Here is a 57,671-nt window from a genome sequence, read left to right on the forward strand (position 1 = left end):
CGGGATGCTCGAGCACGAAGAAGCGCATGACGGTGATGCCGATTTCGCGGATCAGGAACAGGCCCGTGACCACCCAGCCGAGCACGACATGGCCGAACTCGTTGAAGCATGCGGCGACGACGAGCGTGCCCAGCGTCAGCAGCTTGTCGGCGATCGGGTCCATCAGCTTGCCCAGTTCGGTGACCTGGTTGTATTTGCGGGCCATCCAGCCGTCGATCTTATCGGTCGAGGCGGCGATGATGAAGATGATGGCGGCCGCCCAGCGCATGCCGACGTTGTTGCGGCCCCAGGGGCCGGCGCCGATATACAGGCACAGGAACACCACTACCAGGATGATGCGGGAGAAGGTCACCAGATTCGGCGGAGCGTTCCATCCATCCCACAGGCTCGAGCGTTTCTTTTCTTCAGTCATTGGCTTCACGGTCTCCGTCGTTCGTCCTGACAACACTTCCTTGCGCAGCGGCGCCCATGCGTCGCAGGCTGCAACAGTAGCTTAATCCGCCATATTGACGGTTTCCGCCGCATTCGACGCGTCCGCTCCCGGGGCGTTCGCGTCCAGCGACGGCGCGTCCCCCTTGATGAACGCGAGCACGGCCGGCAGGTCCTGCGGCTGCACGAGCACTTCGCGCGCCTTCGAGCCTTCCGAGGGGCCGACGACGCCGCGCGACTCCAGCAGGTCCATCAGGCGGCCGGCCTTGGCGAACCCCACGCGCAGCTTGCGTTGCAGCATCGACGTCGAACCGAACTGGCTCGACACGACGAGTTCGGCAGCCTGGAGCAGTACATCCATGTCGCCGCCGATGTCCTCGGCCGGGTCGATGGCGTGCTTGTCCTCTTCGGCGGCCATCTGCTCGATGTCCTCGCGGTAATGCGGCTTGCGCTGCGTGCGCACGAAATCGACGGCGTCGCGGATTTCCGATTCATTGACCCACGCCCCCTGCACGCGCAGCGGCTTGGCCGAGCCCATCGGCAGGAACAGGGCGTCGCCCTGGCCGATCAGCGTTTCGGCGCCGGTCGTGTCGAGGATGACGCGCGAGTCGGTGGCCGAGGAGGTCGCGAAGGCGAGACGCGAGGGGATGTTCGCCTTGATCAGGCCCGTGACGACGTCGACGGAAGGCCGCTGCGTGGCGAGCACTAGGTGCACGCCGGCGGCGCGGGCCAGCTGCGTGATGCGCTGGATCGAGCTTTCCACGTCGTTCTTGGCGACCATCATCAGGTCGGCCATTTCGTCGACGACGACGAGCAGATAGGGGTACGGCGCCACCTTGCGGTTCGAGCCGGCGGGGGCGTGGACCTTGCCGGCGCGCACGGCTTCGTTGAAGTCCTTGACATGGCGGAAGCCGAAGAACTCGAGGTCCGAGTAGCGCGCGTCCATTTCCTTGACGACCCATTCGAGCGCCTGGGCGGCCTTCTTCGGATCGGTGATGATCGGCGTCAGCAGGTGCGGGATGCCGGCGTATGCGGACAGCTCGACGCGCTTGGGGTCGACCATGATCATGCGCACCTGGTCGGGCGTGGCGCGCATGATGATCGACGTGAGCATCGAGTTGATGAAGCTCGACTTGCCCGAACCGGTCGCGCCGGCCACCAGCAGATGCGGCATCTTCGTCAGGTCGGCGGTCACGAAATGCCCTTCGACGTCCTTGCCGACGCCGGTAAGCATCGGGTTGGGGTCGCCCATCGCCTCCTGGGAACGCAGCACGTCGCCCAGATGGACGATCTCGCGGTCGACGTTCGGAATCTCGATGCCGATGGCCGACTTGCCCGGAATCGGCGAGAGGATGCGTACGTCGGAGCTGGCCACCGCATAGGCGATGTTCTTCTGCAGGTTCGTGACCTTCTCCACCTTCACGCCCGGACCCAGCTCCACTTCGTACTGCGTGACGGAAGGCCCGCGCAGGAAGCCGACGACCTTCGCGTCGACGTTGAACTGGCTGAACGTGTTTGTCAGCGCCGCGATGACATGGTCGTTTGCGGGCGTGCGCATCGCATGGGGCTTGCCCTTGGCCAGCAGGTTCAGGTCCGGCAGCTGGTAGGGGGCGTCCGTCCCCTCGTCCGCGCTGCCGGCTTCGGGCGCCGTTGTTCCGGCCGCCGGCACCCCAGCGCTCTGCGAGGTCGGGGCGGAGCCGTTTGCCGCCGGCGCCGCAGACGCAGACGCGGCAGAGGCAACCGTCCGCGCGGCATCGCCCTTCGCCGCGCCCGCGGCCGCCCCCTGCGGCGTGGAGGGGGCGCCTGCGAGCCGCGCCGGTTCGCGCCCGGGCAGCGGCACGGAGCCGGATTCAACGATTTCGCCGGTCACCGGATTGACCAGCATCGACGAGTCTTGCCCGAGATTGGCCCAGGGGTCGTTCGGCATCGCCGTCGTGTGCCCGTCGCGTCCAGGCTGGCCCAGGTACGCGGTCGTTTCGGCCCCGAGGCTGCTGGCGCGCCGGGGCGCCGTCTGCAGCGTCGTCTCGGCCGCCTGGCCGTGACGGGTGGCCGCGTTGAGGAACGCCTCGTCGCCGGCATAGCGCTCCAGCCGCGAACCGTCGCCGTCCGCGGGCTTGCGGTGGAAGAACGCGCCGATGCGCGCGAACAGCGACGGCCGCTTGCCGTCGTCCCCGTCGCTGTCGGTGCCGTCATGCGACGGAACGCCCTGCGCGAAGGAAAGCGTCGAGTCGCCGACCTTCACTTCGTTGGGGAACTCCTCGTCCTCCTGGCTCTCGGGCTCCCCCTTGCGCAGCCGGCCGATCTTGTCGGGAATCTCGGTGACATGCGTGCGCGTCAGCAGCAATATGGAGAACAGCGCGGCGATGACGAAGACGATGATGGCAAACGTCTGGGAGAGGCCCCACGCCAGCGGGGAGCCGATGATGAAGCCGAGCAGGCCGCCGGCGGCCTTGATGTTGTCCCAGCTGAACGCCTTCGTGTCGGCGGCCATGACGACGTCGATGATCGAGCACACCGACCACAGCAGCATCGTCCAGCCGATGATGACGCGCGGATTGTCGGACGAACGGCCCGAATTGCGGATGAGCCGCAGCGCGACGATAACCAGGAACACCGGCAGCACGACGCTCATGACGCCCAGCAGGGCCGACGCGAAGGAGTGCAGCGCCACGCCGAGCGGCCCCGACACGCGGAACCATTCCGACCCGATGAAGAACACGGCCAGGATCAGCAGCACGAAGCACAGCCCGTCACGACGGTAGGCCGGGTCGTATTCGCCTACGCTCAGGCGGCGCACGGCCGATCCGAAGGCGCGCGGGACCGCCAGCAGGATGCGCTTGCCGAGCGACTCGGGCTCCTGCTCGTCGTGTGCGCTCGCCTTGGCGCCGGACCGGGCGCTGCGCGTGGGCTTGGGGTCGGAAGAAGAAGTTCGTGCCATAACGCAACCGATTCTACTTCACCGCTTGCACCGGCAACACCCCCCGCTCCCGGCGCGGCGGCCGCCGTTCAGGACAGCTCGCCGAGATGATGCTGGACGTACTCGTCGGCCTGCGCGTCGATGGCGTCGTAGTCGCCGGCATCGGCGTGCGCGATGACGGCCATCGCGTTGCCGACAAGCGCGGGGTTGAGCGCATTGAGCCAGTGGATGCGCGGATCGCGGCCGAACCAGCCCATCTGCTTGCGCGCCAGGCGCCGCGTCTTCTGCGCGACCTGCGCCTGCGCCTCTTCCAGCGTGAGCATGCCGTCCAGGTAGTCGATGACCTGCTGGTAGCCGAGCGCCCGCGCCGCCGTGGGCCCCAGCGAGGCGCGCACGCGCTCCACTTCCTCGACGAACCCGCTGGCGAACATCGCGGCGGTGCGTTCGCCGATGCGTCGGTCCAGCTCTTCGCGCGGCGCGTCCAGGCCGATCTGCACCGACGGGATGACGTAGCGGTACCGCGGCAGCGTCGACGAATACGGCTGGCCGGTCACTTCGATGACCTCGAGCGCGCGGATCGTGCGCCGCGGGTTGCGTGGATCCATATGGGCGGCCGCCTGCGGGTCCTTGGCGGCCAGTTCGGCGAACAGCGCGCCGGCGCCTTCGGTGCGTTCGCGTTCTTCAAGCCGGGCACGCACGTCCGGATCGGTGCCGGGAAACGAGATGTCGTCGATGGCGGCGCGGGCATACAGCCCCGAGCCGCCGACCAGCACCGGACGGATGCCGTCGGCCTGCAACGCGGCGATTTCCTCGCGCACGATGCGCTGGAACCGCGCGACGGTCATCGTGTCGCCCGGCTCGATGATGTCGAGCAGGTGGTGCGGCACCGCGGCGCGTTCCTCGGCGCTCGCCTTGGCGGTGCCGATATCCATGCCGCGGTACATCTGGTAGGCGTCGGCGTTGACGATTTCGGCGCGCTCGCCCCGGCGCCCCAGTTCGCGGCAGATGGCGATGCCGAGCCCCGTCTTGCCCGAAGCGGTCGGCCCGACGATTGAGACGACCCGTTGCGATTGCTGCTGTTCCATGGAATCATGCGCCTTTCCGCCGCGTGGATGGCATCGCCGGCTCAGTGGCGGATGGCATAGGCATGCCCTGCCGCCAGGTCCGGATCGGCAATGAGATTGTGCCGCCCGGCGTGCGTTACCGTCGCCGTCACGAAATCGCCGATCCGCGGCGCTTCGCAGCCTTCGGGCACGCCGACATGCACGAGCTGGCCGGTGCGTTCGCGTCCGGTATAGCGGTGCGTATCGGCATCCTTCTTGCCGGTGGAACCGGTGATGAGCACCTCGACGTCGCGTCCCTCAAACTTCGCGAGCTCTTCGGCCGTGATCTGCTCCTGCAGCGCGACGAGCCGCTCGAGCCGGTCCTGCGCGACGTCGTGGGGAATCTGCTCCATCGCCGCCGCCGGGGTGCCCGGGCGCGGCGAATAGATGAACGTAAACGCCGACGAAAAGCGCGCGCGGCGCACGATGTCCAGCGTCTGCTGGAAATCCTCCTCCGTCTCGCCGGGGAAGCCGACGATGATGTCGGTCGAAATCTGGGCGTCGGGCATCGCCGCGCGGATCCGCTCGAGGATGCCCATGAACTTTTCGGTGCGGTAGGAGCGGCGCATCGCGCGCAGGATGCGGTCCGAACCGGACTGCAGCGGGAAATGCAGCTGGTGCATGACGTTCGGCGTTTCGGCCATCGCGGCGATGACGTCGTCGGTGAACGCTGCCGGATGCGGCGACGTGAAGCGCACGCGCTCGAGCCCCTCGATCGTGCCGCAGGCGCGCAGCAGCTTCGAGAACGCATAGCGGTCGCCGATGCCGAAGCCGAACGAATTGACGTTCTGCCCCAGCAGCGTCACCTCCTTGGCGCCCCCGTCGACGCAGGCGCGGATTTCGGCGAGGATATCGCCCGGGCGCCGGTCCTTTTCGCGCCCTCGCGTCGTCGGCACGATGCAGAACGTGCAGGTGTTGTTGCAGCCCACCGAAATGGCCACCCAGCCCGACACCTTCGAAGCGCGGTCGGCCGGCAGGTCGCTGGGAAACACCTCGAGGTCGTCCTTGATTTCCGTCTGCGGCTCGCCGGTGGCCTTCGCCTGGTCGAGCAGGCGCGGCAGGGCGGCGATGTTCTTCGTGCCGAAGACGGCGTCGACCCACGGCGCCCTCTTCGCGATGCGTTCGCGGTCCAGCTGCGCCATGCAGCCGCCGATGGCGATCTGCAGGTTCGGCCGCTCGCGCTTCCTGCGCGCCCACAGGCCGATCGTGCCGTACATGCGTTCGGCGGCGTTCTCGCGCACCGCGCAGGTGTTCATGACGATGAGGTCGATGTCGCCGTCGAGGAACTGGCTTTCCGTCGCCTCGACCCAGCCGGCCTGCTCGAGGACGCCGGCAATGCGCTCGGAATCGTGCACGTTCATCTGGCATCCCAGCGTATGCACGTAGAACAGGCCACGGCCGCGCTCCCCCGCGCCGGCAGGTTCGGTTGCGGCGAGCGTGCGCTCGCTTTCGGTCATCATCGCTTCATCCATAAGGGACCATGCTACAAACACCTCCCCACTGGTCTTCCGGCTTGCTTTTTGGGACGTTTCCGTACAATGGGGAACGTGATATTAGATCGACAAAGCCGCATCAACAGCGCCGAGCTGCGTGCGCGACTCAACGAGGTCGTGAACCGGTTTGCGCCCGACGCCAGCGAAACGCCCGGGGACGAGGTCGCCGAGTTCGTCAACCAGATGCAAGTGTACGAGGGGGCGATGTACGAGCTGAGCACGAAGCTCGAGATCCTCGACTCCGAATTCCAGGTGCGCTTCTCCCACGATCCTATCCACCATCTGGAACGCCGTCTCAAATCCGTCGACTCGATTCTCGAGAAGCTGCAGCGCAAGGGGCTGCCCGTGTCGATCGCCTCCATCCGCGACAACCTGTTCGACGTCGCCGGCATCCGCGTTATCTGCAACTACCGAGACGACGTCTATTCGGTGTCGAACTACCTGTCGGCGCAAAGCGACATCCAGGTGCTGCGCGTCAAGGACTACATCAAGAACCCCAAGCAGAACGGATACCGTTCGCTGCATGTCATCTACGCGGTGCCGGTGTTCCTGTCGAGCGGCGCGCACTATACGCCGGTCGAAGTGCAGTTCCGCACGATCGCGATGGACTACTGGGCGTCCCTCGAGCATGCGCTGCGCTACAAGACCGACCTCGAAGACGACAAGTACGCCGAGCATGCCCAGACGCTGCTCGACTGCGCCCGCAGCCTGCAGAACGTCGAGACGCAGATGCAGTCGATCCACCGCGACATCAACGGCGCCCCGCAGGTCGGAGAGGCGCCACACGAGCACGCCCCGGCCGATCTGGCGCTGCGCTAGCCGGCCAGTCCATGCCGGCATGGGCGCAATGCCATGCCGGCATGGTAATCGCGTAAAGAAGCAAGGAAAGGGCCCCTCTTGCGAGGTGCCCTTTCCTGATTGCCTGCATGCCTGCGCCGGCGGATGGGGACGCAGGGTTCCTGCGCTAGTCGCGGCTGTTGCCGAACAGCTGCAGGATGTACAGGAAGATGTTGATGAAGTCGAGGTAGAGGTTCAGCGCGCACAGGATCGAGATGCGCTCGATCATCTGCGGGCCCTGGTTGGCGTACGAGGCGAACGCGCGCTTCGTAAACTGCGCGTCGTAGACGGTCAGGCCGGAGAAGAGGATCAGGCCGATGGCGGCGATCCACATCAGCGCGGTCTGCGTGGGGAAGAAGATGTAGATGACCAGCTCCGCGACGATGAGCACGATCAGGCCGATCATGAGGATCGGACCCGCCTTGAGCATGTTGCCCTTCGTCGTCAGGCCGAACATCGTCAGCGCGAGGAAATAGACAGCGCAGATGCCGAACGCGATGCCGATCGTGCTGATATCGTAGGCGGCGAAGATGATGCTCATCGAGAAGCCGTTCAGCGCCGCATAGATGTAGAACAGCGCCCGCGCGGTGCTGGTTTGCATCTTCATGATGCGCGCCGCCAGAACGAACACGAGGACCACCTCGACGATGGCCGGCAGCCATACGCCGATGACGCCGGTCGCCGCGATGAGCTTCAGGTACAGGCCGGTCATCTGCGTGAGGATGGCGACGACGGCGGTGACGAGCAGGCCGATGGTCATTTCGCCATAGGCCTTCGTGACGCTGACGTGTTCAGCCCGTTCGTACGAATAGGACGCGTTCGTGTTGACGGTAGCCGCGCCGTTGGAGTACTGCGGGTTGTACGGGGCGCCATACCCCTGCTGCTGGTAGTTGTAGCCGTTGTTGTAGCCATTGCCCGGGTACTGGCCGTTGCCCCCCGGCTGCTGTCCGTATGACATGATCGTGCATTCCTTCTTGGTTGTAAGACGCCACCCATTCTAGGCGCCGTGCGGGCCCTTCATCGGTTTATCTTGGGAGATGAAACTGAAAAAGCGCTAGGAACCTTCCCGGGCGTTCCATTCGAGCGCCAGCTGCGTGCGCGAGCGCAGGTTCGTCTTCGCCAGGATCGCGCTGACCTTGTTGCGCACGCTCCCCTCGCTTAAGCCCAGCGCGGCGGCGATGGCGCGGTTCTCGTAGCCGTCGGCCACCAGCGCGGCCACGTCGCGCTCGCGCGGCGTCAACGAGGCGAAGCGCGAGCCTTCACGGAACGCCGGGGCGCCCTGCTCCACGCCGGCGCCGCCCTGGACCTGCCGGGCGGGGCCGCCCCCGACCATCGCGTCCATCGCCTGCGCCCCCAGCACCACCTGCCCCGCCATCACGGCCTGGACGGCGGGGACGACCGAGGCGACGTCCTGCTTGATCAGGTACCCCTTCGTGCCGATGCGCACAGCCTGCCCGATGTAGCCGGGGTCGCAGAACGTCGTGAGCACGAGGATGCGGGCGCCGGCGTCCTCGTTGAGGATGCGCCGCGAGGCTTCCAGCCCGTCCATGCCCGGCATCTGCACGTCGATGAGCAGGACGTCGGGACGCTCCTGGCGGTAGCGCTCGACGGCTTCGACGCCGCTGGCGGCCTTCCACGGCACTTCGGCGGTGCCGGTGGCCGTCAGGATCGTTTCCAGCGACGAGGCGACGATCGGGTCGTCGTCGGCGATGGCGACTTTCATGGTTCCCCTCCTTGGCTTGTCGCGCCGCCCCAGCGGCTTGGCGGCATTCCGACTTTTACCCTACCCCCGATTCCTCGGGGCGTTCCGGCTTGGGTATGGCGGCGAATACGCGCCAGCCGTCCCCGGTGGGCCCGCAGGATGCGGCGCCGCCCAGCTGCCGGGCGCGCTGCTCGATGCCGAGCAGCCCGATGCCGTCATGGGAACCGGGCTTCGGCGCCGCACGGCGGCATTGCGTGCCGTTGTCGCACACGGCCAGCTGCCAGATCGACGGCAGCTCGCGCAGGGTCACCGTCACGTCGGTGGCGTCGCTATGGCGCCCGACGTTCGTCAGCGCCTCGCGGATCGCCGTGGCCAGGAAGTGGGCGACCGGCGCCGGTACCGAGGCGATGCGGTTGTCCAGATGGACCCGCGCCGCCCCCGCGGGCAGCGAGGCCGCCTGCTCGATCTGCGCACGGAAATCGGTGCCGCGTTCGTTGAGGTCGTGGACCGAGGCGCGCACCATCGTCATCGCTTCGTCCAGCGTCGCCTTGATCTGCTCGAGTTGCGCGGCGCTCGCGTCTTCATGGGCGGCGCAGGCGACGACGTGCGCGGCCTGCGCCTGCATGATCGCGCGGGTCAGCAGGTGGCCGACGTTGTCGTGGATTTCGCGGGCGATGCGGGTGCGTTCGGCCAGCTGCGCGTTGCGGGCCTGCTGGGCTTCGCGCTCCTCCATCGTGGCGATGCGTTCATTGAGATTGCGCATGCCGTTGCGCCGGTCGTCCCCCGCGCCTTCCAGCGCAGCCGCCATTCGGCGCATCGCGCCGAATCCGTAGGCGGCCAGCGCCGCAGCGAACGCGACGGCGCCCACCGCCAGCAACGCCCAGCGCCGCTGCGGAAGAATCTCGGTTCCCATGAAGGCTGCCGGCGCGCCCATCAGCGCGGCATATGGCCACGCCACCCAGCCCGGACAGCGTACGGCGGCCAGCGTCAGCGCGCCGATGAACGCCAGCGGCATCGCGAACGGCACGGCATCCCGCAGCGGTTCCAGCGCCGTCGCCGCGCACAGCGCCAGCGTCGCCGGCGCGATGGCGCAGGCGGCCGAGGGAAGGACGGACAGGCATGCCAGCGTCAGCACCGCAAGCGTCACGGCCACCAGGAACGGCGCCGGCGCGCCGAAAAAGGCGGACAGGGCCGCGGCGGCGCACAGCAATGCCGCCGGCGGCGCCAGCGACAGGGCCAGTGTTTCACGCTCATGCATGCGCTCCACGGTAGCCGCAAGCGCGGTGCGCCGCAAACCGGCCGTCCGCAGGCGCCCGGACCAGTGACAAATGTCACCGGTGATGGACGATACCGTTTTTCCCGGCCGCGCCATGCCAGACTGGAGCCATGAGAGAGCACACAGAAGCCCATGGCCCCGCGTCCGCCGTGCATGTTGGCAGGCTGGTCAAGCGCTACGGCGACGCCCTGGCCCTGGATTACCTTGACATCGACATCAAGCCCGGCGAAATCTTCGGGCTGCTCGGCCCCAACGGCAGCGGCAAGACGACGGCGATCAACTGCATCCTCGGGCTGCTGACCTATTCGAGCGGCAACATCCGCGTATTCGGGCAGGAACTCAAGCCGTCCTCCTACGAACTCAAGCGGCGCATCGGCGTCGTGCCGCAGGAAGTGGCCGTGTTCAACGAACTGAGCGTGCAGGAGAACATCACGTACTTCTGCTCGCTGTACGTGGACGGCAAGACCGAACGCAGGCGGCTGGTCGCCGAAGCGATCGAGTTCGCAGGCCTGGGCGACTATGCCAAATACCGGCCCAAGGCGCTGTCCGGAGGCCTCAAGCGGCGCCTGAACATCGCCTGCGGCATCGCACACCAGCCGGACCTGGTGTTCTTCGACGAGCCGACCGTCGCCGTCGACCCGCAGAGCCGCAACGCGATACTCGACGGCATCAGGCAGCTCAACGAAGCCGGTTCGACGATCGTGTATACGAGCCACTATATGGAGGAAGTCGAGCAGATCTGCGGACGCATCGAAATCATCGACCACGGCCACAAGATCGCGCTGGGCACCGCCGACGAGCTCAAGCGCATGGTGGCCGGCGGCGAGCTGATTGCCATCGAAACGCTCGACCTGGCGCTCGGCGCAGACGGGGCCGCCGGGCGCCGCGAAGCCATCCTAGGCGAGCTGCGCGCGCTGCCGAACGTCGCCGACGCCTCGTTCGAAGGACAGGAGCTGGACGTCCAGTGCCGGCAGGGCGAGCATAATCTCGTGGACGTGCTGCAGAAGCTCGGCGGACTCGGCGTGCCGTTCGGCCACGTCACCAGCCGCCAGCCCACGCTCAACGACGTCTTCCTCGAGCTCACCGGCACGCAGCTGCGCGACTGAAGGGGGTGCGTGATGCTTTCCACGTTCCTTGCGTCGCTGAAGATGCAGCTGCGCAACTTCTCCGGAATCTTCTGGGTGCTCGTGTTCCCGATCATCCTCTCGACGCTGTTCAACGCGATGTTCGGCAACCTGTCGGAAGCCTACACGATGCAGCGGCTGGAGGTCGTCGTGGCCACCGACGCCGGCTGGAGCGGCCATCCGTCCGCGGGGCGCTTCATCGCGGCGCTCTCCGACAACGCCGACGAAGCGTGGGCGAAGGACCTCGGGCAGTCTTCGCCAACGGATTCGGCCTCGCAGTCGCCGGCCGCCGGCATGCTGCACGTCACGGCCGCCGATTCGGCCAGCGAAGCCCGGCAGCTGCTGGTGGACGACGGCTCCTACGACGCGATGGTGACAGTCGGCGAGGACGGGCTGCTGAGCATGGCGATCAGCCAGCATACACTCAACGCCATCAACGACTACAACAACTCGATCGGCATCACCGTCTCCATCAGCGTGCTCGACGCGGTCCTTGGCCTGTACAACAAGCAGGCGCTGACCGGCGAGGAGATCGTCGCGCAATTGCCGGACCTTGCGAAGGCCGCGTACGGGCGGATATCCGCCAGCGACACGTCGTCTCCGGCGTTCACCCGGCAGGTGCAGCTGACGCATTTCCAGCCCGATGAAGCCGCGCGCTACTTCTACGCGCTGCTCGGCATGGCGGCCCTGATGTCGCTTGGCGTGGCCGTCACCGCCGTCATGCGCATCCAGCCGACGATTTCCGACCTTGGCGCCCGCTGCGCCCTCGCGCCGGTGCCGAAGATCCGCCAGGTGTGCGCGACGTTCCTGGCGTCGTGGCTGATCACCTGGTGCTGCATGACGCTGGCGATGCTCTATATCCGCTTCGGCTGCGGCGTTTCGCTGGGAGGCCGCGAACTGGCAGGCGTCGGCGCCTGTGCGGCGGCGACGTTCTTCGCCACGGCGCTGGGCACGCTGATTGGCTGCATCCCCGGCATGCCTCGCCCCCTGAGGGAAAGCATGGCGACGTTCATCGCCTGCCTGCTGTCGCTGTTCTCCGGCCTGTACGGGCAGAGCGCGATGGCGCTGAGCGACTGGATCCAGCAGCACATGCCATGGTTTGCCACGATCAACCCGGCGCAGCAGATCACCAACCTGTTCTACCGGTTGATGTACTTCGATTCCTACGTTCCGTTCCTCAAGACCCTCGGCGTGCTCGCCGCGATGGCGGCTGCCTGCATCATCGGGGCGGCCGCACTGCTAAGGAGGCAGCGCTATGAACACCTGTAAGGCCGCACTCAAGGTCCTGCGCGCCAAGAAGCTCTACATCATCATCTACCTCGTGTGGCTGGGGCTCATGATGTCGTTCCTGTCCTGGAGCTCGTTCACGTCGTCCGACGGCGAGCGGATCGCCGTCTACGAGCCCGAACGCCCGGCCGTCGCCGTCATCGACCGCGACGGCGACGCGGCAGGCCTGTCGACGCAGCTCAAGCGCTACCTGTCGGCCAGCTGCGACCTGGAGGACATCGAGGACGGCGCCATCGCGCTGCAGCAGGCCGTCGCCTCGAACTACGTCGACGCGCTCGTCGTCATCCCTTCCGGATATGCGGACCGCCTGGCCGACGCGCTGGAGCAGGGCATCGCCCAGGCTGCCCAAGGCGGCTCGGGAGATGTCGAGTACCCCAAGGTCGATACGACGGTCAGCTATACGTCGGCGCGCGGCTCCATCGGATCGCTGCAGGCCGACGGGTTCTTCTCGCTGATACGCCAGCATGCGCTCGCCCTGGCGGCCGAGGACGTGGCCGCCGCGTATGGCACGGGCAGCGCCGCGCAAACCGGCTTGTCGCTTAGGCAGCTGGAAACGCTCGCCGTGCAGGCGGCCGATACCGCCCAGCTCGACGGCGCCGTACCCCCGATCGCCGTCGACTACCCTGATGAAGCGTCCGAAACAGCGGAAACGGAGGAGACCGCCAGCGCCGCCACGCGCACGACGTTGGGCTTCGCGCTCAAGGTCAGCGCGTACCCGATTGTCATGACGGCCGCCACCTGCACGGCCGTGCTGCTTGTGGCGTTCTACCGCCCGGAAACGAAGCGGCGTCTGGCGGTGAGCCCAGTGGCCCCCTCGCGCATCGCGTTGCAGCAGTGGACCGTATGCGGGCTGTTCGGCATTGCCGTCGCCGCCGTCATGATACTGCTGATGGTCGCGTTGAGCGCCATCACCGGCCACGACCTTTCGGTACTCGGCGTCGCGCAGATTGCCGGCAGCTTCGGCGCCATGGCGGCGTTCGCGCTGGTCGGCGTCGCCTTCGGCTTCTTCCTGTCGACGTTCAGCATGTCCGACTCGGCGCTCAACGGCATCGTCAACGTCGTGGGCCTGGCGATGGTGATGACCAGCGGCGCGATGTTCTCGGCCGACATGATGTCCGAGGGCGTGAAGGCGCTGGGGCGCGCGCTGGGCGGCTGGTGGTTCTGCGAGGCCATCAACGACGCGCTGGGCATTGCGGACGCCGCATCGGTCGACTGGAGCGGCTGGCTCGGGGCGATGGTCCTGATGGCCATGTACGCGGTGGCGTTCGTCGCGCTGGGCGTAGCCGTCAACGCCATCCGGGAACGCCGCGCGCTCTATGCGGCGCCGCAGGCGACGCCGGACGCTTCCTGACCATGGCCCGGGAATGCGGATAGCAATACAACAGGGAGACGGGACTGCGCATGACACGCGGTCCCGTCTGCTTTTTCCAGCGCCTGCCAGCGGCTTACGCCACGTAGAGGGCGGCCGGATAGGTTTCGTAGTTGATCTGATCGAGCTGGTCGACGGTCACATAGCCTGCCGGGGCGTTGAGCACGTCGGGGATGCGGTTGACGATCGTGCCGCAGGTCAGCTCGACGGTTGCCGGCTTGACAACGTGGAACTCCACGTCGGGCTCTCCGCTGATCGTCCAGTCGCACATGTCCCCGTCATCGGGCCCGTACACCTTGCCGATGCAGGCCGTTTCCAGCGTGATGCCCTGGCTGGTTTCGGTGGTGACGACGGCGGACATGCCGATGCATTTGCCGGCGGGAATCGTTTCGCCCAGCGTCGCCGAATACACGTCCTCGTCGATGAAATACGGCACCGACTTCTGCGTCTGGCTGCGGATGGTCAGCCCCAGCTTCTGCGCCAGCGATTCGTTGGAATTCCATACGTAGCTCGGCACGACCGTTTCCGGATGCGCAAGCTCCGCTTCGAACTGTTCGGCGGTAAGCCCCACGCCATGGGCCTTGGCGAGCGCCAGCCCGTAATCCTCCACGTTATAGCTGACGGCGCCAGTGATCTTCTTCACCTCGGCACAGCCGCCGGCGACCTGCGCCACCATGTTGATCCAGAAGATGTCCTGCATGCCGGAGCCGACCATCGTCGCCCCGTTCTCCTTGGCAAGCCGGTCGAGCCGGTTGGTGACGGCCGGATTCGTCGTCCACGGATAGATCGCCTCTTCGCAGGTCGTGATGACGCTCACGCCGCGCGACAGGCATTTGGCGCACATGTCCTCGACGTCGTCCATGAAGCTGAAAAGCGTGACGACGGCGATATCGGCGTCGCATTCGTCGAGCACCGCGTCGGCGTCGGAGCGAATCGGCACGTTCAGCGTGCCGATGCCCGCGAATTCGCCGACGTCCATGCCGACGACGGCTGGATCGACGTCGATCGCCCCGACGATCTGGATGCCTTGGTCATGCATGTAGCGCACGGTGTACTTGGCCATTTTGCCGCAGCCGTACTGGATTGCCCTGATCGGTTCCATCGCACCTTCTCCTTTGAACCTGCGAATTGACGGTCGGCTGCGGCGCGTTGCCAATCCCCGGGCAATGGACCGCGAGCCTTGCCAAGCAACATTACACGAAAAAGCGGCCGCCGCCTAGCCGCGTTGCGCGGCTGGCCGACGGCCGTGTCATGGCGGCGGGTGGCGTGCCGCCACGGATGGATGCTGGGCTGGGTGCGCGGCAGGCAGCCACGCTACTGCAGATCGAACGTCCGCGTCACCTTCTTGCCGGTGGTGGACAGGAAATCCTCCACTTCGACGGTGACCGGCGAGTCGTCCTTGAGCACGTAGCCGATGGCGACGGTCCCGTTGGCGCCGGGCTGCAGCTCGCTGAGCGCCGCGCCCGCCTCATAGCCTTCCGGAGCGTCGTAGTAGATGGCGGAATCCAGCTGCTGGCCATTCTGGAAGGCCTTGTAGTCGGCCGCCACCATGAACGACGCATTCTCGTCCTTGAGGTTCGTCCATGCATACGTCACGAGGATCGTCGGGTTGCCTTCGTAGTCGTCCGCGCTCCGCACGCCGGATTCGATGGAGACCCTGAGGTTCTTGAGCTCGCCTTCGCCTTCCATGACGGCTTCGGATGCTTCGGACGCTTCGGATTCGCTGGCTGAAGCATCGCCGGACGCCTCCTGCGCACTCGTTGCGGAGGCATCGGAGAACGCCTCGTCGATCGCGTTGCTCCAGGAAGCCTGCAGCGAGAGCGTGATGATGATGGACAGCACCGACAGGACGGTGGCGACGATGGCCAGCGGCTTGCCGGACCTCTTGCCCCGGAAGGTACCGACCAGCGCGACGACGCCAAGCACGACGCCCACGGCGCCGAAGACGGCGGCGGCGTTGTTGATGATCGGGATGAAGCTGAGCAGCAGCCCGAGGCCTCCGAAGACGGTCCCGACGATGGCGCACACGCTGGTACGCCTGGCCGGTTCGGGCGCGGGCTGCATCGGCGCCGGAGCCATCGGGGCGGGCGCCATCGGCATCGTGGTATTGGACATTTCGATCCCCTTCTTTCAGTAGCCGGCATCGCAAGCCGGAAACGGTTTCGTTGCCTTCCAACGTACGGCGCGCCCGAGCGCCGCGAAAGTGTACGGCAGGCCATTTGCGCATGCCCTTCGGTACAGCCGGCGCGCTGCCTGCGGGGTCCTGCGGGACAATGGCGCAGCGGGCGCAGGCGCAATACAGTTAGGGAATATGAGCGATTCGATCCATCCAGCCCCGGCATCGGAGCCGCAGCCGCGTTCGGCGCAGAGCCTGGACGTGCCGGTGCGCACCCGCAACTGGCTGTCCTTCATCATGGTGCCGTGCGCCGTTTGCTGCGCGCTCGTCTACGTGTCGTTCGCGGCAAGCCCCTATGCCGGCGACGAGGCCGGCTGGCAGTTCGCATGGTATGCATTTGCGCTCGTGCTCGCTTTCCCGCTGCCCTTCATGCTGCTCGCGCGTTCAACGCACCCCGAGGCGGTATTCTGGGCGGCGCTGTGCGTCACGATTGTCTTCCCGTATGGCGACCTGCTGATGGCGATGGCGCTGGCGTCGCTGCTTGCCCGGCGCCGGGGCCATGACGTGGCGGCCGTCGGCGCGGCGGCGCTTGCCGGCATCTGGGCACAGCTGCGCGACGCGCTGCAGCCGGCCAACGGCTCGTACTGGCATGAAGTCTTCGCCAGGCCCAACGTGGAACGGATCGGAAGCGACGTGCCGTTGCTGGTCGACGAGCCGGTCATCGTCATCGTCGCCGTCGTCGTGGCGCTGGCGACCACGGCAATCGCCACGGTCAGCGGCCTGTGGATCCGTTCGCGCGCCACGATGGGCGCCGTCGCGCACGAAGCGCTGCAGGCCAACGAACATCTCCAGACGCTGCATGACGACCTGATCAACCAACGGCTGGCCGATGCGATCGCAGCCCAGGCCCATGACGGGCTGGCGCATTCCCTGTCGCTGATCGCCGTCAACGCGAATACGCTGCAAGCCGCGGCCTCGACGCTCGAACAGGCATCCGACGAACGGGTACGCGAGCAGGGCCGGCAGCTGGCCGTCACGGCTGAGCAGATCCGCAGGCAGGCTGCGGGCGCCCTGGACGAAGCCCACGAAGTCATCGACATGCTCAGGCACCCCGAACAGGCATGGGACGGCCTCGATCCCGACGGCAACGAGTCGCTGTCGCGCGAGAGCCTTGGCATGCTGCTGGACGATGTGCGCGCTTCCGGTACCCCCATCGACAGCTGGCTGTCCATCGACCATGCCTCCGACCTCGATCCCGCCGTAGGCGCGGCGGCCTTCCACATCGTCCAGGAAAGCCTGACGAACGCCCGGCGGCATGCGCCCGGCATGCCTGTCAGCCTTGAGATCAACGCGAATCCGGCTGACGGCGTGCTCATCCACGAGAGCAATCCCTGCGCATGGGAAGGGTCCGATCAGCAGGCGCCCGGCCGCCCGCAGCCATCGTCTCCGCACCGCGAAGGGGCGGGACTGGCGTCCATCGCCGCCCGCGCCGAACGCGCCGGCGGCAGCTGCCGCAGCGGCGTGGACAGCCGCGGCATCTTCCACGTCGAAGCGACGATTCCATGGAAGGAACGGGCATAGGCAGCCGTACGGGAAGCCGTGCGCCGCGCCTGCAGCCGCGAGGCCCCATCATGGGAGCGCAACCGCCCCGCTGCGTTCCGCTGCACTATGATGGCAACCATGGAACCCGAACAGGAGGCACCGGTCAGCGTCGCCGTCATCGACGACGACCCGATGATCTGCCAGGCGATGGCCATGATCGTCACAAGCCAGTCCGAAGGCCGCATCGCCGTGGCCTTCACCGCCACCGATGGCGACGAAGCCGTGAAACTGGCCGGCGAACACCAGCCGGACGTCATGCTGATGGACATCGCGATGCCGCGCGTCGACGGCATCGAGGCCACAAGGCGCATTGCGTCGCTGCCCCGGCATCCCCATGTGCTGATGCTCACGTCGGTCAATCCGAAGGACACCATCGAACGAGCCATCGAGGCCGGCGCGGAAGGCTTCATTTCCAAGGCCGACAATGCCCGCGACATCGTCTCGCGCATCCTTGAGGCGGCGCAGGGCACCCCGCAGTTCAACGCCGCAAGCCAGAAGCAGCTCGCCGGCGCGCTGCGGCGCCACCAGAATTTCACCCGCGTCGAGGAAGCGCGCCGGCAGCTCGACCGCCTGCCCCAGCGCGTGCGCGAAACGGTGCTGCTGGCAGCCGAAGGCGCCTCCAATAGCGAAATCGCCGGCACGATGTACATTTCCGAACGCACCGTCAAGGCGCATCTGTCCGAAGCGATGGCGACGCTGGGCATGAACCGCGTGCAGCTCGCGCGCCTCGTGGAGCGCGCCGAGCTCTGATCTGGACCAGATTCTAGAGGTCCGTACCCGCGATATTTTTCAGTGCCGCTTGCGGTAGGCGCGCCAGATATCGGCCAGCGATTCGCCGGTCGTCTCGCGTTTCCATACGTCGATCTTCGCCGACGAGCCGCCGCCGACGGCCTTGGCGGCGGCCGTAGGGCTGGGAAACTCGCGGCCGTCGGGGAACCGCAGCCCGTCGGCGGTCACCGTCACCTCCCAGCGCTCATGCTTGCGGGGACGCTCCCATACCAGCGTTTCGCCTACGGCCAGCAGCCCGGCGCGTACGGCTTCACCTACGGTGACGCGCTTGGAGTTCGGCCGCATGCGGTGCGCGCCTGGAACGCGCTGCGCTTCGTCGGCGCCGGCCGCCTGCACGTCGCGTTCGTCATAGCGGATGCGCCATGCCTGCGCGATCAGCCGCACCGTTTCCTCCTGGCGCTCCTGCAACGCCTGGGGCGTCAACTGCGCCAGGCTTTCCAGCTGGCGCGTCAGCGGGAAGCGCCGCGAGCTGGGCGATTTGAGCATCCGGGCCTTGCGCTCGTCGAACGCCTCCAGGCCGTCCAGGCTTTTCGCGCTGGCCTGCGTCAGCGCATAGTTGCCGATCCTGTCGGCCCAATAGTCGCAGGTTTCCGCCGGCCATGACGCATACGGCGAGCGCGGTCCGGCGGTTCCCGGCATCAGCCGCACGGCGTTGAGGCTGCGTGGCCGGATGATGCCATGGCCTTCAAGCTGTTCGTTGGCGCGCACCAGCAGCAGCCGCTTCATGTCGTCGCCGACCGTCAGCTCCCCGCGCAGCCGCATCATCGCCGCACGCTGGTCGTCCGCGCTGATGGCGAAGCCCTGGATGCGCTGCAGCGGCGTGCCCTTCTTCAGTTCGCGCACGGCATTGCAGGCGCGCGTGCGGCGCTTGAGCGCGCCTTCCCCGTTGAGGGCGTCGACGCCGGCGACGCGTTCCAGGCTTTCCAGCACGGCCTGCAGCCTGTCGATGTCGTGCAGCGCCGGCACCACCGTTGCCCCGTCGCCGCCAGCCGCCATCAGGCTTACGTCGGGATCGTTGAGATTGGCCACCGAATGGACGATGGCCCACATCGCCACCGGGCGCCAGTCGGCGTTCGGATAGTCGCCCAGGCCTGCGATCAGGCGGACAACCGGCTCCGGCAGCACGCTCGAGGTGGGCCGGTCGAGCACCTGCCAGGCGGCCGCATATGGGCGCAGCACGTCGTCGACGAAGTCGATGGCCTCATCGCGCACGAAATACGGCACCAGCACGTCGCTGGAAAAGTCGCTGAGCAGCTGTTCGCACATCGGCTTGCCGGACAGCACGAGATGCAGGTCGGCGAAGAACCGCTCGATATTCGCGGCATCGTCGCCGAACGGCTCCATGATGTCGTCCCACCATACCGCGTATGCGTCGCGTGCCGCCGGGGAGATATGGGAAACCGTCTTGGCCTTGAAGACGTCGGAGGGGGTCAGCGGCATGCCGCGCATGTTCATGACGTCGAAAATGCGGTACGCGCCCGACAGGTCGTCGGTGGCGACGATGACGAACATGACGTCGTTGACGAGGAACGACGCGAACTGGCGCCGCTCCTCGTCGCTCATCTTGCCGAGCTCGTCGTAGGCGAAGCGCGCGTTGTCGAGGATGTTGCGCTGCGCCTGCGTTTCGCAGTCCGCTTCGCGCAGGTCGAACAGCGCCTCGAGGTCGCCTTGCTGAACGTAGTCGCGGAAGAACCCTTCGTCGCGGTCGCGCAGGGCGAGCCGCGGCTCGGATGCGATGCCGCGCAGCTTGTCGCCGCTTTCCACGACGAGCCCTTCCAGGCTGGCCCGCAGCTGGGGGTCGTCTTCGAGGTAATGCAGCACGGAGAACAGTATCGTCAGCGAAACGAGCCGCTGCTGGCCGTCGATGACCTGATGGGTGGCGCCATGGTCCTTGACGAGGATCAAGGAGCCGAGGAAGTACGGGGCGACGCCGGCGCCGCACGCGTCGATGACGTCGCCGATCAGCTGCCCCATCTGCTCGCGGCGCCATTGGTAGGCCCGCTGGAAGGTGGGGACCGCAAAGCGGTAGTCCGACGTGAATACCTTCGACAACGGCTGTTCGCTTGCGCTGATCGGCATGCCACTCCCCTTTCGCGGGCCCAACGGCTTTTCCACCGAGTCTAGCGCATCGCCTCCGCAAGCACCGGCATCGGGCGTCCGGCGCACCAGGTGCGCGCGACGCGCCAGCTGGACGCTTCGAGCAGGAGCACATCGGCCGCGTAGCCCGGCTTGAGCAGCCCCAGCGGGCAGCCGGTCACCGGGTTGGGCCGATCGAACCCCAGCGCTTTCGCCGGGGTCCACGTGGCCGCCTCGACCGCATCGGCCGGTTGGATGCCCAGCTGGAGCACGGCGCGCTGGACGGCATGTTCGAGCACGAGCGTCGAGCCGGCGATGGCGCCATTGGACACGAGCCGGGCATGGCCGTCCTTCACATCCACATCCAGCGCGCCGAGCAGGTAGCGCCCGTCGGGGCATCCGGTGGCCGACATGGCGTCCGTGACGAAGGCCGTGCGATGCGGCGCGAATCCCCAGGCCAGACGAATGGCCGGATCTTGGACGTGGAATCCATCGTTGATCAGCTCCAGCGTCACGCGCCGGTCTTCGACGGCGGCTGGAATGGGCCCGGGGTTGCGGTGGTGCAGCCCGTTCATCGCATTGAACAGGTGCGTCAGGATCCTGGCGCCGGCATCGAATCCGCGCCTCGCCGCTTCATAGTCGGCATCGCAATGCCCGACGGCGGGGACCACGCCGGCCTGGGCAAACCGCCCGATTGCCTCGATGCCGTGGGGCAGCTCCGGCGCGATCGTGATCTGGCGCAGGCAGCCTGACGCGGCGTCCAGCAGGCGATCGACCGTCTGCGGCACCGGGTCGAGCAGGCATGCCGGGTCATGCGCCCCCTTGCGCGAGATGGCGAGGAACGGCCCTTCGAGATGGGCTCCGAGAATATCAGGACGGCTTTGCATCGTGTCATGCACCGTGCGCAGGTTGCGGCACATGACGTCGAGCGGATTGGTGATCAGGCTGAGCACCTGCCGCGTCGTACCGTGCGCCATGTGCCCCGCCCGTGCCATCGCGATGCCTTCGGGCCCGTCGTCGAAGGAGGCGCTCCAGGCGCCGTGCGCATGGATATCGACGTATCCAGGCACCATGATGGCGCCGGCGGCGTCAATGGCGTCCCGCGGCCCTATGCCTGCCTTTTCCATGGCCTGGGCCAGGCGCTGCGGGTCGGTCCCGGCATCCGCGATCACGCCGTCCGAGCACACCAGCCAGAACCCTTCCTCAACGCCGTCGGCGTCGATCTTGCGTGCGTTCGCAATGGCGAAGGCGCCTGCCGGCTGGCGCAACGCCTCATCCACGGCGGCAGCCTGCAGCCGCATGCCTTCCATCTCCATATCCGTATCCGTTCCCATTGTCAGATTCCCTGCCATGCCGGCTTGTTGTCGTAGGCCCACCGGTAGTAGTCGGCGTGGCGCAGCTTGCCGGCCGCCGCGTCGTCGACGATGACGGTGGCATGCGGATGCAGCTGGAGGGCCGAGGCGGGGCATGACGACGAGACCGGGCCCTCCACGGTGGCGGCTATCGCATCGGCCTTCGCCGCGCCGAACGCCAGCAGGATCAGGTGCCGGGCCTTGAGGATCGTACCGACGCCTTGCGTAATGCAGTGCATCGGCACCTGGGACACGTCGCCGTCGAAGAAGCGCGCGTTGTCGTCGCGCGTCCGCTGGGTCAGCGTCTTGATGCGGGTACCGGACGCCAGCGAGGAACCCGGTTCGTTGAAGCCGATGTGGCCGTCGGTCCCGATGCCCAGGATCTGCACGTCGACGCCGCCGGCAGCCTCGATCGCCGCGTCGTAGGCCGCCCCCGCATGTTCGATCGTGGCGGGGTTGCCGTCGGGGACGTGGACGTTGTCCGGATCGAGCCCGAGCGGCTTAACGACGGTGCGTTCGATCGTGCTGCGGTACGACTGCGGATGGGACGGGTCGAGCCCGGCGTATTCGTCAAGCGCGAACCCGCGCACCCCCGACACGTCCAGATGCTCGCCGTGGACGAGCCGGGCAAGGCTTTCATAGGCTTTCAGCGGGCTCGATCCGGTGGCGAGCCCGAGCACGCAATCGGGCTTGCGGGCGATAAGGTCGGCCACGCAACGGGCATAGAGACGCCCCGCCTCTTCTTCGCTGGTGATGATGACTTCGGTCATGGTGTGTTCTCCTTCGGTATGTGCTGACTTGTTGCTAACGGGGTTGCGCGGCCTGGGCGGCCACGCCTGCGCCGATGGCGCCGACCGGCATGTCCATCGGGGCGAGCATGAGCCGCTGGCCCAGTTCCATGGACTGCAGGAACGCGCTTGAACGCTCGCGCCGGGAAAGCTCGTCGCGTATTTCACGCAGCAGGGGCTCGCCGGTACGCGCTACGCCTCCGCCGATGATGATGGTGTCCGGATCGACGGTGACGGCCAGCGCCGTCAGCGCATCGGCGAGCGCCGCGATGACGGCTTTCAGCAGCCGGGCGGCCTGGTCATGGCGCGGATCCGCCGGGTCGCGCGCCCTGCGTATCAGCGCCGGCATCGGCGGGTCGTCGTATGGCCACAGATGGGCCAGGGCGCCGCCGCTGGCCACCGTCTCCAGGCAGCCACGCTGGCCGCATGCGCACGGCAGACGGTGCGGTTCGACGGGTATGTGGCCGATTTCGCCGACATTGCCATGCGCGCCATGGTCCAGCGCGCCGAACCGCAGTACGCCCGCCGCCAATCCGGTGCCGATATTGAGGAACACGGTGGTGCCGCATTCGTCGCCTTCGCCTGTGCCCCGTGCCGCCAGCAGCGCGTGGGCGCCCAGCGCCGCCGCGTTTACGTCGTTCTCCACCGTTACCGGAACGCCGGCACGCCGCGCGATCTGGCCGCCAAGCTCGACATGGCCAATGCCGAGATTGGCGATGTTGTCGACCGAACCGTCGGCGCGGTCGACGCATCCCGGCGTGCCGATGCCGATGCCGGCAAGCCGGCTGGAGCCATGGCCGCCGGCATCAAGCTGGGCCTGCAGCTCGGCAAGCAATCCGGATACGTCGTCAAGCAGCGCATCGGCGCCGCATCGCGCAGGTATCTGGGCACGTGCCAACGGCTCGCCCACCGGGGTGGCGGGCCCGTCATCGGCGTAGACGACTCCGGCGATTTTCGTGCCGCCGACATCGATGCCGGCGAACACGTCCTGTTCAGGTCGCATAGGGCAATCACTCTCCCAACATCCATCCGGACACGTCGTTGAGTCCGGAACCAATTATGCATAGGTAGTTATCAATATAAATCCTACCATCCCCAGAAGCGCTTTGCGCCACAGCGAACATAATTTGTAAGTTTTGTTTTTATAATTGTCCCATGAACGATTCCATCATCATCCGCGAAATCCTTGCGAACCAAGGAACCGCGCACGTCGACGACGACGGCGCGCATCTGCTCGACTGGACGCCCCGCGGGGCGCTGCCCGTTCTATGGCGCCCTGCTGCGCTGGAGCTGCGGCCCGGCAAGCCCATCCGCGGCGGCATCCCCATCATCGCCCCATGGTTCGGCGCCGGCGTGCGCGACGGCGCCCCAGCCGGCTTCAAGCCATTCCACTCCTTCGCCCGCATCAGCCGCTGGACCGCAGCGGATCCGGCACCCGGATCGCTGTCCTATCTGCTTGATTCACGCTCGCTGCCAGCGAAAAGCCTCGCGCCCCTCGCAGTCGAGCCAACGGACCCCTCGCGCATACGCTTCCAGCTGCGCTACACCATCGCATGCACGCAGCGCCTCGACCTGCGCCTCGAACTCGCCAACCAGTCGGAATGTCCCCTGGCTATCGAGATGGCGTTCCATACCTATCTGCGCGTCGGCGACGTGGGCCACGTCACGGTGGACGGCCTGGAACAGGCACCGTATTTCGACGCAAAGGAAGGACGCTACAGGGACGCCGACCACGCCCCCCTGCGCATCCGCGGGGCGGTGGACCGCGTATACGGAACACGGCTGCCCGTATCGCTGCGCGACCCGGACCTGGAACGCCGCATCGACATCGCCTCGCCACAGGCCACGCAGGCCATCGTGTGGAACCCAGGCGAGGATGGCGACGCAATGGACGGCATCGGGCCCGGACAGTGGCGGCGCTTCGTATGCATCGAAGCGGCGCGCTGCCGCGAAGGACGGCAGACCGTGCAGCCCGGCGCCGTCATGCGGCTGGAACAGTCCATCACCGTCACCGGCTACGGTGCCCAGCCCCTCCTGTAGCACTCCGGGTGAAACTGCGCCGTCAGAGAAAAACCTTGCATTCCGCCCGTGGGCAGCCATAGGCGCCCATGGGCGGAAAAACAAGCCGCAAACGCATTCCGGCCCACCGCAGGCGGGCGCCGGGAATCTTAATTCGTAAACAAACCTTACAAAATAGATTTATACTGTCTTTCAAGCCAAAGGCCACGGCTTCTCGTCCCCAACCGTCACATAACTCAAAGGAGAGTTCTATGGCTGACGCAACAGTCTTGCCTGAAACAAGAAAGAACCTGGCCGACCGATACGCAACGATGCTGGCACTGATCGCCACCCTCGGACCGCTCTTCTACGGCTTCGAAGGCATGGTGCTCAACGGCGCCATTTCGGCAGTCGGCTCGGAATTCCATCTCGGCGCCTTCGCCAAGGGCGTCGCCGGCGCCGCCGGCATCATCGGCGGCCTCATCGGTTCGGTCTTCGCCGGCCGCATCTCAGACCATATCGGCCGCAAGGGGCTTCTGCTCTGGGTAGGCCCCTTCCTGATGTTCGAAGCCATTTTCGGCGCCTTCTGCCCCTATCTGGGCGGCTACCCCTTCCTGCTGTTCTGCCGCGTGATGGGCGGCATCGGCTTCGGCGCAGCCACCACCGTCGCCCCGGGCTACATCGCCGAAATCGCGCCCCCGAAAATCCGCGGCCGGCTGATTTCGTTCCGGCAGCTCGCCATCATCCTCGGCCTGCTATTCGCCGCCATCGCCAATCTCGTCGCCTCGCACGCCACCGGCTCTTCGGAAGCGGTCGTGTTCCTCGGGTTCAAGACCTGGCAGGTGATGTTCCTGTGCCTGCTCATCCCCGCGCTGCTCTACGTCGCCCTGACGCCGCTGCTTCCCGAATCGCCGCGCTATCTGGTGACGAAAGGCAAGGACGCGAAAGCCGAAGCAATCCTTGCGCGCCTGTCCCCCAAGGACAACGCGGCCCAGCAAATCGCCGCCATCAAGGCATCGCTGGGCGCCAAGCAGGAGACGCTCGGCATCGTGCAGGTACTGAAGTCCAAGTGGCGCAACCTGGTGCTCGTCGGCATGGCATTGGCCGCCTTCCAGCAGCTCACCGGCACCAACGGCATCTTCTTCTACTCCAATACGCTGTTCGAAGCCGTCGGCATCCCCGAATCCGCCGCGTTCACGCAGACGCTGATCCTGAGCGTGTTCAAGATCATCGGCGTGACGACGGGCATCCTGCTCGTCGACAGGGTCGGCCGCAAGCGCATGCTCGTCTATGGCGGCATCCTGATGGCCTTCTCGCTCGGCGTCGTCGCCACGGTGTTCATGATCGCGCCGCGGGGCGCCAACGGACCGGATATCGGAGACAATCCCGTGCTCGGGTTCATCGCCGTTGCCGCCCTGTGCTGCTTCCTGCTGGGATTCACCTCCTCGTGGGGCCCGATTTTCTCGGTGCTGATGGGCGAGATGTTCCCCACCCCGATCCGCGGCAGCGCCATGTCGCTCGCTTCGGGTTCCGACTTCTTCTTCAACCTGCTGATCGTGCTGCTCTTCCCCTATCTGGTGGAATGGTCGCCGTCCGGCACGTACTGGATCTACTGCCTCTTCGCCGTCCTGTCGGTCATCTTCGCCAAGAAGTACCTGCATGAGACCAAGGGCAAGACGCTGGAGCAGATCGGCACGATGGAAGCCGAATCGGAACGCGCCTGAACGCCTCCTGCGGTGCGGGGCCTCCCCCGTGCCGCATCCACCCTGTCCACCCAACCAACCCATAGCAACATCTAAGGAACAACGACCATGGAATCCAATATCAGCCAGGAACGCGCTACGACGGACGCCGACGGCGGCAACGCGGCAGCCCCGCGCTGCACCGCGCCCAACATCATCGTGTTCATGACCGACCAGCACCGCATCGACACGCTGGGATGCATGGGCAACCCCCACGCGCATACGGCGAACATCGACGCGATTGCGTCGGAAGGCTGCCTGTTCGACAACGCCTACACCCCTTCGGCGATCTGCACGCCGGCGCGCGCTTCGATGCTGACCGGCCAGCTCCCCTTCAAGCACCAGACGCTGGCCAATCCGGAATGGAACATCGCCTACCAGACCGCCATACCCCCGACCGACTGGACCTACACGAAGGAGCTGCGCGACCACGGCTACAACGTCGGCATGGTGGGCAAATGGCATTGCGGGGCCAATCTGCCGGATGTGTTCGGCGCCGACGACGACACCTTCTGGGGTGCCGAGAACCCGGTAGCCAATGAAGAATACGTGCAGTGGCTCAAGGACAACGGCCTGCCGCCCGTCGCCGCCCACGAGTTCTGGCGCGGCAAGCTGCCGGGAAACCGCGACGGCCACGTGCTGGCGGCCCGGCTGGACCAGCCCGAGGAGGCCACGTTCGAGCGCTTCATTGCCGACCGCGCCATCGCCAGGCTGCGCCAATACGCCAAGGACTACCGCGAAAGCGGCAAGCCGTTCTGCCTGGACGTGCATTTCTTCGGGCCCCACCTGCCCTATTTCCTGCCCGACGAATGGTTCGACCTCATCGACCCCGACGACGTCGAGCTGCCGCCGAGCTTCGCCGACACGCTTATCGGCAAGCCGCCGGTGCAAAGCAACTACGCGACATACTGGTCCACATCGTCGTTCGACAACGACCAGTGGCGCAAGCTCATCGCCATCTACTGGGGCTACGTCGCGATGATCGATTTCGAGATCGGCCGCATCATGGACGTGGTGCGCGAACTGGGGCTCTGGGACGAAACGGCCATGTTCTTCTGCGCCGACCACGGCGAATTCACCGGCGCGCACCGGCTCAACGACAAAGGCCCCGCGATGTACGACGACATCTACCGCATCCCCTTCATCGCCCGCATCCCCGGCGTCACCCATGGCGGCACCTGCAGCGCATACGTGTCGCTGCTCGATATTCCGGCGACGATGATGGACATAGCCGGCATCGATCCGGCCAAGGTCGAGGACGGCGAATCAGTCATGGGCCTTGCCGCCGGCGGCAGCCAGAAAGGGTGGCGCCAGAACATCGTCTGCGAATTCCACGGGCTGCATTTCCCGCTCCAGCAGCGCATGCTGCGCACCGACGACTACAAGCTGGTCGTGTCGCACGAGTCGATGAACGAGCTCTACGACTTGAAGCGCGATCCGTACGAGCTCAACAACGTCTATACGGCGCCCGCCTACGACGACGTGCGCCGGAGCATGGCCGCCGAACTCTACCGGCAGCTTGTCGAGCGCGGCGACAGTTCGTTCGCCAAATGGATGGCGGCGATGACCGATTTCGACGTGCCGCTGTCCAATACCGCCAAGTCCGATTGGGACGACATCGCCCGATAGGCCCCAACGGACACCGAACCCAGGAGAACGCCATGACGATACTCGCCTCCGATGCCGCACAGGTGCGGGCGTGCGCCGAACCGGGCCCCTTGGCCCGGCGGCGGCTGCCCTTTTCCGTGGTGGCCAAGCCATCCGGCGCCGCATGCAATCTTGATTGCCAGTACTGCTTCTTCCTGTCCAAGGAGCTGCTCTACGACGTCCCCAGCCAGCAGATGGACGAAGCGACGCTGGAACGCTACATCGCCGAATACCTTGCAGCCAGCCCCGACGGCGACGTGACGATGCTGTGGCAGGGCGGCGAGCCCACGCTGCGCGGGCTGCCCTTCTACCGCCGCGTCGTCGAGCTGTGCGAAACCTACCGCAGGAAGGGGCAGCGCGTCCTGCATGCGCTGCAGACGAACGGCACCCTGATCGACGACGACTGGGGTGCGTTCCTGCGCGAGCATGACGTGCTGGTCGGCGTTTCCATCGACGGGCCGCGAGATTGCCATGACGCCTACCGCCTCAACCGTGCGGGGCGTGGCACCCATGCGATGGCGGTGCGCGGATGGCGTACGCTGCAGCGCCACGGCGTACGCTGCAACGTGCTGTGCACGGTGCATCATGCCAACGAGAATCGCGGCCGCGACGTCTACCGTTACCTGCGTGACGAGCTGGGCGCGCAATACGTGCAGTTCATCCCCATCGTCGAACGCGCCGAAGAGGCTGACCTGCAGCGCGCCGAACACGGAGGCTGGCGCAAGACGGGCGGCTTGCTCTACCGTCAGGCGGGCCATGCCGTGACGTCGCGGTCCGCGGATCCTTCCCGGTACGGGCAGTTCCTCAACGACGTGTTCGACGAATGGATTGCGCAGGATGTCGGCCATGTGTTCGTACAGGATTTCGACGCAGCCCTCGGCGCCATGTTCGGCCAGTATCCGGTATGCGTCCATGCCCCGGAATGCGGCACGAACATGGCGATGGAATTCAACGGCGACGTCTACGCCTGCGACCACTGGGTCGAGCCTGATTGGCTGGTGGGGAATATCGCCGACAGCGATTTCCATACGCTGGCCCATACGTCCACGATGCGCGCGTTCGGCCGCAAGAAGCGTGTGGAGCTGACGGCCCAATGCCGGGCATGCCCCTTCCTGCGCATGTGCAATGGAGGCTGCCCCAAAGACCGTTTCGCGAAGTCGGGCGACGGCGAGGACGGGCAAAGCTACCTGTGCCCCGGATACCGGCGGTTCTTCGGCCATATCCGGCCCGACATCGTCGCCATGGCGCGGCTGCTGCGCGCCGGACGCCCCGCCAGCGACATCATGGATCCCGCAACGCGGCGCCGTCTGCGCCCCGCCGCCGCATGCACCGCGCAGCCGGACGGAAAGGAAAGGCAATGACTGCAACGCTCATCACCAGCCTGCTGATCGGGCTGGCCGTCGGCATCGTCGTCGGGGCGCTGGGCGCGGGAGGCGGCATCCTGTCGGTTCCGGTGCTCGTCTATCTGCTTGGGCAGGAGCCCCATGCGGCATCGGCCGGCTCGCTGGTCATCGTCGGGCTGACGGCATTGGTCTCGTTGATTCCGCGCGCACGCGAAGGGCACGTCCAGTGGCGGGATGGACTGGTATTCGGCGCGCTCTCCTGCGTCGGCACCGTCATCGGCTCAAGGCTGTCCGCATTGGTCGACGCGAAGCTGCTGATGACGCTCTTCAGCGTTCTGCTCGTAGCGGTCGGCGTGCTGATGCTGCGCAAGGCCATAAGGAAAAGGAACGCCGAAAAGGCGCTGGACGGCGTGGCTGACCGGCACGCCGAACGGCAATCGGACGAAGGCGCCGACGCGCGGCGGCGCCGTACGCAGCGAGGCGCACACGGCATATGGCTGTTGATAGGGTGCTCCACGGCAACCGGATTGCTTACCGGGTTCTTCGGCGTAGGCGGCGGCTTCGCCGTCGTGCCGATGCTGGTGCTGGCGATGGGGTTCACGATGCGCGAGGCCTCGTCGACGTCGCTGCTCGTCATGATCATCTCCTCGGCGGTGGGCCTGATTTCCCGAATCGGCACGCCGGTGACGATGGACTGGACCGTCGTGCTGGCATTCGCCGCGGCGTCGATGGCCGGCGGCCTGATTGGCGCCCCCGCCTCGACGAAGGTCAAGGAAACGACGCTGACGACCATCTTCGGCATCCTGCTGCTTGCAGTCGCTGCCGGCACGTTCATTTCGAATGCCATATAGCGGCATCCCGCGAACGCGCCGGCAACCAGATATCCGTGCGCTTTCAGGCAAAGCAAAAGGCCCCCGCCGTCCAGGCGGGAGCCTTTTGCATAAGCGGGAATGCCGCTACTTCATCAGATTGCGCAGTACGTACTGCAGGATGCCGCCATTGCGGTAGTAGTCGGCTTCGCCCGGCGTATCGATGCGCACGACGGCATCGAACTCGACATGTGAGCCGTCGGCCTTCGCCGCCGAAACGTGCACCGTTTCCGGAATGCCGGCCTGCGGATCGTTGAACGCCTCAATGCCCTCGATATCGAACGTTTCGGTGCCGTCGAGGCCAAGGGACTGCGCGCTTTCGCCCTGTGGGAACTGCAGCGGCAGCACGCCCATGCCGATGAGGTTCGAACGGTGGATGCGTTCGAAGCTTTCGGTGATGACGGCCTTGACGCCGAGCATCGCCGTGCCCTTGGCCGCCCAGTCGCGCGAGGAACCGGTGCCGTATTCCTTGCCGGCGAGCACGACGAGCGGCACGCCGTTGTCGATGTAGTCGCGCGACGCTTCGAAGATCGTCGTCGGCTGGCCGGTCAGGAAGTCGTAGGTATAGCCGCCGCTGACCTGCTCTTCGCCAACCGACGTGAGCAGCAGGTTCTTCAGGCGGATGTTGCCGAACGTGCCACGCACCATCACTTCATGGTTGCCGCGCCGCGAACCGTAGGAATTGAAGTCCTTCGGCTCGACGCCGCGCTCGACGAGGTACTGCCCGGCAGGCGACGACGCCTTGAACGCGCCCGCGGGCGAGATATGGTCGGTCGTCACCGAGTCGGACAGCAGCGCCAGCACGCGGGCGCCGTGGATGTCCTCCACCGGCGCCGGTTCGGCGGTCATGCCGTCGAAGAACGTCTGCTTGCGCACGTACGTCGAATCCGGATTCCACGCGAACAGTTCGCCGGCCGGGACCTTGAGCCCCTTCCAGCGCTCGTCGCCGTCGAATACGCTCGCGTAGTCCTCGGTGAACATGTCGCGGTCGACGTTCGCGGCGACGACGTCGGCGACCTCGCCGTTCGTCGGCCAGATGTCGCGCAGGAACACGTCGTTGCCGTCGGCATCGGCACCCAGCGGCTGGGTCTCGAAATCGAAATCCATCGTGCCGGCGAGCGCGTAGGCGATGACGAGCGGCGGCGAAGCCAGGTAGTTCATCTTGACGTCCGGCGAGATGCGCCCTTCGAAATTGCGGTTGCCGGACAGCACGGCCGTCACCGTCAGGTCGTTGTCGTTGATGGCCTGCGAGATTTCCGGCAGCAGCGGCCCGGAGTTGCCGATGCAGGTGGCGCAGCCGAAGCCGACGAGATTGAAGCCCAGCTTGTCGAGATCGTCCTGCAGGCCGGCTTTCTTCAGGTAGTCGGCGACGACCTGGGAGCCGGGGGCCAGCGACGTCTTGACCCACGGCTTGGGGGAAAGCCCCTTGGCGACGGCGTTGCGCGCGATCAGGCCGGCGGCGATCATGACCGACGGGTTCGACGTGTTCGTGCAGGACGTAATCGACGCGATGGCGACGTCGCCGTTCTTGAGCTCGAAGTCGCCGCGGAAGCTTGTCGAAACGGCAACCGGGTCGTAGACGGTCTGCTCGGTGACGTAGCCCGGCAGCGTCTCCTCATACGACTTCTTGGCGTCGGCGAGCGTGATGCGGTCCTGCGGGCGCTTCGGGCCGGCGATGGACGGCACGACCGTCGACAGGTCGAGCTCGAGGTATTCGGAATACCGCGGCTCGACATAATCCGGATCGGCCGGGTCATGCCAGAGCTTGTTGGCCTTCGCGTAGGCTTCGACCAGCGCGATGTGCTCTTCGGAGCGGCCGGTCAGGCGCAGGTAGTCGAGCGTGACGCCGTCGATCGGGAAGATGCCGCAGGTCGAGCCGAATTCGGGGCTCATGTTGCCGATCGTGGCGCGGTTGGCGAGCGGGATGTTGGCGATGCCGTCGCCGTAGAATTCGACGAACTTGCCGACGACGCCGTGCTGGCGCAGCATGTCGGTAATCGTGAGCACGACGTCGGTGGCGGTGACGCCTTCGGGGATCGCGCCCTTGAGCTTGAACCCGACGACACGCGGCACGAGCATCGAGATCGGCTGGCCGAGCATGGCGGCTTCGGCTTCGATGCCGCCGACGCCCCAGCCGAGCACGCCCAGGCCGTTGACGGTGGTGGTGTGCGAATCGGTGCCGACGCACGAATCGAGGTAGGCCAGCGTGTTGCCGGTGCCCAGGCCCGACGCGCCGGCGGCCTTTTCCATGACGACCTGCGCTAGGTATTCGATGTTGACCTGGTGGATGATGCCGGTTCCCGGCGGCACGACGCGGAAGTTCTCGAACGCCTGCTGGCCCCAGCGCAGGAACTGGTAGCGTTCGCCGTTGCGTTCGTATTCGATGTCCATGTTCTGCTCGACCGCGTCCGGCACGCCGTACTTGTCGATCTGCACCGAATGGTCGATGATCATGTCGGACTGGACCTGCGGGTTGATGACCTCCGGGTTGCCGCCAAGCGCCTTGACGGCGTCGCGCATCGTGGCAAGGTCGACCACGCATGGCACGCCGGTGAAGTCCTGCATGACGACGCGCGAAGGGGTGAACTGGATTTCCTCGCTGGGGTCGGCAGCCGGATCCCAGTCCAGCAACGCCTTGACGTGCGCGTCGGTGATATTGGCGCCGTCCTCGTTGCGCACGAGGTTCTCGACGAGCACCTTGAGCGAGTACGGAAGATGGTCGATGCCTTCCAGGTCGGCGATGCGGTAGTAGTCGTAGGACGACTCGCCAACGGCAAGCGTATCCAGTTGTGTGTCGCGCAAGGACATGCAGTCTCCTTCGGTCATGGTGCTGTGCGCCTCGGCGGCGCCGGGACTCCCCTTCGAAGGATACTTCGTCCCTTGGCTAGCCCTTTTTGCCGCGCTTGACATATGAGACGAGCCGCTCGGCCGGCGGAATCAGCCGCGGCACAAGCCACAGGCACAGCGCGTACAGCGCCGCCGCGACGGCAAAGGCGGCCAGCGACGCCCACGCGGCCGGGCCAGAGGGAATCTCGATGGCGAAGAACCGCGCAACGAACGTGATCAGCGCGCCGGCGACGCCGATGGCGGCGAAGGCGGCGACGAGCAGCCCGCGCCACGAGCGCAGCGGCCGCGCCACCCTGGCCAGCACGGCCACCCCCATGAAGAACAGGATCATCGCGCATACGCTGCGCAGCTGCGTCAGCTCGGCGGCGTTGCGTTCGACGTTCCATCCCAGTTCATGCGGCACGAACCATGCGGCGAACAGCACCGAGGCGGCTGTGGCGATGCCGCATGGCAAGGCGAACGCGAAGACGCGCCGCAGGAAGCCGGGCATGTACCGGCGGGTATTCGGCGCCAGCGCCAGGATGAAGGCCGGGGCGCCGATCGTCAGCGCGCCGATGTAGGTGATGTGGCGCGGCAGGTAGGGGTATGGAATGGCCATCAGCACGACGCCGAACGAAATGAGCGCCGAATAGACCGTCTTGACGAGGAACAGGCTGGCGACGCGTTCCATGTTGGCCATGACCTGGCGGCCGCGCGCGACGACGTCCGGCAAGTGCGAGAACTTCGAGTCGACGAGCACCACTTCGGCCACGGCTTTCGTCGCCGGCGCGGCGTTGCCCATCGCGATGCCCAGGTCGGCCTCCTTGAGCGCAAGGGCGTCGTTGACGCCGTCGCCGGTCATCGCCACCGTATGCTTGCCCAGATGCAGTGCCTCGACGATGGCCTTCTTCTGGTCCGGCAGCACGCGGCCGAGGACGTCGACGTCCTCAAGCGTCTTCGCCATTTCGTTGAGGTCGTCGGGCAGCTCGCGCGCGTCCATCGCGCGCACCGGGCGCATGCCGGTCAGGTGGACCTTGCGCGCGATGGCGGCGACCGTCACCGGGTTGTCGCCGGAAATGACGCGGCAGCGCACGCCCTGTTCGCGGAACCATGCCAGTGTCGGCGCCGCATCGGGCCGTACATGCTCCGAACACAGCACCAGCGCGACCGGACAGGCTGCCGGATTGATGGCAGGCGCATCGCTCCACGCGCCGCTGGCCTTGTGGCCGTCGCCGGCGGCGAAGGCGAGCAGCAGCACGCGGCTTCCCTTGGCCGCATACGCGTTGATGCGCTCCAGCAGCGCGCCAGTGGCAGCGCGCCCGGCGGCATCATGGCGCTCCAGCGCGGCGAGCATCACCTCCGGCGCGCCCATATACCATTCGCCGCGCGCAGTGCCGAACCGCTGGGCGACATAGGCTACGGCGCTCCATTTGCGCGAGCTGGAGAACGGCACGCGGGCATGCACCCCCTCGTCCCCCTCCCCGCTCGGCGCATAGCCATGCGCGCCCAGTGCGTGGACGATGGCGGCGCCGGTGCCGTTGGGCTGAGGCTCGTCGGCGATGTCGTAGAGCGCCTGGCGCACCGCCTTCAGGGATACGGGCGCATCCGGCAGCATGCGCAGATCGTCGAATTCGATGCCGCCATCGGTGATCGTGCCCGTCTTGTCGAGATTGAGCGCATCGACCCTGGCCAGCGTCTCCACCGAATCAAGGTCCTGCACCAGCGTGTTCTTGCGCGCAAGCCGTATCGCGGCGAGCGCGAAGTTGAGCGACGTGAGCAGCACCAGCCCTTCCGGAATCATGCCGACGACGCCCGATACCGACGAGATGACGGCCTGGCGCCAGGCGCCGGTGGCAATCGCGGCGTTCCAGCCGCCGACCGTCTTCATCTGCGTCCACACCAGCAGGATGCACAGCGGCACGACCAGGAAGGTCATGAACTTCAGGATGACGTTGATGCCGTGGTTGAGGTCGGAGACGGTCTTCTTGTACACCCGCGCCTGGGCGGTCAGCCGGGCCGCGTAGCTGTGCGCGCCCACCGCCATCACCTCCACGAGGGCCAGGCCCGACACGACGCTGGCGCCCGAATACACCGGATCCCCTTCGCGCTTGCGCACCGTGCGCGATTCGCCGGTGAGCATCGATTCGTCGAGTTCCAGGCCCCAGGAATGCAGCACGGTGCCGTCCGCCGGCACCTGTTCGCCGGTGCGCAGCCATAGCAGGTCGCCCAGCACGATGCCGCCATGGCCGATGGCGACGTTCCGGCCGTCGCGGCGGACCAGATAGTCGCTGGCCACGAGGATGGACAGGCGGTCCAGCGTGCGCTTGGCGCGCAATTCGGTCGCCACGCCGATGCCGGTGTTGATGATGATGACGAACCCGAAGACCGCGTCCTTCCAGGAACCGGCGAGCAGCACCAGCGCCATGGCCGTCAGGATGATGCCGTTGAACAGCGTGAAGACGTTCGAGCGCAGTATGGCGCCCAGCGACCGCGACGGCGATGCCTTGACCTCGTTGGATTCGCCCGCCTGCACGCGTTGCGCGACCTGCGTGTCGTTCAGGCCCCGTTCGTCTACTGGCGGCATTTGCTCGGTTGCGCTCATGCCCACCAGCCTAGCGGAAAATGCGGCATCCGCGACGGATTTTCATGCAAAATGCGGCGTAAATCATCCTCGAGGCGTAGAAGGCCCGGGCGTCGAATCTCAGGAATATCCGTTCAGCCGTGCGTTGGCTGCGGCGCTGCAGTCGACGTCGATGGCGCGGGCATGGGGTTCGTCGCGCACGATGGCGTCCACGGCGTCGGCAACCGGCTGCGCGCCGGCGGCATCCGAGACCGCGAGCGTGGCGGCATACAGCGTGGCGTCGGGCAGCGCCGCGCCCGGATCGAGCAGCGCGACGGCGATGCCTGCTTCTCGGGCGCCCTGCAGCGCAGACGTCCATGCCTCGCCATCGGCGCCCTCCATGTCCAACCCGTCGATGATGACCAGGTGGACGCGCCGGTCGATGAATCCCTGCACGGCGTCCATCGCCGCGCGCTGCGTGTCCAAGGCCGCCGGCGCCGCGTACAGCCCGGCCATGCCGGCTGCCTGCAAGCCGCGCAGCACGGCGCTGGCGTCGGCCGCGGCATCCGAGGCGCCGGACGCCTGCACGATGCCCACGGCAATGCGCGCCCCCTGCACGCTGTCATGCTCGGGGCTGGCGGCCACGCTTTGCGTGTCGCCTACCGCCGCGCCCTGCGGCACGCAGCCCCAGCACCCGGCCGCCAGCGCAAGCGCCAACGCCGCCACGAGCGCCGCTTTCAGAGCCCTAGCGGGTAAACAGGGCGACGGTTTCCACATGGTGGGTCATCGGATAGATGTCGAATGCGCGGATCGACCGCAGCCGGTAGCCCAGCCCCGTCAGCGTGGCGGCATCGCGCGCCAGGCTGGCCGGGTCGCAGGCGACGTAGACGACGGCAGACGCGCCGCTGCCGGCGATCTGGCGGCATACGCGGGCCTTGGCGCCGGCGCGCGGCGGGTCGAGGACGACGACGTCCGGCCGGGCAAGCGGCGCGGGCACCTTCGCCAGCGCCTTCGCCACGTCCGAACAGCGAGCCGTGACGTTGCCCAGCCCGGCCTGGCGAAGGTTGCGTTCGGCATTGCGGGCAGCCTGCGGCGCGCCTTCGACGGCCAGCACCTTCGCGTCCTGGCATGCGAGCGTAGCCAGCGGCAGCGTAAAGAGCCCCGAACCGGAGTACAGGTCCCAGATTGCCGCTTCCCGCTTGCCGTCCAGGGCCTGCCGCACCAGCGAGAGCACATATTGGGGCAGCCGCATCGGCGCCATGCGGTGCATCTGCCAGAAGCCGGCCGCGTTCACGCGGTAGGAGAAGCGCGTGCCGTCCAGCTCGACGGTTTCGTGCAGCGTCCTGGAGCCGGCACGCAGCTCGCCGTCGGCGAGCACCGCGAAGTCGTCGCCGACGGCGGCAAGCAGCTGCGCGGCATCAGCGGCGGACGTATCCAGCGTGCGCGGTTCCGGCACGGCGATGCGGATCTGGCAGCCCGGCCGCCACCCCCCGTTCCATACGCCGGCATGTTCGGCGACGGCCAGCAGCGCACGGCTGGCCAGCGGCATTGTGTCAATCGGCACGCGCACGTGGGTGCCGCGGCGGCGCATCGACGGCTTGCCGTCGGCGTCGGCGATCATTTCGATGCGCGTGCGCCAGTTGAGGCCTCCCAGCGCCTCGTCGCCGGCGATGCGCTCCACCGGCACCTCGACGTCGAGATGGCCCAGACGCGCCATCTGTTCATGCACGATGGCCGATTTCCACTCCAGCTGCCCCGCAAGCGAGACATGCACGAGGTCGGCCCCGCCGGCGCCCCCGCCCATGGCCAGGGGACCGGCCAGCGGCCACGCGGGCTCGGCCCGGTAAGGCGACGGTTCCAGCACCTCGGCCACTTCGCCGGTCCAGAACCGCTCGTCGCGGTCATGGGGTTCGTCCAGCGTCACGCGCACCAGTTCGCCGGGCAGCGCGAAGCGTACGAATACGACGCGCCCGTCGATGTGCGCCACGCAGCGTCCCTGGTCGGCGAACCGTTCAATCCGTACCGTTGCTTGCATTATGCGAGATTCACTCCCCCTGCGGTCCGGCTTCCTGCGTATGCGCGGCATCGTCCGGACCGTCCTGCCGCATCGCCTTTTCCATGAGCCTGTGCCGGTGCATCGGGTCGGCGACGATCAGGTAGGACACCCATATCGCCAGCGCCCAGAACGGTATGCCCATCAGCAGGCGCGCCGTGCCAAGCCATCCCACCGCGTTGGCCAGGTACAGCGGCACCTGCACGACGAGCCGCAACGCGAACACGCCGATCCACAGCCAGGTAATCGTCGCGTACGCCCGGTAGAGCTCCTTGTCGCAGCGCCATCCGTTGAGCCACGCGCGGAAATGCTCGGTCGGCAGCGTCCTGATGAACTCGATGAGGAAGCCCAGCCCGGGCACCTTCGCCGCCAGCGACGCCAGCAGCAGCACGATGTACCCGGCATTCGTCAGGAAGCCGAACATGTAGTAGTTGCGCGCCTCATTGCTCTTCCATGCCCAGACCAGGCAGATGGCGACGGCCAGCAGGCCGCTCAGGGCGCCCATGACGCTCTGGCGCTGGCACAGGCGCACGATGACCTGCAGCACGGCGAGCGCCGCGGATACCTCGATCGTGAGCGTGAGGTTGGAGGTGACGACGAACAGCACGACGAACACGACGCCGGGCAGCATCGATTCGACGACGCCGCGAGGGCCGCCTATCGCCGCGATGACGGAGAAATCGTCGCCGGCCGCCAGGGCCGACAGCCCCTTCCTGGGCTGGCTTTGCGTTGGTGAAGCCTGTCCTGCCAAGTCACCGGACTTCCGAGAACATCGGGCCGCGCGACAGCGTGGTCTTCGTTTCCGTTTCATGCTCCGGCGTCAGCGGGCCTTCCGGCCTGGACGGCGCCTGGGCCTTGCCGCCCTCCTGGGGCTGGCCAGAAGCGGCGGCCGCCTCGGCCTTGCGCTCGGCGGGCGTCTTCGGGGCATGCATCGGGATGAGGTCGCGCGGGGCGAGCGGTTCGTCGCCGCGCTCGACGACGATGTCGGCGAAGAAGTCGTTGAGCTTGGCGGCTTCGTCGCTGTCGGGGTCGCTCGCGGCATTGCCCGAGAAGATGCCGCGCAGCATCCAGCGCGGGCCGTCGACGCCGACGATGCGGGTCATGACGGTGTTGCCGCTCTTGACCTTGACCGGCAGCATCACTTCGGCGCCGAACACGCCGGCGACTTCGGTGGCCGACGGGTTGGCTTCCAGCAGGTCGGCGCGCACGTCGTCCCACAGGCCCATCGTCTTGGGGGCCGCGAACGCCTCGACCTCGACGCTGGAGCTGCCCAGCGTCATCGTCGTGCCGAGCACTTCATGGGAAGCGCGGCTGGCCTTGACGCGGAACGTCGTCTCCTTGAGGAACGGCAGGTAGTAGGAACCCAGCGAAAGGTACTCGTCGTAGTCCGGAACCGCTTCGTCGTCGACGTCCCACGGGCCGACGTCGATGCCGCGCCCTTCGTATTCCATCGAGACTTCGACTGCGCCGTCATCCTGCCCCGCATCGTCGGTTTCCCGCGCTGCAAGCGCGGCATCCCGTTCGGCGTCCTGCCCGGTTTCACGCGCGACTTCGAGCGCCTCGTCCTTGACGGCGTCGTCGCCCGCTTCCTGCGCTTCCTTGGCGGCCTTCTTCTTCCTGCCGAACAGACCCATGACTACCTCGTTTCGATTTGGTTGGCAAAACACAACTGTGCTAAGGGTAGCACCGCCGCCCCAACCTCTATGGGGCGTCCCGCTATTCGGCACGCAAAACGGCCGCCGCGTACAGCGGCGGCCTTCATCGGCGCGACGCGGCAATCAGCTGACAGCGGCGTCCATGCGCTCAGTACGCGTAGGTGATCGTCAGCGGCGCATGGTCCGACCAGCGCGAATACCAGTGGGCGGTGCGGTCGATGTCGAACGACTGCGCGGTGGCCGCGATGCCCGGCGTAGCGAACTGGTAGTCGATGCGCCAGCCCGCATTGTCCTCGTAGGCGTGGCCGCGCGGCGTCCACCAGGTATAGGGCCCCTGCACGTCGCCGGCAAGCTTTCGCGTGACGTCCACGTAGTGCAGGTCGTCGATCATGCGCGTGATGTATTCGCGCTCGCGCGGGGTGAAGCCGTTCGACTCGGCGTTGGCCTGCGCGTCCTTGATGTCCAGCGACGTGTGCGCGATGTTGAAGTCGCCGGCGACGACCACCTGGTTGCCGCCGTCGGCGGCCGCGTCGGACAGCTCCTTCATGCGCACCATGACGGCGTCGAGGAAGCGGAACTTCTGGCTCATCTTTTCCGGGGAATCGATTTGCCCGGCATGGTCGTAGATGCACGCCACCGTCAGGGGCTTGCCGTCCGCAAGCTTGACGTCGGCCTCGATCCAGCGGCCGGTATCGACCGGCGCCTCATCGAGGTGCGGCATGCCGTAGCGCTTGGCCGTCACCTCGAAGTCGGTGACGATGGCCACGCCGGCACGCCCCTTGATGTCGCTGACCTGGTCGAGCGTGCCCAGGCCGGCCGGCGAGGCGATCTTGCCCTTGTCGGCATAGTCCTTGGCGTAGTTGGCGAAGAAGCCGTCGATGATGTCCTGCGGCGCGCGCAGCTCCTGCAGGCACATGATGTCGGGAAGATGGTTCTGCACCCACTTTTCGAAGCCCTTGCGCTCCGAGGCGCGGATGCCGTTCAGATTCGAAGTAGTGATGGTAAACGTCATAGCCCCCAGCCTACGCCGTTCGCAGGGCGCCAGGTTGCGCCAGAAGAAAACAGCGGGCCCTCCCCGCCGTGGGGAGGGCCCGCTGCCGCCGCAACACGCGGGGGACGCACGCGGACGGGACCTTCTGGCATGGGCGTCGCCAGCGATGCAGGCCCCGGGGGCTACAGGTCGAGGCCCAGTTCGAGCTTGCCGCCCGGAATGGCGTCCAGCAGGTCCTTCGTGTACTGCTGCTTGGGGTCGTTGAACACCTCGTCGGTCGTGCCATGCTCGACGAGCCGGCCATGCTGCATGACGACGACGTCGTCGGCGATCTGGCGGACGACGGCGAGGTCGTGCGTGATGAACAGGTAGCTCAGCCCCTGTTCGGCCTGCAGGTCGTTGAGCAGCTGGAGGACCTGGTCCTGCACGAGCACGTCGAGCGCGGACACCGCTTCATCGCATACGATGACGTCCGGGTTGAGCGCCATGGCGCGCGCGATGGCGATGCGCTGGCGCTGGCCGCCGGACAGCTCGTTCGGATAGCGCTGCATGACCGATTCGGGCAGCTCGACCATGTCGAGCAGTTCGCGCACGCGTGCCGCCCGGCTCTTCTTGTCGCCGATCTTGTGGATGCGCAGGGGCTCCTCGATCGAACGGAAAATCGAATACATCGGGTCGAGCGAGCCATAGGGATTCTGGAATACCGGCTGCACATGGCGGCGGAAGTCCAGCAGGCTCTTGCCCTTGAACTGCGCGATGTCCTTGCCGTCGTAGAGCACCTTGCCGGACGTGGGCTGCAGGAGCTTGAGGCACATGTTGGCGACGGTGGACTTGCCGGATCCGGATTCGCCGACGATGGCCAGCGTGGTGCCGCGCTTGAGCTTGAAGCTCACGTCGTCGACGGCCTTGAACAGCTCTTTCTTGCCAGGCAGCTTGAATTCCTTCGTCAGGTGCTCGACGTCGATGATCGTTTCGTTGTGCTCGAGCTTGCCCTCGTCGACGCGGTGCTCCATTTCCACCGTGTCCTCTTCGCCGCGCTTCTTCGCGGAGATGATCCGCTGGGAGGCCAGCGACGGCGCTGCTGCCACGAGGCGCTTCGTATAGGGGTGCTGCGGATGCTGGAGTACCTCGAGCGACGGGCCCGATTCGACGACGCGGCCCTTGTACATGACGACGATATGCTGCGCGCGTTCGGCGGCAAGGCCCAGGTCGTGCGTGATGAACAGCACGGCCGTGCCGAGCGAATCGGTGAGCATCTGCAGGTGGTCGAGGATCTTCTTCTGCACCGTCACGTCCAGCGCGCTGGTGGGTTCGTCGGCGATGAGCAGTTCCGGCCGGCAGGCCAGGCCGATGGCGATCAGCGCGCGCTGGCGCATGCCGCCCGAGAACTCATGGGGGTACTGGCGTGCGCGGGTCGCCGCGTCGGGCAGCCCGGCTTCGTTCAGCAGGCCGGCGATGCGGTCGGTCATGTCCGAACCGGTCACGTACTTCTTGGCGATGTACCATGCCTGGTCGTCCTTGACGCCGGACTTGATCAGGTCGCTGGCCACGCGCCAGCGCGTTTCCGAACCGGCCACCCAGTCCTCGCGGAAGTAGGCCATGCGCTTTTCCAGCTTCGTGCCGGTGACTCCCGCCTCGACCAGCGCCTTTTCAGCCGCTTCCAGCAGCGCCGGCAGCTCGCGGGAACCGATGAACGTTTCGTCGCCTTCCGACTTGACCGTCACGTCGCTGCCGGCAAGAGCCTTGGAAAGCTTCGAGCGCTTTTCATGCGACACGTCCATGTTGTTGGCGACGAGCGCTTCCTTGACCTGCGTGCCGATACGCCACACCGGGTTGAGGTTGCTCATCGGGTCCTGCGGGACGAGGCCCATCTTGCTGCCGCGGACCTTCGTGAACTCCTTCTGCGTGAAATGGGAGATTTCCTCCCCCTCCAGCTTGATGGAGCCGCCGACGACGTGCCCGGTGCCCGGCAGCAGGCCAAGGCATGCCATGGCCGACGTGGACTTGCCGGAGCCGGATTCGCCGACGATGGCGACCCACTGGCCCGGATAGACGCTGAACGAGGAGTCGCGCACGGCGTGGATCGGCTTGCCCTCGTCGGAGGTGAAGTCCACCTGGAGATCCTTGACTTCCAGCAGCGGGCCATGTTCCAGCTGCTGGGCGTGCATCGTTTCGGAAGCCGATGGAGCCTCCTGGTTGTCGCTGGCTGCGGGGGCAGCCGCCTGCGTATTGTGTGCCATTGCTTCGTTCCTCTTCCTCACGCGGTCCTGCTCTTCGGGTCAAGCGCATCCTTGACCGCGTCGCCCATCATGATGAAGGCGAGCACGGTGATGGCCAGGGCCATCGACGGGTAGAACAGCACCATCGGGTCGGTGCGCAAAAGCGTCTGCGCGTTGGAGATGTCGCCGCCCCAGCTCACCGTCGTCGTCGGCAGGCCGATGCCCAGGAAGCTCAGCGTGGCCTCGGACACGATGTAGGAGCCCAGCGACGTCGTGGCGATGACGATGATCGGTGCCAGCGAATTGGGCAGGATGTGGCGGAACAGGTTGCGCATCGGCGTCGAGCCCAGGGCCGTCGACGCGGTGTTGAATTCGAGGTTCTTGCTGGAGAGCACGGCCCCTCGCGCGATGCGCGCCGTCGAGACCCATCCGAAGAGGGCGAGCACGAGCACGACCTTCCAGATCGATCCGGTAGTGCGGAACATCTGGAGCACGACGATGGCGCCGAGCAGCATCGGGATGGCCATGAAGATGTCGACGATGCGGCTGAGCACGGAATCCACCCATCCGCCCAGGAAGCCGGCGATGGCGCCGATCAGCGTGCCGACGGCGACGACGATCAGCGTCGTGAGGATGCCGACGGACAGCGACGTGCGCGTGCCGTACACCACGCGGGCGTAGACGTCGCAGCCCTGCAGGTCGAAGCCGAACGGATGGCCGGCGCCGGCCGGATCCAGCGAACGCTCCAGCGTGCAGTAGTTCGGGTCTTCCTTCGTGAAGACGCCCGGGAACAGGGCAACGAAGACGATGAAGACGATCAGGATGCCCGAGATGATGAAGAGCGGGTTCTTGCGCAGCGTACGCCACGCGTCGGCCCACATGCTGGTCGCCGGGGCGCCCTCGTCGACGGAATCGACCTGGTGCAGCGGCGTCTCCTCGAGATCCGCCACGTAGCGTTCCTGGCCCGGCAGCGTTTCAATAGCCTGGAGTTTCTGTGTCATGACTTTTCCACTCACCTCACGCGTAACGGATACGCGGATCGAGCGCCGCGTACAGCATGTCGACGACCAGGTTGCACACCACGAACACCAGCGTCAGCAGCGTGACGACGGAAACGACCGTGTTCGCTTCGCCCTTGAGGATGCTCTGGTAGGTGAGGTAGCCGATGCCGTGGATGTTGAAGATCTGCTCGGTGATCATGGCGCCGCCCATCAGCGCGCCGAGATCCTGGCCCAGGTAGGTGACGACCGGGATGAGCGAATTGCGCAGGATGTGGCGGAACGTCACCTTCGTGTTGCTCATGCCCTTGGCCCGCGCGGTGCGCACGTAGTCCTGGGCGATGTTGGTGGAGATTTCCGAACGCGACAGGCGGATGATGTAGGCCATCGATACGGACCCCAGCACCATTGCCGGCATCAGCAGGTCGAAGAAGCCCGGGTTGGAGCCGGCCGTCACCGGGAACCAGCGCAGCTTGACGCCGAGGAAGTACTGGCCGACGAAGCCGGTGACGAACGTCGGCACCGAAATGAGCAGCAGGGAGACGATCAGGATGACGCTGTCGTACCACTTGCCCTTCTTCAGGCCGGAAATCGCGCCGAAGACCACGCCGAAAATCGCCTCGAAGCAGAACGCCATCAGCGCCAGCTTGATCGTCACCGGGAACGCGCGGGCGATTTCGTTGATGACGGGCTGGCCGGCGAACGTGTTGCCGAAGTCCAGCGTCAGCGCGTTCTTGAGAAACAGCAGATACTGCACGATGAACGGTTTGTCGAGGTTATATTCTGCGCGGATCTGGGCAGCGACAGCTTCATTGACGGGCTTGTCGCCGAACATCGCCTTGACCGGGTCGCCGGGCAGGGCGAATACGAGCGCGTACACCAACAGCGTCGTACCAAGAACCACGGGGATCATCTGCAAAATACGTCGCAGAAGATACTTACCCATTGGTTGCTCCTTATTGCCATAATGACCGCTCCCCTCTCCCCTCCTTACAGCCGAGTTTCATAGGGGATCGGCATAAGGCGTGTCGGGCGGTCACGAAGTACCCCGTCAGTCTACCCCATGGGTGGAATTAAACGCGGGGGATGATGATAGGCGAGCGGAAAAATCAAGCCGTCGATCGCATCGTGGGATTTTTCCCGCTCAACCAAAACGGGAGGGGAAGGAAGCCCGGTGCTTCCTTCCCCTCCCCCTGTGTTCAGGCCTTGCCGGCTAGCGCCTTCAGTTCTTGACCAGTTCGGTGTAGACCGGGACGTTCTGCCAGTTCATCGTGAAGCCGGAGATGTCCTTCGCGGAAACGCCGGTGGCGTTCGAGTAGTACAGCGGGGTGGCAGGCAGCTGCTGGAACAGGATCTCCTCGGCCTGCTGGTACAGCTTGATGACCTCGTCGCTATTGGTGGCGGAAGCGGCCTGCGAGCACAGCTTGTCGAAGTCGGCGTTCTTGAAGTCGCCGTCGTTCGAGCCCTTGCCGTCAGCCGAAGCGGAATCATACAGCGGGTACAGGTAGTTCTGGATCGACGGATAGTCCGGCTGCCAGCCGGTACGGAACGCGCCGGTCATCTTGCGGTCGGAGATGTCGGAACGGAACTGGGAGAACGTGGCGACCGGGTTGGTGGCGACGTCGATGCCCAGCGTGTTCTTGATCGAGTTGACGATGGCGTCGTAGATCGACTTGGCGCCGCCGTCGGAGTTGTAGGAGAACGTCAGCTGGCCGTCGTACTTCGAGATCGCTTCGGCCTTGGCCCACAGCTCCTTGGCCTTGGACGCGTTGTAGGTCAGCACGTCGGAGCCGGTGAGGTCCTTCGAATAGCCTTCGATGACCGGGGAGGTGAAGTCGGTGGCGGCGGTGCCGACGCCGTTGAGCACCTTGTCGACGATGGCGTCGCGGTCGATGGCCATCGACAGCGCCTGGCGGCGGTAGTTGCCTTCCTCGGTGCCGCACACGAAGTGCTCGAGCGAGCACGGGATCGTGTAGGTCTGCAGCACTGAGCCGGCCTTGTTGTAGGCGTTGACGGAGGAATCGGACTCGAACGTCTTGGTGGCCGAGCTCGGGACCGTGTCGAGCACGTCGAGGTTGCCGGCCTGCACGTCGGCGTAGGCCGAATCGGTATCGGTATAGATCTTGAAGTCGATGCCGGGGTTCTTGGCGACGTTGTTGCCCTTGTAGTCGTCGTTCTTGGCGACCTTGATGTCGGAATCATGCGTCCAGCTGACGAACTTGTACGGGCCGTTGCCGACCGGGGATTCGCCGAACGCCTTCGGATCCTTGTAGAAGGATTCCGGCAGCGGGGAGAACGCCGAATAGCCGACCTCGACGGGGAAGACGGAATCCGGGGCGCTCAGCGAGACGGTGAAGGTGTGGTCGTCGACGACCTTGAGGCCGGCAAGCTGCTCGGTGCCGTCGAGCTTCGACGTATCCTGCAGATCGTCGTAGCCCTTGATCGCCGAGAAGAACGAGGAGTTGACCTGGGCGTTCTTGGCGTTGGCGGTATAGCTCCATGCCTTCGTGAACGATTCGGCCGTCACGTCGGTGCCGTCGGTGAACTTCCAGCCGTCCTTGAGCTTGATCGTGTATTCGGTGGCATCGTCATTCGGGGTAATCGATTCGGCGACTTCGTTCTGCGTCTTGCCGTCGGCGGTGAACGACACCAGGCGGCTGAACAGCAGGTCGACGACCTTGCCGCCGCCGGTTTCGTTGGTGTTGCCCGGAATCAGCGGATTCTGGGGTTCGGAATTGTTGGCGGTGATGTAGCCGCTATCGGCCGAAGAGCTGGACGAACCGCAGCCTGCCAGGCCCATGCCCAGCGCCGCAACGGCCGCCACAATGGCGAGCGCCTTCTTCTTCATCGTTTCTCCTAAGTGGATGGATGCTTAATGTATATGGCCGGCCAGCGGCGGCATGCAGCTTGCCGGGCCGGTGTTAACGAAAGAGCCTAAGGCTGCCCGAGGATAATACCGTCGAACCGATCCTTCGTCGAATACCCCCTATTGTGCCTCAATTCCGGTCAGCCATAAGCGTGAGCCGCATTATGGACCGATTCGGCCGTTTCTGCACGGTTTCCACACAAGATGCGCTGGCGATTCCCGTGCGGAAACAAGCCGAAAGGACCGCCCGGGCAGTGAGTCCGGGAAAGCCTTGCGCAAAAAATTACGCTGTCCATCACAATTTCATGTTACGAACATGTTAACGAACGCTGTGAATCTCACATTCCAAGAGCGAACGGCATGTCGCCGGCGTTTCCCGCAGAAGACGGCCGCCCTCAGGCCCGCGGGAAAACCCGAAAGGCTTATCGTCGGTCTTACCCGCTATTACGGCCGCCCTCAGGCCCGCGGGAAAGCCTGCTGGTAGCGGTTCTTGAGCTGTTCGATCGAAACGTGCGTATAGCGCTGCGTCGTTTTGAGCGAGGAGTGGCCCAGCATCTCCTGCACTTCGCGCAGATCGGCGCCCCCGTTGAGCATGTGCGTCGCCGCCGAATGGCGCAGCGCATGCGGGCCGATGTCCGGAACGCCCGCATCGCCGGCGTGCTGGTGCACGGCTTCGCGCACGATGCGCGGATCGATTCTGCCTCCCCGCGCGCCGAGGAACAGCGCATCGGACGGCGCATGGCTCCCCCGGCGGTCCAGTACGGGGCGCCCCTGTGCCAGGTACCGTTCGACGGCGTCGGCCGCCGGCGCCCCGAACGGCACGACGCGCATCTTCGAGCCCTTGCCAAGCACCCTCACCGTACGCGACGAGAAATCCACGTCGCCTATGTCAAGGCCGGCCAGTTCGGCGACGCGGATGCCGGTGGCATAGAGCAGCTCGAGCATCGCGCAGTCGCGCAGCGTTTCGGCATCCCGGGTCGCCGCGCGCCGCGTCTGGCGCCGCCCCAGGCGTCCGGTGGCCTGCGCCGCTTCGTCATCCGCGCCGTCCAGCAATGCAGCGGCCTGCGTTTCGTTGAGGACGGCGGGCAATGCGCTCTCGGTTTTCGGCGTCGCAAGCCTTGCCGCCGGGTTGGATTCCAGCAATCCGCGTTCGCAGCACCACGAGAAGAAGCGCCGCAGCGACACCGTCTGCCGCGCCAGCGACGTGCGGGCGACGTGCCGGGAACGCGCGCCCAGCCACCCGCGCAGGTCTTCGGTGCCGATGCCGTCCAGGGAGCCGATGCCGGCCTGGGCCAGCGAGCGCAGGCATAGCGCAACGTCGCCGCAATACGCCTTCACCGTTTGCCGGGACAATCCAAGATTCGCCCGGCAGTACCGCTCGAAACCCGCGACCGCTTCGTCTATCCATGCCATGCCGACGTCGTCTGCCATGCCTCCCATCGTAACGCCCGCCGCTTTTCCTCCCATGAGCTGGACGTTTCCAGCGCCCCGGCGCCGCTTGCGGCGATAATCGTATGCGGGCCCCATTGGGCGGCAACGGCCGCGGAAGCGCCCGGCCCAAACGGACACGAACGGAAAGAGGGAGCATCATGGCATCACAACGCGCCGATACCATCCACGCTGCGGAAGGGCCCGTGGTCGCCCGGGCGGTCGGACTGACGAAAACGTACGGCAGCGGCGACAACGAAGTGGTGGCGCTCGACCATATCGACGTCGAGTTCGAACGCGGACGCATGACCGCCATCATGGGCCCTTCCGGCTCGGGCAAGTCGACGCTGATGCACTGCATGGCGGGCCTCGATACGCCCACGTCCGGCAAGGTGTTCGTCGAGGACCTCGAGGTGTCGTCGATGGGCCAGAAGCAGCTCACCCAACTGCGCCGTAAGGAAATTGGATTCATCTTCCAGTCCTTCAACCTCGTGCCGACGCTGTCGGCCAAGGAGAACATCCTGCTGCCGCTGCAGATCGCCAAGCGGCCCATCGACCGCGCATGGTTCGACAAGGTGGTCGACGTGGTCGGGCTGGCCAACCGCCTCGACCACCGCCCCAGCCAGCTGTCGGGCGGCCAGCAGCAGCGCGTCGCCGTCGCACGCGCGATGATGGAGCAGCCGAGCGTCATCTTCGCCGACGAGCCGACCGGCAACCTCGATTCCCGCTCGAGCCGCGAAGTGCTCGGCTTCCTCAAGCAGTCCGTCCAGGAATTCGGGCAGTCGATCGTCATGGTCACGCACGACCCGCGCGCCGCCAGCTTCGCCGACCGCGTGCTCGTGCTGGCCGACGGCTCGATCACCCACGACATGGCCACGCCATCCTACGAGGAGATCCTCGAGGGGTTCGCCGAGCCGGACGACGCCGACGCAGATGCGGCCGGAACGGCCGTCGAAGCCATCGTCGAAGGCGAGGTGGCCCGTTGATCCGCATAGGCCTGCGTGACGCGCGCGCCCATCTGCGCCGCTTCGTCATGTCGATCATCGCCATCGCGCTCGGCGTGGCGTTCGTCGTCGGATCGTTCTGCTTCCGCGCGATGCTCGACAATCAGGTCGCCGACATGATGGCGACGAATTCCGATGCCGACGTCTACGTGCGCGGCGACCAGCTGCAGCGGGACGACGAGAACGACGGTGCCGTCGACGGCGACAATTCGGCCGCCTACAACGACATCAGTCCCGATCTGGTCTCCACGATCCGCGACGTCGAAGGCGTCGACGTCGCCGAGGTGAGGTACAGCATCTCGTCCGGCGTCGTGGAGGTGACGTACAGCATCTCGTCCGGCGTCGTGCTCGTCGGCCACGATGGCGAGGCCGTCTCGACGATGGCGTCGACGACGATCGCCATCGGCATCGACGACGAGAACCCGTGGCGTTCCGCGACATTGACCGAGGGACACTGGCCGGCAGACGACGGCGAGATCGCGCTCGACGAGGCCGCCGCCGAACAGTCGGGACTTAAGATCGGCGACACGACGACGCTCGTCATCGGCGGCGGCCCGACCGACGTGACGGTGACCGGTCTCTTCTCGACGTCCTCGAGCGAGGCCGGCGCCATCCTGCTGGCGATCGCCCCGTCCTACGCCGAGGGGCTCTATCAGAAGCAGGCCGACACGACCGACGTCACGTGGATTGACGTCTACGCGACGATGGACGGCACGGCGAGCAAGCAGGAACAGCAGGAACTGGCCGACCGCATCAACGCGGCGCTGCCGGCGGATGCCCATGCGGTGGCCGTCACCGGCGACGCCGTGCGCGACGACGCAACGAAGTCGACGCAGGAGCAGCTCGGCTTCATCCAGCCACTGATCCTGATCTTCGCCATCATCGCGCTGTTCGTCGGCTCGTTCATCATAGCCAACACGTTCGCGATGATCGTGCGCGACGCGATGCGCGGCTACGCGCTGCTGCGTTCGATCGGCGCCTCCCCCGCCCAGATCTTCATGACCGTCATCATCCAGGCCATCGTGCTGGGCCTGATCGGCTCCGTCATTGGCATTGCACTCGGATGGGGGCTGCTCGAGCTCATCAAGGTGGGCCTCGACGGCATGGGCATGCCGTTGAGCGGTTCGGTCACGCCGAGCGTCTCCGACATGCTGATCGGCCTCGTCGTCGGGGTGCTCGTCACGATTCTCGGTGCCACGCTGCCGGCGAAGACGGCCGCCACCGCCCCTCCGATTCAGGCGATGAACGAGACGGTCAACCCGGAGAAGCCGGTGAAGACGCGCGCCATCCTCGGCGCCGTCATGGTCGTCATCGGCGCGGCCATCTGGTATTACACCTACTGGTTCGGCACGGCCGGCAGCAATCCGACCGGCGTCGAATGGCTGGACAACCTGGCCATCGGCTGGCCACTCGGCATTGGCGCCGCGTTCACCGTGCTTGGCGTCATCGTGCTCGCCCCGGCGCTCGTCGCCCCGGCCGAAGCGGTGCTGGGCTGGATTCCGTCGCACATCTGGACGGTGACCGGGCGCCTCGCCACGCGCAACATCTCCCGCGCCAAGCGCCGCACGGCCAACACGGCGACGGCGCTGTTCGTCGGGCTTGCCATCGTGTCCTGCCTGGGCGTGGTGGCCTCGAGCGCCAAGGTTTCGGTGGATTCGCTCGTCGACAACGGCTTCCGCGGCGACTTCGTGGCGATGAACGCCTCCGGTTCGGGCATGACCGACGAGGAGGTGGATGCGATTGAAGGGGTGGACGGCGTCAAGACGGCCGTCACCACCGACATGCTGCTCGGGCTGACCTACGACGGAGAAAAGGCCACCGGCGCGATGACGGTGGCGACCAGGCCGGAAATCTTCACCGAAATCTTCGAGCCAGAGACTTCCGGAGGCGACGCGGTGAAGGCGATGGAGGACGGACAGCTGGTCGTCGGCGAGAACGCCGCCGACAAGAACGGCTGGACGCTGGGCCAGACCCTGGAGGTGACGGCCGAGCAGACCAGCATCGACGAGGAGGCGACGAAGAAGGCCCAGGAAGCCTATCAGTCTTCCATAGAAAGCCAGGCGGCCGCGCTCCAGGCCGAAGCGCAGCGGCTGGCGGCTGCAGGCGACGCCGACGGGGCGCAGGCCAAGGCCGCCGAGGCGCAGCAGGTCATCGACGACGCGAAGAACGCCGACCCGGAGCAGTTCGTCAAGACGAAGACCGACAAGGTGACGAAGAAGCTCACCATCGGCGCCATCCTGACGAACTCGGTGTACCGCAACTACGTGTTCGTCAACGAGGACCTCGGCAACAAGCTCGGCACGAAGCAGACCGAACTGCCCATCGCCGTCTTCCTCGTGGCGAAGGACGGCACCGACCTGACGGCCATGCAGGAGGACCTCGTCGACGCCGTCAAGCCGTTCTACGTCGTGTCGGTGATGAACCGCGACGAATACAAGTCGACGGTCAGCTCCATGATCGACCAGGTGCTGATGATCCTCTACGCCCTGCTGGCGCTGTCGATCATCATCGCGATTTTCGGCATCGTCAATACGCTGGCCCTCAACGTGTCCGAACGCACGAAGGAAATCGGCTTGCTGCGCGCCATCGGCACGTCGCGAGGCCAGGTGCGCGGCATGCTGGCCATCGAAGCGGCGATCATTTCGGTATTCGGCACGCTGCTGGGCATCGTCGTAGGCACGGCGGCGGGAGCCGTCATCCGCGCCGCGTACAGCGAGAACGGCCTCAATACGCTGTCGATTCCGTGGGGGCAGCTGTGCTGGTTCCTCGCGCTGTCGATCGTGGTGGGCCTGGCCGCCTCCGTCTCCCCTGCCGGCAAGGCGCTCAAGCAGCCGGTGCTCGACGCCGTCGCGTCCGAATGACAGGCCGTCCGCCGGGAGCCGTTCAATGGAGCCATGAGTCTTCCTGAACGGATTCCGGCGGGCGCGCGCGTCGTCGTGCGCATCGCCGAGGGCATCGACCCGGCCGATGGCCGCATGAAATACCGCGACTACGTCGGCCATGTACGCTCCTGGGACGGCGAAACGCTGGAAATGACGCGCGACGCGTCGGCAAACGCAAGCCGCCCGGAGCAGGAAGTGGCGCTCCGGGCGGCTTCGATCGCGCGGCTCAAGCCGATACCCGAACGGCCCGAGAGGGTGCGCCGACGCTAGATCGACGGCAGCTGTTCGGCGATGGCGCGGTACGTGCCGGTGAAGCGCACGATGTGCTCGCCGCGCTGCGCCGACCTGAGCAGTTGGTCGCGCCAATGGTCGGGGCTGATTTTCAGCGAGGAAAAGATCGTTTCCGTTTCCTGGGCTTCGACGCTGCGACGCAGGTCCGACTTGAAGTCGCGGTAGGGCTGCCCTTCGGCGAAGAACGCGTCCAGCGCGGCCATATCGCCGGTCTCCAGCGCGCCGGCAACGGTTTGCAGCCGGGCGGCGAGCTGGCGCAGCAGCGGGGCGACGTTGCCGCCGTTTTCCTCCACCATGGCTTCCGTGCGCTTCGGATCGGTCAGCGCTACGCGGGTCATGTCGCGCCACGAGCCGGCGGAGAGCGCCACGTCGATATTGCGGTCCTCGTCGCCGACCATGAGATTGACCAGCGCCGTCGAGGCGACGTGCGGAACGTGGGAAATCATCGCCGCAGCCCGGTCATGCGTTTCGTCGTCGACGACGATGAGCCGGTTGCGGCATGCGCGGGTGATGAGGTCGGCGACCTGCAGCACGCGCCAGTAGTCGGTGGCGTCGTCGAAGGTCAACGCCCATAGCGCCCCGTCGAACAGATGCGGATCGGCCGCCTTCCAGCCCGAGCGTTCATTGCCGGCCATCGGATGCGCGCCGACATAGCAGCCGTCAAGGCCGGTCTCGATGACCTGCTGGCGTACGAGCCCCTTGACGCTGCCTACGTCGGTGAGCGTCGTAATCGACGGGTCGAGGCTGTCCTTGAGCTGGGCAAGGATGTCCGGCATGCATTTGAGCGGGCAGCACAACACCAGCGTTTCCGGTTCCTGCGCGATAAGTTCCGCCAGCGTTTCCGTGCAGGCGATGCCCTGCCGCTGCGCCGCGGCGTAGGGATGCGGGCGGTGGTTCCACGCCACGACGCGGCAGCCGGCGTTGTTGAGGCGCCGCGCCAGCGAGCCGCCGATGAGCCCCAGGCCGATGATGCCGACCGTATGCGGCGAGCCGGGGCCTTCGTCGGCGATGGCGGCGCCGCTGCGGCACGCCGCCTCCCATTCCCGCACCGTCACCGGATGGCGGTGGCTTTCCGCCTTGCGCACGGCGTCGGCCAGCTCGGCGGCGCCTGCGTTGGATTCCTCAGGATTGGCTACCACAACAGCTCCCTTCTGATCTGGCGGTCATGCTGCCAGTCGGCAATCGGGGCGCCGGCTTCGAACCGCACGCCGCCTGCCGGCAGCATCCATTCGTTGACGGGCGGCGCAGGCCTCTCCCGCCTCGGGTACACGGCAAGGGTCTTGACCCAGTCGCCGTGTTCGGCGATTTCGGTAAACGTCGTCACGAACCGCGGCTCCCATGGGGCGCAGTCAAGCGTGGCGATAAAGCTGTAGGTGCCGTCATGGCCCTTGATCGGCCGGGAAATGAAGCTCGTCATGTTCAGTCCTGCGTCACGCAGCACGTCGAGCAGGTCGGCCAGCACGCCCGGGCCGGTGGCCAGCGGGATGAACGCCATGATGGATTCGAAGCCGACGTCTTCGAGGCTGCGCGGGCCTTCCAGCAGGTCGAACACGGTGTCGCGCGGCGCCACGACAAGGAAGTCGGTTTTCGCGGACCGGTAGTCCTGCACGCCGCAGGCCACGCGCTTGAGGCCGTACAGCGAGCCGCAGATGGAGGGGCCGAGGGCGATCTGCCCGTCCGCCAGATCGCGGCATGCGGCGGCATTGGACGACGCCGGCAATGCCCGCAGCCCATGGTCGCGCGCGAAACGGCGGCACTGCGCCAGGCCATGCGAATGGGCGCAAACGGTGGAGCAGGAATCGATGGCGAGCGTGTCGAGGTCGTCGTCGGCACACGACAGGCAGGCGCCCCGCAAATCCTGGTAGCGCGCCGCCACCGCGTCGTAGGTGGCTGGCGTCATGAAGGCGTCGAAGGCGATGTCGACGCCGACCCGGCAGAAGCCGGCCAGGTCGTGGGCGTCGATGAGCAGGTCGAGGTTGGGCACCACGTAGCCCTCGACGTTGTTTTCCCACGCGATGACGCCCCATCCGTCGCCGGCGTGGGCCGCTTCGAGAATGGCGGGGACGGTGTCGCATGGCACGAACGTGAATTCCCGCCGCACGCCCTGGGCCGCCAGCTTGCGGGCCGCCTCGATGGCGGCCTGATGCGTGAACGTCCCTTCGGGACCCAGGTAATACAGCGGTTGCGTCTCCATGCCCACCATCCTAGGCCGCTCAGTCGTCCGACATGTCGCGCCGACCCGGCTCCATGCGGAACCAGGACGATGGGAGCATGCATATGACGACCTGTTCGATGACCATGCCCAGCACCCAGATGATGCCCGCATACCTCGAGAAGAACGGCAGCGTGCCGCTTCCCGAGAAGCCGAGCGGCACCATCGCATCCCCGAGCGGCCCTCGCATCGACATGACGCAGACCACCGCCGACGAGGCAATCAGATGCCATGCCAGGCCTATCCCTCCATCGCGGCTGCGGGCGCACCATGCCGACATGCCGAGAAGCACGAACGCCAGCACAAGCCCGTAGGGAATGTTGATGGAGGCGCCCATGCGATGGGCCAGCGTGCCGACGATGCCCGATCCGACGCCGGCCAGCATGTCGATCAGCACGCGCACCCACTTCGGCTGACGGTGCGACCACGGCACCATCCGGTCCGGGTCGCTCCCCTGCGATGGCGAGGCATGCATGCTGGTCGGCATAGGAACCCCCTGGGACTACTTGGTGGCCTGGTTGTTGGCGCGGCGCTGCTTGGCGCGCCACTTGTACCAGTCTTCGCGCGGCAGGATGATCTTGCGCACGCGGATGGATTCCGGCGTGACCTCGACGCACTCGTCCTCGTTGGCGAAGTCGAGCGATTCCTCGAGGCTCATCTTGATCGGCGGCGTCAGCGTTTCCAGCACGTCGGCCGTCGAGGAGCGCATGTTCGTCATGTGCTTGGCCAGCGTGATGTTGACGTCGAGCTCGTCGGGCTTGTTGTTGATGCCGACGACCTGCCCCTCATAGACCGGGCTCTGCGGCTCGACGAAGAAGTTGCCGCGGGCCTGCAGGCGCTGCATGGCGTACGGCGTGGCGGTGCCCTGGCGGTCCGAGACCATCGAGCCGTTCTGGCGGGTGACGATCTGGCCGGCCCACGGGGCGTAGCCGGCGGAAATCGACGAGGCGATGCCGGTGCCGCGCGTGGCGCTCAGCAGCGCGGTGCGGAAGCCGATCAGGCCGCGGCTCGGCACGGTGAACTGCAGGCGGATCCAGCCGGAGCCGTGGTTCGACATGCTTTCCATGCGGCCCTTGCGGTCCGCCATCAGCTGCGTGACGGTGCCCATGTACTCCTCCGGCACGTCGATCGTCGTCGCCTCCATCGGCTCGCACAGCTCGCCGTCGATCTTCTTGGTGACCACCTGCGGACGGCCGACGGTCAGCTCGTAGCCTTCGCGGCGCATCTGCTCGGCGAGGACGGCCAGCGCCAGCTCGCCGCGGCCCTGCACCTCCCAGGCATCCGGACGCTCGGTCGGCAGCACCTTGATCGACACGTTGCCGATGAGCTCGCGGTCCAGGCGGTCCTTGATCATGCGCGCGGTGAGCTTGTGGTCCTTGCCTTCGGTGCCGGCCAGCGGCGAATCGTTCGTGCCGAACGTCATCGAGATGGCCGGGTCGTCGACGTGGATGAGCGGCAGCGGACGCGGATCGTCCGGATCGACGATCGTTTCGCCGATCATGATGTCGTTCACGCCGGCAACGGCGACGATGTCGCCCGGGCCTGCGGATTCGACCGGCTGGCGGTCCAGGCCCTGCGTGCGCAGCAGCTCGGAAACGCGGAAGGACTCGATCGAGCCGTCCACGCGGCTCAGGCCGTACGTCTTGCCCTTCTCCAGCGTGCCGTTGTAGATGCGCACCAGGCCGAGGCGCCCGAGGAAGTCGGAGGAGTCGATGTTGGCGACATGGGCCTGCAGCGGCGCGCCCTCGTCGTATTCCGGCGCCGGGATGTTCGCGATGATCGACTCGAACAGCGGCTCGAGGTCCTCGTTGTCCGGCAGGGCCCCGTCGGCCGGCTGGTTTTCCGAAGCGTAGCCAGCCTTCGCGGCGCAGTAGATGACCGGCAGGTCGAGCAGCGCGTCGAGGTCGAGGTCGACGCCTTCCTCCATGACGTCCTGCGCCAGGCCCAGCAGCAGGTCGGAGGCTTCGCCGACGACTTCCTCGATGCGCGCGTCGGGGCGGTCGACCTTGTTGACGCACAGGATGACCGGAAGCTTGGCTTCCAGCGCCTTGCGCAGCACGAAACGGGTCTGCGGCAGCGGGCCTTCCGAGGCGTCCACAAGCAGCACGACGCCGTCGACCATCGAGATGCCGCGTTCGACCTCGCCGCCGAAATCGGCGTGGCCGGGCGTATCGATGACGTTGATCGTGATGCCTTCCGGATGGCCGTACTTTTCAGCGAGCGGGCCGGTGTAGTTGACGGCCGTGTTCTTCGCGAGGATGGTGATGCCCTTCTCGCGTTCGAGATCGTTGGAGTCCATGACGCGGTCCGGCACTTCCTCGCGTTCGTTGAACACGTTGGACTGCTGGAGCATCGCGTTGACCAGCGTCGTCTTGCCGTGGTCAACGTGCGCTACGATCGCCACATTTCGAATATCGCCGCGAACAGCCATGAAAAAGCCTCTCCTGTTTCGTTTCTTGCCGTTGTTTCCCAAAGATTCATAGGATAGGCGGTTCGTGGGAACCCGAACCGCCGTCTTCTCCCGCACAAACACGCCTATCCTACGCTCGAACGCTGACAGGGCCGGTTTTCAGTCCTCCAGCGTCTCCCCCGTCTTTTCCGGCAGGAACAGCGCCGCGATGCATGCCAGCACGAACGCGGCGGCGAAGACGATGAACGCGACCGTCTTGTTGCCGCCGGACAGGGTGAGGAACCACGGCACGAGCAGCGGGGCGATGATGGCCGCCACGCGGCCGGCGGCCGCAGCGGCGCCCGAGGCGGCCGCGCGCAGGCGCGTCGGGTAGATTTCCGGCGTCACCGCGTACATGACGCCCCACGCGCCGAGATTCGACGCGCTCAGCAGCATGCCGAAGCACAGCACCTGGGCGACGGTGACCGACTGGGAGAACAGGAACGCGGCCACGGCCGACACGGCCAGGAACGTCGCCAGCGTGCGCCGGCGCCCCCAGTGCTCGACGAGCCACGCGGCCAGGAAGTAGCCCGGCAGCTGCGCAATCGAAATGGCCAGCGTATAGCCAAACGACTTGGTCAGCGAGCCGAACTGGTCGGCCAGCAGGCTCGGCATCCAGGTGAAGGCGCCGTAATAGGAGAAGTTGACGAAGAACCAGGTGGCCCAGATCGCGATCGTGACCGGCAGGAACCGGCGGCTGAACAGTTCGCGGGTGCGGATCCTCGGCGCCTTGGCGGCGCGCGCGGCCTTCGCCTTGGCGCGCGTGCGCCGGCGGTCGCGGGCGACAGCGGCGCTGGCGGAGCCGCTGCCGGCGGTTTCGAAGTAGCGCACCGCATGTTCGGCTTCCTCGCTGCGTCCCTGCGATTCCAGGAAGCGCACCGATTCGGGCAGCTGCCGGCGCACGACGATGGCGTAGAGCAGCGGGATGGCGCCGATGAGCAGCGCGATGCGCCAGCCCCAGTCGCCGGAGACCGGAATGACGAAATAGCCGATCAGCGCCGCGACGATCCAGCCGACGGCCCAGAACGACTCGAGCAGCACGGTGATGCGGCCGCGCTTGTCGGCCGGGGAGAACTCGGAGACCAGCGTCGAAGCCACCGGCAGCTCGGCCCCAAGCCCCAGGCCGATGACCAGGCGCGCGGCCAGCAGCGCCGTCAGCGTCCACGAGAACGCCATCGCGCCGTTGGCGATGCCGAATACGATCAGCGTGGCGGTGAAGACCGTCTTGCGGCCGAAACGGTCGGCCAGGTAGCCGCCGAGCGCGGCGCCGATGGCCATGCCGATGAAGCCGATCGACAGCACCCACGATTTCTGCGTGGCGGTGAGGTTGAAATGGGGGTCGGCGGCGATGGCGGTGACGACGAACGAGACCAGCCCG

Annotated in this window: 44 protein-coding genes (2 of these 44 only partly in view); 14 read left to right on the plus strand and 30 right to left on the minus strand. The window is 66.4% G+C overall.

Annotation, left to right across the window (positions count from 1 at the left end; genetic code table 11):
* The 4 genes from pgsA to miaB form a co-directional block, all read right to left on the minus strand.
* Positions 1-412 carry the 5' portion of a CDP-diacylglycerol--glycerol-3-phosphate 3-phosphatidyltransferase gene (pgsA, locus tag AC1AXT_RS01770; protein ID WP_476540147.1) on the minus strand. Its footprint begins 257 nt before the window's first position, so the window shows 412 of its 669 coding nt (coding positions 1-412); the start codon lies at positions 410-412; the stop codon falls past the left edge of the window.
* An 81-nt stretch (positions 413-493) separates the two neighbouring features.
* Positions 494-3,367 (minus strand): FtsK/SpoIIIE family DNA translocase, encoded by a 2,874-nt coding sequence (locus AC1AXT_RS01775; RefSeq protein WP_476540150.1) that lies wholly within the window; start codon positions 3,365-3,367, stop codon positions 494-496.
* A gap of 68 nt (positions 3,368-3,435) precedes the next feature.
* A complete protein-coding gene (miaA, locus tag AC1AXT_RS01780; RefSeq protein WP_476540154.1) occupies positions 3,436-4,431 on the minus strand; it encodes a tRNA (adenosine(37)-N6)-dimethylallyltransferase MiaA in 996 nt (331 codons plus the stop codon).
* Between the two features lie 41 nt (positions 4,432-4,472).
* Complete coding sequence (gene miaB, locus AC1AXT_RS01785) at positions 4,473-5,921, minus strand: tRNA (N6-isopentenyl adenosine(37)-C2)-methylthiotransferase MiaB (RefSeq protein ID WP_476540157.1); 1,449 nt, start codon at positions 5,919-5,921, stop codon at positions 4,473-4,475.
* A 66-nt stretch (positions 5,922-5,987) separates the two neighbouring features.
* On the opposite strand from miaB, the gene AC1AXT_RS01790 reads away from it, so the two are divergent.
* The gene (locus AC1AXT_RS01790; RefSeq protein WP_476540159.1) at positions 5,988-6,761 is read left to right on the plus strand and encodes a GTP pyrophosphokinase; all 774 of its coding nucleotides are present in this window, start codon (positions 5,988-5,990) and stop codon (positions 6,759-6,761) included.
* Between the two features lie 145 nt (positions 6,762-6,906).
* Here the strand turns inward: AC1AXT_RS01790 and AC1AXT_RS01795 are convergent, their stop codons facing one another.
* From AC1AXT_RS01795 to AC1AXT_RS01805, 3 genes are all read right to left on the minus strand, one after another.
* The gene (locus AC1AXT_RS01795) at positions 6,907-7,737 is read right to left on the minus strand and encodes a Bax inhibitor-1/YccA family protein (RefSeq protein ID WP_476540161.1); all 831 of its coding nucleotides are present in this window, start codon (positions 7,735-7,737) and stop codon (positions 6,907-6,909) included.
* 96 nt (positions 7,738-7,833) lie between these two features.
* Positions 7,834-8,502: a response regulator transcription factor gene (locus AC1AXT_RS01800; protein ID WP_476540164.1), complete on the minus strand. Its 669-nt coding sequence runs from the start codon at positions 8,500-8,502 to the stop codon at positions 7,834-7,836.
* Between the two features lie 55 nt (positions 8,503-8,557).
* Positions 8,558-9,739, minus strand: a complete 1,182-nt coding sequence (locus tag AC1AXT_RS01805) for a sensor histidine kinase (RefSeq protein WP_476540167.1) — start codon at positions 9,737-9,739, stop codon at positions 8,558-8,560.
* 128 nt (positions 9,740-9,867) lie between these two features.
* Between AC1AXT_RS01805 and AC1AXT_RS01810 the strand changes: the two genes are divergently transcribed.
* Genes AC1AXT_RS01810 through AC1AXT_RS01820 form a run of 3 tightly spaced genes read left to right on the plus strand, consistent with a single transcriptional unit; the run spans position 9,868 to position 13,519 of the window.
* A complete protein-coding gene (locus AC1AXT_RS01810) occupies positions 9,868-10,863 on the plus strand; it encodes an ABC transporter ATP-binding protein (RefSeq protein ID WP_476540170.1) in 996 nt (331 codons plus the stop codon).
* Between the two features lie 12 nt (positions 10,864-10,875).
* Positions 10,876-12,150, plus strand: a complete 1,275-nt coding sequence (locus tag AC1AXT_RS01815; RefSeq protein ID WP_476540172.1) for an ABC transporter permease — start codon at positions 10,876-10,878, stop codon at positions 12,148-12,150.
* Positions 12,137-13,519: an ABC transporter permease gene (locus AC1AXT_RS01820; protein WP_476540174.1), complete on the plus strand. Its 1,383-nt coding sequence runs from the start codon at positions 12,137-12,139 to the stop codon at positions 13,517-13,519. The genes AC1AXT_RS01815 and AC1AXT_RS01820 overlap by 14 nt, the downstream gene beginning before the upstream one ends.
* Before the next feature lie 94 nt (positions 13,520-13,613).
* Here the strand turns inward: AC1AXT_RS01820 and AC1AXT_RS01825 are convergent, their stop codons facing one another.
* The gene (locus tag AC1AXT_RS01825) at positions 13,614-14,639 is read right to left on the minus strand and encodes an NAD(P)H-dependent amine dehydrogenase family protein (protein WP_476540177.1); all 1,026 of its coding nucleotides are present in this window, start codon (positions 14,637-14,639) and stop codon (positions 13,614-13,616) included.
* Between the two features lie 212 nt (positions 14,640-14,851).
* The gene (locus tag AC1AXT_RS01830) at positions 14,852-15,652 is read right to left on the minus strand and encodes a DUF5067 domain-containing protein (protein WP_476540179.1); all 801 of its coding nucleotides are present in this window, start codon (positions 15,650-15,652) and stop codon (positions 14,852-14,854) included.
* Positions 15,653-15,848: 196 nt separating this feature from the next.
* Between AC1AXT_RS01830 and AC1AXT_RS01835 the strand changes: the two genes are divergently transcribed.
* Together AC1AXT_RS01835 and AC1AXT_RS01840 are read left to right on the plus strand one after the other, a co-directional pair.
* Positions 15,849-17,234, plus strand: a complete 1,386-nt coding sequence (locus AC1AXT_RS01835) for a sensor histidine kinase (protein ID WP_476540181.1) — start codon at positions 15,849-15,851, stop codon at positions 17,232-17,234.
* 99 nt (positions 17,235-17,333) lie between these two features.
* The gene (locus AC1AXT_RS01840; protein ID WP_476540183.1) at positions 17,334-18,005 is read left to right on the plus strand and encodes a response regulator transcription factor; all 672 of its coding nucleotides are present in this window, start codon (positions 17,334-17,336) and stop codon (positions 18,003-18,005) included.
* Between the two features lie 39 nt (positions 18,006-18,044).
* Here AC1AXT_RS01840 and AC1AXT_RS01845 read toward each other — a convergent pair whose 3' ends face one another.
* From AC1AXT_RS01845 to AC1AXT_RS01860, 4 genes are read right to left on the minus strand one after another with little or no spacing between them, the layout of a single operon-like run.
* Positions 18,045-20,123 carry a GmrSD restriction endonuclease domain-containing protein gene (locus AC1AXT_RS01845; protein ID WP_476540185.1) on the minus strand — a complete coding sequence of 693 codons (2,079 nt, stop codon included), beginning with the start codon at positions 20,121-20,123 and terminating at the stop codon, positions 18,045-18,047.
* Positions 20,124-20,164: 41 nt separating this feature from the next.
* A complete protein-coding gene (locus AC1AXT_RS01850; RefSeq protein ID WP_476540517.1) occupies positions 20,165-21,421 on the minus strand; it encodes an N-acetylglucosamine-6-phosphate deacetylase in 1,257 nt (418 codons plus the stop codon).
* Between the two features lie 35 nt (positions 21,422-21,456).
* Positions 21,457-22,242 carry a glucosamine-6-phosphate deaminase gene (gene nagB, locus AC1AXT_RS01855; protein ID WP_476540187.1) on the minus strand — a complete coding sequence of 262 codons (786 nt, stop codon included), beginning with the start codon at positions 22,240-22,242 and terminating at the stop codon, positions 21,457-21,459.
* A gap of 34 nt (positions 22,243-22,276) precedes the next feature.
* Positions 22,277-23,263: an ROK family protein gene (locus AC1AXT_RS01860; RefSeq protein ID WP_476540189.1), complete on the minus strand. Its 987-nt coding sequence runs from the start codon at positions 23,261-23,263 to the stop codon at positions 22,277-22,279.
* Positions 23,264-23,415: 152 nt separating this feature from the next.
* Here AC1AXT_RS01860 and AC1AXT_RS01865 point away from each other — a divergent pair, with 152 nt between their 5' ends.
* From AC1AXT_RS01865 to AC1AXT_RS01885, 5 genes are all read left to right on the plus strand, one after another.
* On the plus strand, positions 23,416-24,300 hold the full coding sequence (locus tag AC1AXT_RS01865) for an aldose epimerase family protein (protein ID WP_476540191.1): 885 nt from the start codon (positions 23,416-23,418) through the stop codon (positions 24,298-24,300).
* Positions 24,301-24,530: 230 nt separating this feature from the next.
* A complete protein-coding gene (locus tag AC1AXT_RS01870; RefSeq protein ID WP_476540194.1) occupies positions 24,531-25,982 on the plus strand; it encodes a sugar porter family MFS transporter in 1,452 nt (483 codons plus the stop codon).
* A gap of 87 nt (positions 25,983-26,069) precedes the next feature.
* On the plus strand, positions 26,070-27,629 hold the full coding sequence (locus AC1AXT_RS01875) for a sulfatase family protein (protein ID WP_476540196.1): 1,560 nt from the start codon (positions 26,070-26,072) through the stop codon (positions 27,627-27,629).
* A gap of 32 nt (positions 27,630-27,661) precedes the next feature.
* Entirely contained in the window at positions 27,662-29,008 is a 1,347-nt protein-coding gene (locus AC1AXT_RS01880) for an anaerobic sulfatase maturase (RefSeq protein ID WP_476540198.1), read from the plus strand.
* Positions 29,005-29,841 (plus strand): sulfite exporter TauE/SafE family protein, encoded by an 837-nt coding sequence (locus tag AC1AXT_RS01885; RefSeq protein ID WP_476540200.1) that lies wholly within the window; start codon positions 29,005-29,007, stop codon positions 29,839-29,841. The genes AC1AXT_RS01880 and AC1AXT_RS01885 overlap by 4 nt, the downstream gene beginning before the upstream one ends.
* Before the next feature lie 105 nt (positions 29,842-29,946).
* On the opposite strand, the gene acnA is transcribed toward AC1AXT_RS01885, so the two are convergent.
* The 12 genes from acnA to AC1AXT_RS01945 all read right to left on the minus strand — a co-directional run bounded on the left by acnA (position 29,947) and on the right by AC1AXT_RS01945 (position 47,458).
* Positions 29,947-32,667 carry an aconitate hydratase AcnA gene (acnA, locus tag AC1AXT_RS01890; RefSeq protein WP_476540202.1) on the minus strand — a complete coding sequence of 907 codons (2,721 nt, stop codon included), beginning with the start codon at positions 32,665-32,667 and terminating at the stop codon, positions 29,947-29,949.
* 76 nt (positions 32,668-32,743) lie between these two features.
* Positions 32,744-35,287, minus strand: a complete 2,544-nt coding sequence (locus AC1AXT_RS01895) for an HAD-IC family P-type ATPase (protein ID WP_476540204.1) — start codon at positions 35,285-35,287, stop codon at positions 32,744-32,746.
* Between the two features lie 99 nt (positions 35,288-35,386).
* Positions 35,387-35,971 carry a type 1 periplasmic-binding domain-containing protein gene (locus AC1AXT_RS01900; RefSeq protein WP_476540206.1) on the minus strand — a complete coding sequence of 195 codons (585 nt, stop codon included), beginning with the start codon at positions 35,969-35,971 and terminating at the stop codon, positions 35,387-35,389.
* A 19-nt stretch (positions 35,972-35,990) separates the two neighbouring features.
* Positions 35,991-37,280: a class I SAM-dependent RNA methyltransferase gene (locus tag AC1AXT_RS01905; protein WP_476540208.1), complete on the minus strand. Its 1,290-nt coding sequence runs from the start codon at positions 37,278-37,280 to the stop codon at positions 35,991-35,993.
* A 10-nt stretch (positions 37,281-37,290) separates the two neighbouring features.
* Complete coding sequence (locus tag AC1AXT_RS01910) at positions 37,291-37,929, minus strand: DUF3159 domain-containing protein (RefSeq protein ID WP_476540519.1); 639 nt, start codon at positions 37,927-37,929, stop codon at positions 37,291-37,293.
* Between the two features lie 121 nt (positions 37,930-38,050).
* On the minus strand, positions 38,051-38,932 hold the full coding sequence (locus tag AC1AXT_RS01915; protein WP_476540210.1) for a DUF3710 domain-containing protein: 882 nt from the start codon (positions 38,930-38,932) through the stop codon (positions 38,051-38,053).
* 169 nt (positions 38,933-39,101) lie between these two features.
* The gene (locus tag AC1AXT_RS01920) at positions 39,102-39,965 is read right to left on the minus strand and encodes an exodeoxyribonuclease III (protein WP_476540213.1); all 864 of its coding nucleotides are present in this window, start codon (positions 39,963-39,965) and stop codon (positions 39,102-39,104) included.
* 161 nt (positions 39,966-40,126) lie between these two features.
* Positions 40,127-42,112 (minus strand): dipeptide ABC transporter ATP-binding protein, encoded by a 1,986-nt coding sequence (locus tag AC1AXT_RS01925; protein ID WP_476540521.1) that lies wholly within the window; start codon positions 42,110-42,112, stop codon positions 40,127-40,129.
* Between the two features lie 89 nt (positions 42,113-42,201).
* Positions 42,202-43,164, minus strand: a complete 963-nt coding sequence (locus AC1AXT_RS01930; RefSeq protein WP_476540215.1) for an ABC transporter permease — start codon at positions 43,162-43,164, stop codon at positions 42,202-42,204.
* Positions 43,165-43,180: 16 nt separating this feature from the next.
* A complete protein-coding gene (locus tag AC1AXT_RS01935; RefSeq protein WP_476540217.1) occupies positions 43,181-44,107 on the minus strand; it encodes an ABC transporter permease in 927 nt (308 codons plus the stop codon).
* Positions 44,108-44,383: 276 nt separating this feature from the next.
* A complete protein-coding gene (locus tag AC1AXT_RS01940; RefSeq protein WP_476540218.1) occupies positions 44,384-46,009 on the minus strand; it encodes a peptide ABC transporter substrate-binding protein in 1,626 nt (541 codons plus the stop codon).
* A 474-nt stretch (positions 46,010-46,483) separates the two neighbouring features.
* A complete protein-coding gene (locus AC1AXT_RS01945; RefSeq protein WP_476540220.1) occupies positions 46,484-47,458 on the minus strand; it encodes a tyrosine recombinase XerC in 975 nt (324 codons plus the stop codon).
* 158 nt (positions 47,459-47,616) lie between these two features.
* On the opposite strand from AC1AXT_RS01945, the gene AC1AXT_RS01950 reads away from it, so the two are divergent.
* Genes AC1AXT_RS01950 through AC1AXT_RS01960 form a run of 3 tightly spaced genes read left to right on the plus strand, consistent with a single transcriptional unit; the run spans position 47,617 to position 51,611 of the window.
* On the plus strand, positions 47,617-48,441 hold the full coding sequence (locus AC1AXT_RS01950) for an ABC transporter ATP-binding protein (protein ID WP_476540223.1): 825 nt from the start codon (positions 47,617-47,619) through the stop codon (positions 48,439-48,441).
* The gene (locus tag AC1AXT_RS01955) at positions 48,438-51,320 is read left to right on the plus strand and encodes an ABC transporter permease (RefSeq protein WP_476540225.1); all 2,883 of its coding nucleotides are present in this window, start codon (positions 48,438-48,440) and stop codon (positions 51,318-51,320) included. The genes AC1AXT_RS01950 and AC1AXT_RS01955 overlap by 4 nt, the downstream gene beginning before the upstream one ends.
* Before the next feature lie 33 nt (positions 51,321-51,353).
* The gene (locus AC1AXT_RS01960; protein WP_476540227.1) at positions 51,354-51,611 is read left to right on the plus strand and encodes a DUF6725 family protein; all 258 of its coding nucleotides are present in this window, start codon (positions 51,354-51,356) and stop codon (positions 51,609-51,611) included.
* On the opposite strand, the gene AC1AXT_RS01965 is transcribed toward AC1AXT_RS01960, so the two are convergent.
* The 5 genes from AC1AXT_RS01965 to AC1AXT_RS01985 all read right to left on the minus strand — a co-directional run.
* Complete coding sequence (locus tag AC1AXT_RS01965) at positions 51,608-52,642, minus strand: prephenate dehydrogenase (RefSeq protein WP_476540523.1); 1,035 nt, start codon at positions 52,640-52,642, stop codon at positions 51,608-51,610. The two genes, AC1AXT_RS01960 and AC1AXT_RS01965, sit on opposite strands and share 4 nt — an antisense overlap.
* 122 nt (positions 52,643-52,764) lie before the next feature.
* Positions 52,765-53,826 (minus strand): prephenate dehydratase, encoded by a 1,062-nt coding sequence (locus AC1AXT_RS01970; protein ID WP_476540229.1) that lies wholly within the window; start codon positions 53,824-53,826, stop codon positions 52,765-52,767.
* Between the two features lie 19 nt (positions 53,827-53,845).
* Complete coding sequence (locus AC1AXT_RS01975) at positions 53,846-54,331, minus strand: alcohol dehydrogenase (RefSeq protein WP_476540231.1); 486 nt, start codon at positions 54,329-54,331, stop codon at positions 53,846-53,848.
* Positions 54,332-54,346: 15 nt separating this feature from the next.
* Positions 54,347-56,275 (minus strand): translational GTPase TypA, encoded by a 1,929-nt coding sequence (typA, locus tag AC1AXT_RS01980; RefSeq protein ID WP_476540233.1) that lies wholly within the window; start codon positions 56,273-56,275, stop codon positions 54,347-54,349.
* Between the two features lie 138 nt (positions 56,276-56,413).
* A protein-coding gene (locus tag AC1AXT_RS01985; RefSeq protein ID WP_476540525.1) for an MFS transporter crosses the window boundary here: on the minus strand, positions 56,414-57,671 show its 3' portion. 170 nt of this gene lie beyond the right edge of the window; only the last 1,258 of its 1,428 coding nucleotides appear in the window; its start codon lies off the right edge, out of view; the stop codon is at positions 56,414-56,416.

This window comes from Bifidobacterium sp. LH_450 (assembly GCF_056356715.1).

Coding starts and splice junctions, on each gene's coding strand:
- AC1AXT_RS01775 (WP_476540150.1), bottom strand. CDS start 3,367: ATGGCACGAACTTCTTCTTCCGACCCCAAGCCCACGCGCAGCGCCCGG.
- miaA (WP_476540154.1), bottom strand. CDS start 4,431: ATGGAACAGCAGCAATCGCAACGGGTCGTCTCAATCGTCGGGCCGACC.
- miaB (WP_476540157.1), bottom strand. CDS start 5,921: ATGGATGAAGCGATGATGACCGAAAGCGAGCGCACGCTCGCCGCAACC.
- AC1AXT_RS01790 (WP_476540159.1), top strand. CDS start 5,988: ATGGGGAACGTGATATTAGATCGACAAAGCCGCATCAACAGCGCCGAG.
- AC1AXT_RS01795 (WP_476540161.1), bottom strand. CDS start 7,737: ATGTCATACGGACAGCAGCCGGGGGGCAACGGCCAGTACCCGGGCAAT.
- AC1AXT_RS01800 (WP_476540164.1), bottom strand. CDS start 8,502: ATGAAAGTCGCCATCGCCGACGACGACCCGATCGTCGCCTCGTCGCTG.
- AC1AXT_RS01805 (WP_476540167.1), bottom strand. CDS start 9,739: ATGCATGAGCGTGAAACACTGGCCCTGTCGCTGGCGCCGCCGGCGGCA.
- AC1AXT_RS01810 (WP_476540170.1), top strand. CDS start 9,868: ATGAGAGAGCACACAGAAGCCCATGGCCCCGCGTCCGCCGTGCATGTT.
- AC1AXT_RS01815 (WP_476540172.1), top strand. CDS start 10,876: ATGCTTTCCACGTTCCTTGCGTCGCTGAAGATGCAGCTGCGCAACTTC.
- AC1AXT_RS01820 (WP_476540174.1), top strand. CDS start 12,137: ATGAACACCTGTAAGGCCGCACTCAAGGTCCTGCGCGCCAAGAAGCTC.
- AC1AXT_RS01825 (WP_476540177.1), bottom strand. CDS start 14,639: ATGGAACCGATCAGGGCAATCCAGTACGGCTGCGGCAAAATGGCCAAG.
- AC1AXT_RS01830 (WP_476540179.1), bottom strand. CDS start 15,652: ATGTCCAATACCACGATGCCGATGGCGCCCGCCCCGATGGCTCCGGCG.
- AC1AXT_RS01835 (WP_476540181.1), top strand. CDS start 15,849: ATGAGCGATTCGATCCATCCAGCCCCGGCATCGGAGCCGCAGCCGCGT.
- AC1AXT_RS01840 (WP_476540183.1), top strand. CDS start 17,334: ATGGAACCCGAACAGGAGGCACCGGTCAGCGTCGCCGTCATCGACGAC.
- AC1AXT_RS01845 (WP_476540185.1), bottom strand. CDS start 20,123: ATGCCGATCAGCGCAAGCGAACAGCCGTTGTCGAAGGTATTCACGTCG.
- AC1AXT_RS01850 (WP_476540517.1), bottom strand. CDS start 21,421: ATGCGGCTGCAGGCTGCCGCCGTGGATGAGGCGTTGCGCCAGCCGGCA.
- nagB (WP_476540187.1), bottom strand. CDS start 22,242: ATGACCGAAGTCATCATCACCAGCGAAGAAGAGGCGGGGCGTCTCTAT.
- AC1AXT_RS01860 (WP_476540189.1), bottom strand. CDS start 23,263: ATGCGACCTGAACAGGACGTGTTCGCCGGCATCGATGTCGGCGGCACG.
- AC1AXT_RS01865 (WP_476540191.1), top strand. CDS start 23,416: ATGAACGATTCCATCATCATCCGCGAAATCCTTGCGAACCAAGGAACC.
- AC1AXT_RS01870 (WP_476540194.1), top strand. CDS start 24,531: ATGGCTGACGCAACAGTCTTGCCTGAAACAAGAAAGAACCTGGCCGAC.
- AC1AXT_RS01875 (WP_476540196.1), top strand. CDS start 26,070: ATGGAATCCAATATCAGCCAGGAACGCGCTACGACGGACGCCGACGGC.
- AC1AXT_RS01880 (WP_476540198.1), top strand. CDS start 27,662: ATGACGATACTCGCCTCCGATGCCGCACAGGTGCGGGCGTGCGCCGAA.
- AC1AXT_RS01885 (WP_476540200.1), top strand. CDS start 29,005: ATGACTGCAACGCTCATCACCAGCCTGCTGATCGGGCTGGCCGTCGGC.
- acnA (WP_476540202.1), bottom strand. CDS start 32,667: ATGTCCTTGCGCGACACACAACTGGATACGCTTGCCGTTGGCGAGTCG.
- AC1AXT_RS01895 (WP_476540204.1), bottom strand. CDS start 35,287: ATGAGCGCAACCGAGCAAATGCCGCCAGTAGACGAACGGGGCCTGAAC.
- AC1AXT_RS01905 (WP_476540208.1), bottom strand. CDS start 37,280: ATGCAAGCAACGGTACGGATTGAACGGTTCGCCGACCAGGGACGCTGC.
- AC1AXT_RS01910 (WP_476540519.1), bottom strand. CDS start 37,929: ATGCTGCCCGGCGTCGTGTTCGTCGTGCTGTTCGTCGTCACCTCCAAC.
- AC1AXT_RS01915 (WP_476540210.1), bottom strand. CDS start 38,932: ATGGGTCTGTTCGGCAGGAAGAAGAAGGCCGCCAAGGAAGCGCAGGAA.
- AC1AXT_RS01920 (WP_476540213.1), bottom strand. CDS start 39,965: ATGACGTTTACCATCACTACTTCGAATCTGAACGGCATCCGCGCCTCG.
- AC1AXT_RS01925 (WP_476540521.1), bottom strand. CDS start 42,112: ATGCACGCCCAGCAGCTGGAACATGGCCCGCTGCTGGAAGTCAAGGAT.
- AC1AXT_RS01930 (WP_476540215.1), bottom strand. CDS start 43,164: ATGACACAGAAACTCCAGGCTATTGAAACGCTGCCGGGCCAGGAACGC.
- AC1AXT_RS01935 (WP_476540217.1), bottom strand. CDS start 44,107: ATGGGTAAGTATCTTCTGCGACGTATTTTGCAGATGATCCCCGTGGTT.
- AC1AXT_RS01940 (WP_476540218.1), bottom strand. CDS start 46,009: ATGAAGAAGAAGGCGCTCGCCATTGTGGCGGCCGTTGCGGCGCTGGGC.
- AC1AXT_RS01945 (WP_476540220.1), bottom strand. CDS start 47,458: ATGGCAGACGACGTCGGCATGGCATGGATAGACGAAGCGGTCGCGGGT.
- AC1AXT_RS01950 (WP_476540223.1), top strand. CDS start 47,617: ATGGCATCACAACGCGCCGATACCATCCACGCTGCGGAAGGGCCCGTG.
- AC1AXT_RS01960 (WP_476540227.1), top strand. CDS start 51,354: ATGAGTCTTCCTGAACGGATTCCGGCGGGCGCGCGCGTCGTCGTGCGC.
- AC1AXT_RS01970 (WP_476540229.1), bottom strand. CDS start 53,826: ATGGAGACGCAACCGCTGTATTACCTGGGTCCCGAAGGGACGTTCACG.
- AC1AXT_RS01975 (WP_476540231.1), bottom strand. CDS start 54,331: ATGCCGACCAGCATGCATGCCTCGCCATCGCAGGGGAGCGACCCGGAC.
- typA (WP_476540233.1), bottom strand. CDS start 56,275: ATGGCTGTTCGCGGCGATATTCGAAATGTGGCGATCGTAGCGCACGTT.